General features: G+C 32.6%; 39 protein-coding genes (2 of these 39 only partly in view). 22 read left to right on the top strand and 17 right to left on the bottom strand.

Annotated features, from left to right (window positions below):
* Together ACU4C5_RS06440 and uvrC are read right to left on the bottom strand one after the other, a co-directional pair.
* Positions 1 to 1,832, bottom strand: partial view of a patatin-like phospholipase family protein gene (locus tag ACU4C5_RS06440; protein ID WP_446846240.1) — the 5' portion only. 403 nt of this gene lie to the left of the window's left edge; the window shows 1,832 of its 2,235 coding nt (coding positions 1-1,832); it begins with the start codon at positions 1,830 to 1,832; its stop codon lies off the left edge, out of view.
* Positions 1,829 to 3,622, bottom strand: coding sequence for an excinuclease ABC subunit UvrC (uvrC, locus tag ACU4C5_RS06435; protein ID WP_446846239.1), 1,794 nt, complete (start codon positions 3,620 to 3,622; stop codon positions 1,829 to 1,831). Before uvrC ends, ACU4C5_RS06440 begins: the two co-directional genes overlap by 4 nt.
* Positions 3,623 to 3,728: 106 nt before the next feature.
* On the opposite strand from uvrC, the gene ACU4C5_RS06430 reads away from it, so the two are divergent.
* The 4 genes from ACU4C5_RS06430 to ACU4C5_RS06415 are packed head-to-tail and all read left to right on the top strand — an operon-like array spanning position 3,729 to position 6,569.
* Complete coding sequence (locus ACU4C5_RS06430; protein WP_446846238.1) at positions 3,729 to 4,154, top strand: ATP-dependent zinc protease family protein; 426 nt, start codon at positions 3,729 to 3,731, stop codon at positions 4,152 to 4,154.
* Between the two features lie 2 nt (positions 4,155 to 4,156).
* On the top strand, positions 4,157 to 5,029 hold the full coding sequence (rimK, locus tag ACU4C5_RS06425; protein WP_446846237.1) for a 30S ribosomal protein S6--L-glutamate ligase: 873 nt from the start codon (positions 4,157 to 4,159) through the stop codon (positions 5,027 to 5,029).
* Entirely contained in the window at positions 5,029 to 6,000 is a 972-nt protein-coding gene (locus ACU4C5_RS06420) for a succinylglutamate desuccinylase/aspartoacylase family protein (protein WP_446846236.1), read from the top strand. Before rimK ends, ACU4C5_RS06420 begins: the two co-directional genes overlap by 1 nt.
* Positions 5,997 to 6,569: a 5-formyltetrahydrofolate cyclo-ligase gene (locus tag ACU4C5_RS06415; protein ID WP_446846235.1), complete on the top strand. Its 573-nt coding sequence runs from the start codon at positions 5,997 to 5,999 to the stop codon at positions 6,567 to 6,569. The genes ACU4C5_RS06420 and ACU4C5_RS06415 overlap by 4 nt, the downstream gene beginning before the upstream one ends.
* Here ACU4C5_RS06415 and ACU4C5_RS06410 read toward each other — a convergent pair.
* Positions 6,548 to 7,222: a lipoprotein signal peptidase gene (locus ACU4C5_RS06410; protein WP_446846234.1), complete on the bottom strand. Its 675-nt coding sequence runs from the start codon at positions 7,220 to 7,222 to the stop codon at positions 6,548 to 6,550. The genes ACU4C5_RS06415 and ACU4C5_RS06410 overlap by 22 nt on opposite strands.
* A 484-nt stretch (positions 7,223 to 7,706) precedes the next feature.
* Between ACU4C5_RS06410 and ACU4C5_RS06405 the strand changes: the two genes are divergently transcribed.
* From ACU4C5_RS06405 to ACU4C5_RS06385, 5 genes are all read left to right on the top strand, one after another.
* The gene (locus ACU4C5_RS06405) at positions 7,707 to 9,515 is read left to right on the top strand and encodes a hypothetical protein (RefSeq protein ID WP_446846233.1); all 1,809 of its coding nucleotides are present in this window, start codon (positions 7,707 to 7,709) and stop codon (positions 9,513 to 9,515) included.
* On the top strand, positions 9,494 to 10,126 hold the full coding sequence (locus ACU4C5_RS06400; protein ID WP_446846232.1) for a hypothetical protein: 633 nt from the start codon (positions 9,494 to 9,496) through the stop codon (positions 10,124 to 10,126). Before ACU4C5_RS06405 ends, ACU4C5_RS06400 begins: the two co-directional genes overlap by 22 nt.
* A gap of 235 nt (positions 10,127 to 10,361) precedes the next feature.
* Positions 10,362 to 10,592 carry a hypothetical protein gene (locus ACU4C5_RS06395; protein ID WP_446846231.1) on the top strand — a complete coding sequence of 77 codons (231 nt, stop codon included), beginning with the start codon at positions 10,362 to 10,364 and terminating at the stop codon, positions 10,590 to 10,592.
* 86 nt (positions 10,593 to 10,678) lie between these two features.
* Positions 10,679 to 10,981 (top strand): hypothetical protein, encoded by a 303-nt coding sequence (locus ACU4C5_RS06390; RefSeq protein WP_446846230.1) that lies wholly within the window; start codon positions 10,679 to 10,681, stop codon positions 10,979 to 10,981.
* A gap of 90 nt (positions 10,982 to 11,071) precedes the next feature.
* Positions 11,072 to 11,671: a DUF6705 family protein gene (locus ACU4C5_RS06385; protein ID WP_446846229.1), complete on the top strand. Its 600-nt coding sequence runs from the start codon at positions 11,072 to 11,074 to the stop codon at positions 11,669 to 11,671.
* A 95-nt stretch (positions 11,672 to 11,766) separates the two neighbouring features.
* On the opposite strand, the gene ACU4C5_RS06380 is transcribed toward ACU4C5_RS06385, so the two are convergent.
* The 10 genes from ACU4C5_RS06380 to panC form a co-directional block, all read right to left on the bottom strand.
* Complete coding sequence (locus ACU4C5_RS06380) at positions 11,767 to 12,150, bottom strand: TraR/DksA family transcriptional regulator (RefSeq protein WP_446846228.1); 384 nt, start codon at positions 12,148 to 12,150, stop codon at positions 11,767 to 11,769.
* A 4-nt stretch (positions 12,151 to 12,154) separates the two neighbouring features.
* On the bottom strand, positions 12,155 to 15,562 hold the full coding sequence (gene ileS, locus ACU4C5_RS06375) for an isoleucine--tRNA ligase (RefSeq protein ID WP_446846435.1): 3,408 nt from the start codon (positions 15,560 to 15,562) through the stop codon (positions 12,155 to 12,157).
* A 126-nt stretch (positions 15,563 to 15,688) separates the two neighbouring features.
* Positions 15,689 to 18,580 (bottom strand): PQQ-dependent sugar dehydrogenase, encoded by a 2,892-nt coding sequence (locus tag ACU4C5_RS06370; RefSeq protein WP_446846227.1) that lies wholly within the window; start codon positions 18,578 to 18,580, stop codon positions 15,689 to 15,691.
* Positions 18,581 to 18,584: 4 nt separating this feature from the next.
* Positions 18,585 to 24,866, bottom strand: a complete 6,282-nt coding sequence (locus ACU4C5_RS06365; protein ID WP_446846226.1) for a DUF8693 domain-containing protein — start codon at positions 24,864 to 24,866, stop codon at positions 18,585 to 18,587.
* 309 nt (positions 24,867 to 25,175) lie between these two features.
* Positions 25,176 to 30,722: a DUF8693 domain-containing protein gene (locus ACU4C5_RS06360; RefSeq protein WP_446846225.1), complete on the bottom strand. Its 5,547-nt coding sequence runs from the start codon at positions 30,720 to 30,722 to the stop codon at positions 25,176 to 25,178.
* A 445-nt stretch (positions 30,723 to 31,167) separates the two neighbouring features.
* The gene (gene radA / locus ACU4C5_RS06355; RefSeq protein WP_446846224.1) at positions 31,168 to 32,529 is read right to left on the bottom strand and encodes a DNA repair protein RadA; all 1,362 of its coding nucleotides are present in this window, start codon (positions 32,527 to 32,529) and stop codon (positions 31,168 to 31,170) included.
* Between the two features lie 55 nt (positions 32,530 to 32,584).
* A complete protein-coding gene (locus ACU4C5_RS06350) occupies positions 32,585 to 33,733 on the bottom strand; it encodes an alpha/beta hydrolase (protein WP_446846223.1) in 1,149 nt (382 codons plus the stop codon).
* Between the two features lie 38 nt (positions 33,734 to 33,771).
* Complete coding sequence (locus ACU4C5_RS06345) at positions 33,772 to 34,725, bottom strand: lysylphosphatidylglycerol synthase transmembrane domain-containing protein (protein WP_446846222.1); 954 nt, start codon at positions 34,723 to 34,725, stop codon at positions 33,772 to 33,774.
* A gap of 2 nt (positions 34,726 to 34,727) precedes the next feature.
* Positions 34,728 to 35,078 carry an aspartate 1-decarboxylase gene (gene panD / locus ACU4C5_RS06340; RefSeq protein WP_446846221.1) on the bottom strand — a complete coding sequence of 117 codons (351 nt, stop codon included), beginning with the start codon at positions 35,076 to 35,078 and terminating at the stop codon, positions 34,728 to 34,730.
* Between the two features lie 13 nt (positions 35,079 to 35,091).
* The gene (gene panC / locus ACU4C5_RS06335; RefSeq protein WP_446846220.1) at positions 35,092 to 35,940 is read right to left on the bottom strand and encodes a pantoate--beta-alanine ligase; all 849 of its coding nucleotides are present in this window, start codon (positions 35,938 to 35,940) and stop codon (positions 35,092 to 35,094) included.
* A 111-nt stretch (positions 35,941 to 36,051) separates the two neighbouring features.
* Here panC and ACU4C5_RS06330 point away from each other — a divergent pair, with 111 nt between their 5' ends.
* The 7 genes from ACU4C5_RS06330 to ACU4C5_RS06300 all read left to right on the top strand — a co-directional run bounded on the left by ACU4C5_RS06330 (position 36,052) and on the right by ACU4C5_RS06300 (position 47,073).
* Positions 36,052 to 36,861, top strand: a complete 810-nt coding sequence (locus ACU4C5_RS06330) for a glycogen/starch synthase (protein WP_446846219.1) — start codon at positions 36,052 to 36,054, stop codon at positions 36,859 to 36,861.
* Positions 36,862 to 36,957: 96 nt separating this feature from the next.
* Positions 36,958 to 38,541, top strand: a complete 1,584-nt coding sequence (gene bamH / locus ACU4C5_RS06325; protein WP_446846218.1) for a BamH family beta-barrel-assembly machinery protein — start codon at positions 36,958 to 36,960, stop codon at positions 38,539 to 38,541.
* Between the two features lie 6 nt (positions 38,542 to 38,547).
* Positions 38,548 to 40,395: a glutamine--fructose-6-phosphate transaminase (isomerizing) gene (gene glmS, locus ACU4C5_RS06320; protein WP_446846217.1), complete on the top strand. Its 1,848-nt coding sequence runs from the start codon at positions 38,548 to 38,550 to the stop codon at positions 40,393 to 40,395.
* 191 nt (positions 40,396 to 40,586) lie between these two features.
* Entirely contained in the window at positions 40,587 to 43,313 is a 2,727-nt protein-coding gene (locus ACU4C5_RS06315; protein ID WP_446846215.1) for a TonB-dependent receptor, read from the top strand.
* Between the two features lie 84 nt (positions 43,314 to 43,397).
* Complete coding sequence (locus ACU4C5_RS06310; protein WP_446846214.1) at positions 43,398 to 45,005, top strand: SGNH/GDSL hydrolase family protein; 1,608 nt, start codon at positions 43,398 to 43,400, stop codon at positions 45,003 to 45,005.
* 193 nt (positions 45,006 to 45,198) lie between these two features.
* Positions 45,199 to 46,707, top strand: coding sequence for a F0F1 ATP synthase subunit beta (atpD, locus tag ACU4C5_RS06305; RefSeq protein ID WP_446846213.1), 1,509 nt, complete (start codon positions 45,199 to 45,201; stop codon positions 46,705 to 46,707).
* A 72-nt stretch (positions 46,708 to 46,779) separates the two neighbouring features.
* The gene (locus ACU4C5_RS06300; protein ID WP_446846211.1) at positions 46,780 to 47,073 is read left to right on the top strand and encodes a F0F1 ATP synthase subunit delta/epsilon; all 294 of its coding nucleotides are present in this window, start codon (positions 46,780 to 46,782) and stop codon (positions 47,071 to 47,073) included.
* 87 nt (positions 47,074 to 47,160) lie between these two features.
* Here ACU4C5_RS06300 and ACU4C5_RS06295 read toward each other — a convergent pair whose 3' ends face one another.
* Genes ACU4C5_RS06295 through ACU4C5_RS06285 form a run of 3 tightly spaced genes read right to left on the bottom strand, consistent with a single transcriptional unit; the run spans position 47,161 to position 49,434 of the window.
* Positions 47,161 to 47,370, bottom strand: coding sequence for a helix-turn-helix domain-containing protein (locus tag ACU4C5_RS06295; protein ID WP_446846210.1), 210 nt, complete (start codon positions 47,368 to 47,370; stop codon positions 47,161 to 47,163).
* 3 nt (positions 47,371 to 47,373) lie between these two features.
* Entirely contained in the window at positions 47,374 to 47,880 is a 507-nt protein-coding gene (locus ACU4C5_RS06290; protein WP_446846209.1) for a DUF2975 domain-containing protein, read from the bottom strand.
* A gap of 57 nt (positions 47,881 to 47,937) precedes the next feature.
* Positions 47,938 to 49,434 carry an aminotransferase-like domain-containing protein gene (locus ACU4C5_RS06285; protein ID WP_446846208.1) on the bottom strand — a complete coding sequence of 499 codons (1,497 nt, stop codon included), beginning with the start codon at positions 49,432 to 49,434 and terminating at the stop codon, positions 47,938 to 47,940.
* A gap of 122 nt (positions 49,435 to 49,556) precedes the next feature.
* Here ACU4C5_RS06285 and ACU4C5_RS06280 point away from each other — a divergent pair, with 122 nt between their 5' ends.
* The 5 genes from ACU4C5_RS06280 (at position 49,557) to ACU4C5_RS06260 (ending at position 56,653) form a co-directional block, all read left to right on the top strand.
* Complete coding sequence (locus ACU4C5_RS06280) at positions 49,557 to 51,380, top strand: TonB-dependent receptor plug domain-containing protein (protein WP_446846207.1); 1,824 nt, start codon at positions 49,557 to 49,559, stop codon at positions 51,378 to 51,380.
* A gap of 118 nt (positions 51,381 to 51,498) precedes the next feature.
* On the top strand, positions 51,499 to 52,080 hold the full coding sequence (locus ACU4C5_RS06275) for a hypothetical protein (RefSeq protein ID WP_446846206.1): 582 nt from the start codon (positions 51,499 to 51,501) through the stop codon (positions 52,078 to 52,080).
* A 12-nt stretch (positions 52,081 to 52,092) separates the two neighbouring features.
* The gene (locus tag ACU4C5_RS06270) at positions 52,093 to 53,502 is read left to right on the top strand and encodes a flotillin family protein (protein ID WP_446846205.1); all 1,410 of its coding nucleotides are present in this window, start codon (positions 52,093 to 52,095) and stop codon (positions 53,500 to 53,502) included.
* A 294-nt stretch (positions 53,503 to 53,796) separates the two neighbouring features.
* The gene (locus ACU4C5_RS06265) at positions 53,797 to 54,288 is read left to right on the top strand and encodes a DUF6646 family protein (RefSeq protein WP_446846203.1); all 492 of its coding nucleotides are present in this window, start codon (positions 53,797 to 53,799) and stop codon (positions 54,286 to 54,288) included.
* 187 nt (positions 54,289 to 54,475) lie between these two features.
* A complete protein-coding gene (locus ACU4C5_RS06260; protein WP_446846202.1) occupies positions 54,476 to 56,653 on the top strand; it encodes a T9SS type A sorting domain-containing protein in 2,178 nt (725 codons plus the stop codon).
* 58 nt (positions 56,654 to 56,711) lie between these two features.
* On the opposite strand, the gene ACU4C5_RS06255 is transcribed toward ACU4C5_RS06260, so the two are convergent.
* The gene (locus ACU4C5_RS06255; protein WP_446846201.1) at positions 56,712 to 57,188 is read right to left on the bottom strand and encodes a regulatory protein RecX; all 477 of its coding nucleotides are present in this window, start codon (positions 57,186 to 57,188) and stop codon (positions 56,712 to 56,714) included.
* Positions 57,189 to 57,301: 113 nt separating this feature from the next.
* On the opposite strand from ACU4C5_RS06255, the gene ACU4C5_RS06250 reads away from it, so the two are divergent.
* A protein-coding gene (locus ACU4C5_RS06250; RefSeq protein WP_446846200.1) for a RemA C-terminal-like gliding motility protein crosses the window boundary here: on the top strand, positions 57,302 to 57,671 show its 5' portion. 5,303 nt of this gene lie beyond the right edge of the window; only the first 370 of its 5,673 coding nucleotides appear in the window; its start codon is at positions 57,302 to 57,304; the stop codon falls past the right edge of the window.

The raw sequence follows: 57,671 nt of genomic DNA, 5'->3' as shown, positions 1-57,671 counted from the left end.
TTATCCGAAAAACTAAAAGCGTAACCTATATCTGCTTTCGCTATTGAAAAAGGTCTGAATTCTCTATTAAATTTTGATGCTTGTAAATACCAATGAAAATCACCATTAAAATACATCCCTGATTTAGGATAATATTTATTATCGTAAGTATCTAATTTAATAGTACTATAAACACTAAAATAATCTGTACCTTCAAAAACAACATCTTCATCTTCATTAAGCTCATTAATAAGTGTTTCCGATTTTATTTCTAAACGTTTATGCTCTGCCCCTAGCGTAAAAGCAACATCTTTTTTTAGTAAAGTTTGTACATAAAATTGATTAGTTTGATCTTGCACTTCGGCATCAACCTTATTAAAACCCGTTAAATCCTGCTCAACTTGCGTTAAAAATAATTTAGCACTAACACTTTTATGAAACTGATTAAATCGTGAACGTATTCCTATACTCCAATAAAAACCTTTATCAATGTAATATTCAAAATTATAACGCACATTATCACCTAAAATCACATCTAAAGATGCCGTATCATCACCAAAAAGCACACGTTTTTTAGTCACATTTACTAAAGCACCACTTTTATATAAATCATCATAATGAATACCTAATTTTAAAAATGTAGTTGCTGCAGTTTCCCTTACCGAAGCAAAAAGATCATAACCACCATCTGCTTTTTTAAATTTGTATTTAAAGTTATCAAAATTATTTGTAGCAACTAGATTGTTTACACCACTATTAAAATCTTCATAACTCACAACACTATTGCTTTTCAACTTCAATTTTCCTAATACATAAGCTCTAGAATAGCGATCATTACCTTTAATATGTATGTTTTTTATCGCAATACTATCTGCTGGCATAATACTTTTACGTATAACAGTATGAGTTCCTGTTTTATTTGCTATGGCTTTTAAATCTTCAACTTTAGATAAGGCTGCTAATTCTCCATTATTAACAATATGACGTCCTTCATTAAATGAAATTACAGAAAAATCTTTAATATCTGGCTTAATATAAATATCCGTTTTTTTAGATTTCTTTTGCATATCCTTAACCGTACGATAGTTATTAATTTGCAGCAATACATCTGGTGCAGAAGTCAGTTCTTTACGAGTTGCCAATCCAGATTGCACATCAACACCAATAATTACATCCATGCCTTTTGCTCTAAGCTCATCAATAGGGTAGTTATTAACCACACCGCCATCAATTAAAAGTTTCCCATCAATATTTACAGGTTGAAATAAAGAAGGAAAAGCACCACTAGCTGTTACAGATTCCGCCAAATTACCATGATCTAAAAACACAGGTTTCCCCGTTTCAACATCGGTAGCAATACAAAAAAACGGAATAGGTAGTTTGCTAAAATCTTCTATTTCACTAACATTTAAAGTTAAATAAGTGAGTAAATTATAGATGTTTTGACCTTTAGAAATTGCTGAAGGCAACTTTAATTTAAAATCATCAAAAGGTAAGGTTATCGCATATTTTTCTGAATTATCACGCTCATAAAATGTTTTAGCCTCGCGTGGTAAATTATCACTAATGACATCATCAAAATTTAAACTTTTAAAGATAGAATCTAATTGATTTCCGCTATAACCAGATGCGTAAAGCGATCCAATAATAGCCCCCATACTTGTACCAGCAATATAATCAACCTTTACCCCAAGGCTATCAATCACTTTTAAAACACCTATATGAGCAAAACCTTTGGCACCTCCTCCACTTAATACTAAACCAATTTTTTGGTCTTTTTTAGGTGGGTTTTCTTGGGCATAAGAGGTATAACTTATAATAACAAAGAAAAATAGGTAGAGTAGTTTTTTCATTTTGTTTTGTAAAAATCAATTATTTTTTTAGCTCTCGAAACACCAACAACGGCTTCCAATTCTGTTTTTTTAGCTTCCGAAATCCGTTTTACAGATTTAAAATGCGTCATTAATTCTAAAATTGTTTTTTCGCCAATTCCAGGAATTGTTTCCAACTCCGAGTTTAAAGCGCCTTTACTACGTCGGTTACGGTGATGTTCAATTCCAAAACGGTGGGCTTCGTTTCGTAAATGCTGAATCACTTTTAATGTTTCGCTTTTTTTATCTAAATATAAGGGAATTGGATCGTCTGGATAGAATAATTCTTCCAAACGTTTTGCAATTCCTATAATTGCTATTTTATTCCGAAGGTTTAAATCATCTAAACTTTTTAAAGCTGATGATAATTGCCCTTTTCCTCCATCAATAATTATCAGTTGTGGTAAAGGTTGATTCTCTTCAACCAAACGTTTGTAACGACGATAAACAACTTCTTCCATTGAGGCAAAATCATCTGGTCCAACAACGGTTTTTATATTAAAATTACGATACTCTTTTTTACTTGGTTTACCGTTTTTAAATACCACACAAGCTGCCACAGGGTTTGTTCCTTGTATATTGGAGTTATCAAAACATTCAATATGACGTGGTTCTTCTCCCAATTGCAAATCAATTTTCATTTGCGCCATAATACGGTTGGCATGTCTATCGGGATCGGTAATTTTTACTTGCTTAAAACGCTCCATTCTGTAATATTTTGCATTTCGAATGGAGAGATCTAAAATGCGTTTTTTATCACCCAATTGTGGTACAAGCACTTTTAAATCTTCACCAATATCAACTTTAAAAGGGACAAAAATTTCTTTTGAATTTGAGTTAAAACGTTGGCGTAACTCGGTAATAGCAAGTTCTAATAAGGTTTGATCGCTTTCGTCTAGCTTTTTCTTAATTTCTAAAGTATGAGATCTAATAATTGAACCGTAAGATAATTGTAAAAAATTGACATATCCAAAACTGTCGTCACTTACAATACTAAACACATCTACATTACTAATTTTTGGATTGATAATGGTAGATTTAGATTGGTAGTTTTCTAAAACTTCAATTTTTTCTTTAATCTTTTGTGCTTCTTCAAATTCCATATTAGCTGCAAAATCTCTCATCTGCTGCTTAAATTGCGATAACGAATCTTTAAAGTTTCCTTTTAAAATCTCTTTTATCGCCAAAATATTTTCCTGATATTCTTCTTCACTTTCATTATCATCACAAGGTCCTTTACAGTTTCCTAAATGATATTCTAAACATACTTTGTATTTCCCAGATTGAATTTTATGTTCAGATAAATCAAAATTACAAGTTCGTAATTGAAACAATCCTTTTATTAAATCTAGTAAAATAGCTACCGTTTTCTTACTGGTATATGGTCCAAAATAATCCGAACCATCTTTAATAACACGTCTGGTACTAAATACTCTTGGAAAACGTTCTTTTTTAATACAAATCCACGGGTACGTTTTATCGTCCTTTAATAGTACGTTGTATCTGGGTTGGTATTTTTTGATAAGGTTGTTTTCAAGTAAAAGCGCATCGGTCTCTGTAGCTACAACAATATGTTTAATATCTACAATTTTCTTTACTAATACGCGCGTTTTCCCATTATCGTGCTGTTTTGTGAAGTATGAACTCACACGTTTTTTTAAATTCTTTGCCTTACCAACGTATAAAATGGTACCTTCAGCATCATAATACTGATATACTCCTGGTTCATTAGGGAGTGTTTTTAACTGAATTTCTAGGGACGTTTGGCTCATTAGCTCAAAGGTAATTATTTTAATTTTCAACCTTTAAAATTTAATAGAAAATAAATTTTTTCAATCGACTAATTGATTACATTGCGCCACTTTTTTAATTAAATTAATGGAAAAAAAAATTATAGGGAGAGAAGACAAAGTAAGCTTTCCAAAACTCAATTTAAACAATATAGATGTTAAGATAGATACCGGCGCTTACACATCTGCCATACATTGTTCTGAAATCGTAGAAAAAGATAACACCTTAATTTGCACCTTTTACAGTGAAGGACATGCAAATTTTAATGCCGAAAATGTTATATTTAACGAGTACTCAAAAACTGACGTAAAAAGTAGTAATGGGTTTAAAGAAAATAGATTTAAAATAAAATCGGAAGTTATTTTTTTTGGTAAAACTTATAAGATTAACCTAACTTTAAGCACCAGAGCAGACATGAAATTCCCTGTCCTTATTGGGCGACAGTTTTTAAGCAAAAAATTTATAGTTGATGTGAATCAGCAAAATGTATCATATAATAACACACAACACTAATTATGAATATTGTAATTTTATCTAGAAATGCGCATTTGTACTCTACACAACGTCTTATTGAAGAAGGTGAAAAAAGAGGTCACAAAATGGAAGTTATTGATCCTTTAAAATGCGACATTATTATTGAAAAAGAAAAACCAACTATCTACTACAAAGATAGATACCTAGATTATGTAGATGCTATTATTCCAAGAATTGGAGCATCAGTTACATTTTACGGCTGCGCAGTTGTAAGACAGTTTGAAATGATGAATGTATTTACCATCGTTACATCGGATGCTATACAACGCTCAAGAGACAAATTACGAAGCTTACAACACCTTAGTAAAGCAGGAATTGGGATGCCTAAAACTGTATTCACTAACTATTCTAGAGATGTTGAAGAAGTGATAAACCATGTTGGTGGTGTTCCAGTAATTATTAAATTATTAGAAGGAACTCAAGGACTTGGTGTTGTACTTGCTGAAACTAAAAATGCTGCCGAATCTGTTTTAGAAGCCTTTAACGGACTTGAAGCGCGTGTAATTGTACAAGAATTTATTAAAGAAGCTAAAGGTGCAGATTTAAGAGCTCTTGTAGTAGATGGACAAGTTGTTGGCGCTATGAAACGCCAAGGAAAAGAAGGTGAATTTCGATCAAACTTACATCGTGGTGGAAGTGCCGAAATCATCAAACTATCTGATGACGAATTAAAATTAGCTATGAATGCTGCTAGCGCATTAAAACTTCCTGTTTGTGGAGTTGATATGCTACAATCAACAAGAGGACCTCTTTTATTAGAAGTAAATTCTACTCCAGGATTAGAAGGTATTGAAGCAGCTACTGGACGAAATATTGCACGTTCAATAATATCATTTATAGAAAAAAATAAATAATGAACACCCCAAAAAACAACACCATAACGGTTTTAGGAAAAGAAATTGAACCAGGACAAAGTTGTGAACTTAGTTTTGATGTTGCCAATTTACACACCTCCTCTAGCGTTGATGTTCCGGTAATTATACATCGTGCAAAAAAACCTGGTCCAGTAGTACTTTTTACCGCAGGAATTCATGGTGATGAAGTAAATGGGGTAGAAATTGTAAGACAAATTATAGCCAAAGGTATTAACAAACCTAAACGTGGTACTATTATCTGTATTCCTGTAATTAATGTTTTTGGCTTTATTAATTTAAGTAGAGAATTTCCTGACGGAAGAGACCTAAACCGTGTTTTCCCTGGGGTTTTAAATGGATCTCTAGCAAGTAGAGTGGCCTACAAATTGGTGAATGAAGTGATTCCTGATGTAGATTATATTATGGATTTTCATACCGGTGGTGCCGGACGTTTTAACGCACCACAAATACGAATTGACAAGAGTTTACCTGAACTTGATGAGCTTGCCAAAGTTTTTGGAGCACCTTTTGTATTGTATTCAAAAAATATAAAAAAATCTTTTAGAAGTACGTGTAGTAAATTAGGTAAATCTATTTTACTTTTTGAAGGTGGAAAATCTATTCATATTGATGTTAATGTTGCAAATACTGGTGTTAATGGCGCCAAACGTGTACTACATCATCTAGGTATGTTATCTTCAAAATTTAAAGTTTCGCAACCTAAAAAAGAAGTGGTTTATATTTTAGATAGCCGTTGGCAACGCGCTAGTCTTTCAGGCTTATTTAAAGCCTCTGCCGATGTAGGTTCAAAAGTAAAAAAAGGAGATATTATAGGAACTATTACAGATCCTTATGGGAAATTTAACGAGTTAGTAAAAGCCGCTTTATCTGGATATATTATTAACGTTAACGAATCTCCAATTGTATATCAAGGAGACGCATTGTTTCATATTACCAATAAATTGAAATGACAAAAACAGAATTAAGACACGCTTACAAAGAAAAACGTAAGGCCTTATCTATAGATACTGCGGACGATTTTAGCATTGCAATTGCCAATCAATTATTACAATTACCAATTTGGGATTATCAGTTTTACCACCTGTTTTTAACTATTGAAGAGCACAAGGAAGTGAATACCGATTTTATATTGAATATCCTTTCGGGAAAAGATAAGCATATTGTGATTTCGAAGAGTGATTTTTCAAACGGAACTTTGCAAAATTTCTTACTTACAGATAGTACGGTAATTAAAAAGAACGCTTATAATATTCCAGAACCTGTAGATGGTATTCCGATAGCAAATAGCAGTATACAAGTTGTTTTTGCACCTTTATTAGCTTTTGATGTTAAAGGAAATCGTGTAGGTTATGGTAAAGGATTTTATGATACCTTTCTTGCCGATTGTACACCCGAAACTTTAAAAATAGGATTATCCTTTTTTGAAGCAGAACCAAGTATTGAGGACCTTTTTGAAGGCGATATTCCGTTAGATTATTGTGTAACTCCAGAAAAGGTTTATTCGTTTTCTAAAGCTTGATTTAAAGCCTCATTTTCAACAGTAACACTTTCTTCTTCTTTAGGGAAAGCTTGTTTATTAAACACTATTAAAACCCCAATTCCGGTACTAATTGCCATATCTGCAACATTAAATACAGGATCAAAGAAACTAAATGTTTGTCCGCCTAAAAATGGTAACCATTCTGGATACACACCACTAAACATTGGAAAATGTAACATATCAACTACATTACCATGAAAAACAGATTCGTAACCTCCAGCTTCGGGTAAAAAGGTAGCTAATTCATGTACACTACTACTAAAAAATACGCCGTAAAATACTGAATCTAATATATTCCCTAAAGCACCAGCAAATATTAAAACAATAGCAATAAGTAATGAGGTTGCTGCTTTTTTCTTTACAGATTTTACTAGCCAATATCCAATTCCAAAAATAGCGACAATACGAAATAAGGTTAAGCAAAGTTTGGCAACTCTATCTGAAATAAAAGACGCAAAATCACTTAGTTTAGTTCCCCAAGCCATACCATCGTTTTCAACAAAGGCAATTTCAAACCAATCAAAAACAATCACACGCTCTCCAATAATAAAGTGTGTTTTTATATACAATTTACTCACTTGATCAATAAGTAAAATAAGAATAATAAATAGAGTCGCTTTTTTAAGAGTCATAAGTATCGTTTGAAGTCAGCTAAAATAATGATATTATTTATGTTTTAAATGTTTATGCTCCGCTTATTAATTGCACATGGCATATCACAATTTTATAATGAATAAAAAAAATTACACCATTACGGTTTTTCCGTAGTTTGTAGCATACATCGTTTACGAGCACACCAAAAAACACTAAAAACCACATAAACAGCAGATTGAGACAAAAAAAAGCTATTATTTTTTGGGTTTTAGTTTTTTTTTTTTTTTAGATTCGCATATCTTTAATTAGTATTAGGTTATTTACAAGGTGGCTTTTTACTCTTTTAAGACACCAAAAAATGACGTCTTTTTTAAAACTAGTACTAGTTTATTTTTAACCTTGTAGCCTTGTTATTTTTAATTAATAATCAACCTAATATTTAGGTTTTAAAACAAGAACAATATGAAAAAATTATTTAACGTAATGGCTGTGATACTCAAACTACACAAATAAACATTTTTCATGAAAAAACATTTCGTACATATGCAAAAACATCGATTTAAAACCCATTTAAAGCTAGTGATTCTGCTTTTTGGAGTTTCGATGTCTTACCTCTCTTGTCAAAAAGACGATGATTTATCTAAAGACACAACTAATTCTCAACTAGAATTTAAACGAGACCTTATTACTAAATCACAAATATCTAATAACAAAAAAGTTAATTCAATAATACAAACATTACCTAAAACTAACACCCTTTTAACTAATAACTTTAATACACAAGCAAGAACTGTTTATAATGAAGAGTATGACTTTTACATAAATGATGAAAAGGCATATCATATTACATACGGTAACTATGACTCATACACTTTTGCTATTCACAGAAGTCAAGATAATGGTTTGATAGAAAACTTAATATTAAGTAAACAATTAGATGGGTCTTACAAATCTTCTATTGTTAGCTATAATTTAAACGAGACAGAAAAGCAAAGTATTAAAAATGGAACTATACCAAGTGGCATTGAAAACAAAATGTCAATACAGCCACTTTCAAGAGGAACTGATGCTCGTATCATCCAAATAGGGAGCTCAGGCATATATTATCAAGAAGGGAGTGATGGCTGTATTAAACCTACATTTACAAATATTGATACCCCTGATGGTCCAGCTTCAGCCTTTTCAGGATGGATACCTGCTGGATGTCCACAAGGATTTGTAACAAGCATTGACACAGGTGCTGATAATGGTTCAGATGCTGGTGGTTCAGTAACACCAAATTTACCTTCTTATACTAATCCAGGTACCCCAAACACTGGCAATCCTTCTGGTTCACCAAGCGGTGGTGGTAACGGAACACCAAATACAACTGGTAACTCTAACAATACAGGATCTGATAATTCAAATGGTTCAGGTCAAGAAGGATCTCAAGATTGTATTCAAGTTGGTGTTGACGGAGGTTGTATTGTTGAAATAATTACTCCTTTGGTTCTTGACTATGATGATACAATCATTGATTGTATAGGGTATTCTTCTGAAATAACGCAGTTAACACTAAGTCAAAAATCAGATTTAGCAAATTTTATTAATACTAATGGATGTACTGAGGAAAACTCAGCAATTGCGAACGTCATAATAGATTTTTATTCTGAGGAAGATTGGAAACAATTATTAAGAGATGCAGTTGCAAGTGGGGTAACTTCAACAGCAGAACTTACACACAGAATATACAAAAAACTATCTATAATCACTCAAACTTACCCGTCGTCAATAGTCTACATCAACTCTATAGTAAATGAGTTTAGAGAAATAGCTGGTGAAGCATTTGATACAGATACACAAACCCTAGATTGGTTAGATTTATTTGGAATTTGGTTATTTGAATTAGGAAATTATCCTCAGGATACAATTACTTTTGATGGAAATGACAATACAACAATAAGTTTGAAGCAACAAGAAGGTGTTAATGAAGCTAGGCAAATAGCCATTGATAAGATAAACAGTAATGACTTAAGTGATCCTACTGTATCAAACCCATGGGTTTATGGGCAAACTGAATTTTATGACGGTATGACAAATAGCAATATAGCTACTTCGTTTTTAGGGTCTTACGGAACAAACATTGCGATAACTCAAAACCCAAATGGTTCTTACACATTGACTTTTTCAGTTTCAAATCCCTCAACATGGGAATCTGCAACTAGGTTAAGAATTGATAATGATGGAGATGGTAATCATGACAGAATATTTCCTAATAAGAATAGAGGCGACGGAATTCCCCTTGGAGGAACCATAAATCAAATTTGGATATGGACAGAAATAGTAAATTAAAAATTTTAAGCGTTGTTTTATTGGTTACAATAGTCTTTTTAAATAGCTGTTTACCAGAAAAAGAACAGGCGCCTTACCCTTATAAAATAGAGCTGAATCAATTGCGAAAAGAAGTGGGTTTACGTCTCATTGATTCTACATTTTACAAAGACAGTTACTATTTTAAAAGTGCAAGTACTTTCGATAAGGTAAATAAAATCTATTATGACTCTTATACAAAACCGAAAAACAGAGGTAAAACACCTAAAACACAGTCACTATTTTGGGAAAAACACACTAAATTGGATAGATATAATGGAAAACCTCAATATGAAGAAGACATATATAGGAGTGGTTTTTATAAATATGGTTATATGGAAGAAACAGATATTTTTGAGACCTTAAAACTCAGATATGTTTTTGAAGATTATAAAGAATTTGATATCAGGACTAAAGACAGTCTTAACATTAGTAAAGGTTGGCAATATATTTATGAGTTCCCAATTGAAGACAAAGGAGTTACTTCAAATAAACCAAAATCCGAATATTGGAAAAAAGAAGAGGAAAAAATAAGTGAGAAAAAAGCTGATAGTATTTTAGAATCTTGGAAATTAAAAAGATTAAACTATTGAAATTAGAATAATAAATACTGCCTATAACATTGTATAAAAATAATAGCGGCTTTGTTACTTAATCAAAGTCGCTATTATATATTAACAGTGGGTCATAAATAGAAAGTTTTGCGTTTCAAAATCCGCTACTATTCTTATACACAACCGTTGTAAATTTAATAGAACCAATAATCAAGCTTTTAACATAAACCATGTAGTTTTAAACTCTATTGTTATAACAACATAAATTAATATCATGAAACTATTTTTATTGATTATAATATTAAACTTATCTAGCTTAAATTATTCTTATGGTCAAAACCAAAAAATTAAAGGTTATAATTCAGAAGGAAAAAAAATAATTGAAAATAAATATTTTCACCCAAATGAATCTTTTAATATATATGGAGATATAGAATTAAAAAATTTTGCTAATGACAGCATTAGTGTAAAGCCTAAAGCTCAAGAAAAAAAACTGTTTATTTAATTTTTAAAGAGAATGAACAAGTGAATTGTGTAAAATATAATTCTAATGAAAGACAAGACCGAAGCACTTCAACTTACACTGGAGTTATGAAGAAATCTGAAAATTCAAATAAAGAAATTGTCTTTTCTATGTGTAGAGAAAAGCTTTTTTTAGTTAAAGATACAAATCCCGAAAAAATTTCTACTACAGATGTTAATGAATTAGATTTAGTCAAATTTGATTATTTAATAGAGGAATATATAAAATTAGATATGTTTTCAAAAAGATATGTCTTTGATAAAATATATTTTATTGAAAAAATTAATGAAAAAGAATATTTAAAATATGAAGTGTATTGGGAACATTATGTGCATAGAGGTATTCAAAATAACTACTGTGATAAAAACTAGTAAAGCATTCTTAATTCCTGCAAATATGACATTAATTAAACAGTAAAATCAAATACATTATATATGAAAAATAGGAGAAAACACAAAAAAATGAAAACATATATTATAACATTATTATTACTAATTACAAATGTCTTTTTTAGCAATGCACAAGAAGATGTAATAGTCCCGTTAACATCAAATATTGATGAGGATATAGACAAAACTTACTACTATAAAGATATTAATGGAGATTTAAACAAATTTTTAGGAACTTGGAAATATCAAGATGCAGACAAAGAATTAATAGTAACCTTTTATTTAAGTGTTAAAGATAAAAATGGTGTTGGAGATTTTTATGATAAAATTTATGCCAAATTTAAGTACACAGAAAACGGTACTATTATTTACGATACACTTTTAGATAATAGTTTGTCTGCACAATTAAACATTGTTGGTTCATCATTTCTTGACCAAGAAGACGCAAATGGTTTATCAGTTCTTAATGTAAATAAAATGTCTTTATTTTATAATGAACCAACAGATATTCCGTACGACAGAACTCCTCATCAACAACTATTTATAGAATTTTTACCTTGTGGTTTTGGTTGTTCGCCTCAACTAAAATGGGATATTTTTTGGTTACCTAACAGTGATTCAGACCCTTGGCCTTTTAAAATACCAAAAGACATAACTTTAACAAAACAGTAAAATCTACAACAGGTATAAAAATCTAATATTCTAAGTTCAACTCAAAAAAAAACGTCTTGCAAATGCAAGACGTTTTTTAATATATAAACTTTAATTTAAGCTTGTATGTTTTTGGCTTCGATACTTAAAGTAGCGTGTGGCACTAACTTTAAACGTTCTTTATTAATTAATTTTCCTGTAACACGACAAATACCATAGGTTTTATTTTCAACTCTAATAATCGCGTTTTTTAAATCGCGAATAAATTTTTGTTGACGTATAGCTAACTGTGAGTTCGCTTCCTTACTCATTGTTTCACTTCCCTCTTCAAAAGCTTTAAACGTTGGTGATGTATCATCTGTACCGTTGTTTAAATCGTTCATATAAGCACTTTTAATCAATTCTAAATCGTGCTGAGCTTTATCAATTTTATCTTGAAGTAGTAATTTAAACTCTTCTAGATCTTTATCTGAATATCTGTTTGTTGCATCTAATGCCATATTTTTAAATTTTTTGAATAGACAATCTGGTATTTACGTCATCAAAAGCAATTTCTATACCATCTTTTACATTATCTAAAACTTCCACTGTATCTGTAAGTGTTTCAGCTTTTATATAATCTAAATTTTTGTCTAAGGCGTTAACAATTTGTTCATCTTTTTGAAATTGTACCGCTATTCTATCAGTTAATTCAAATCCAGAATCTTTACGTAGATTTTGAATTCTGTTTACCAATTCTCTAGCAATACCTTCTTTTCTTAGCTCTTCGGTAATGGTTACATCTAAGGCTACTGTTAAGGATCCTGAGCTTGCAACAAGCCATCCTTCAATATCTTGAGAGGTAATCTCTACGTCTGAACGTTCTAAAGTAATACTTTTCCCATTAACGTCAACATCTAAAACTCCGTTTTGTTCAATTTTTTTAATATCGTCTGCATCAAACCCATTTATAAGTTGTGCTACAGCTTTCATATCTTTTCCAAAACGTGGTCCTAAAGCTTTAAAATTAGGTTTTATTTGTTTTACTAAAATATCAGAAGCATCTTCTAAAACCTCAACAGATTTTACGTTTACTTCAGATTTTATTAAATCGGCAACTGCTAAAATTTCTTCTTTTTGTTGTTCGCTATCACTAGGAACCATAATTTTTTGAAGTGGCTGACGTACTTTTATTTTTTCTTTAGCTCGTAATGATAATACTAAAGACGAAATAGTTTGGGCGCTCTCCATTTTGCGTTCTAAACTCTTATCAATAAAGTTTTTATCGCTCACTGGGAACTCCGCCAAATGTACACTTTCAAAGTTTTCTGTATGTGTTACTTTTGTTAAGTCTTGGTAAAGTTTATCCATAAAAAACGGTGCTATTGGCGCGCCTAATTTTGCTATGGTTAACATACAAGTGTATAAGGTTTGGTAAGCCGAAATTTTATCTTGTTGATAATCGCCTTTCCAGAAACGTCTTCTACTTAAACGTACATACCAGTTACTTAAATAATCTTGTGTAAAGTCTGAAATTGCACGTGCCGCTTTTGTTGGCTCGTATTCAGCGTAATAGTCATCTACTTTTTGAATAAGTGTATGTAATTCTGAAAGTACCCAACGGTCTATTTCTGGACGTTCTTCTAACGGAATTTCAGCTTCTTTATAAGTAAATTTATCTAAGTTGGTATATAATGTAAAGAATGAATAGGTATTGTAAAGTGTTCCGAAGAATTTACGTTTTACCTCTTCAATTCCTTCTACATCAAATTTTAAATTGTCCCAAGGGTTTGCATTTGCAATCATGTACCAACGTGTAGCATCTGCGCCGTATGTTGATAGGGTTTCAAAAGGATCGGTAGCGTTTCCTAAACGTTTAGACATTTTTTGTCCGTTTTTATCTAACACTAACCCGTTAGATACTACGTTTTTGTAGGCTACTGAATCGAAAACCATAGTTCCAATCGCGTGAAGTGTATAAAACCATCCACGAGTTTGATCTACGCCTTCTGCAATAAAATCTGCTGGGAAAGATTTGTTATCGTCTATTTTATCTTTGTTTTCAAAAGGGTAATGCCATTGTGCATACGGCATTGAACCAGAATCGAACCACACATCAATTAAATCGCTTTCACGTTTCATTGGTTGTCCTGATGCCGAAACTAATACCACCTCATCAACAATATTTTTATGTAAATCTATTTTAGCATAGTTTTCGTTTGAGTTGTTACCCACTTCAAAATCTTCAAAAATGTCTTTTGCTAAAACACCTGCATCAACAGCTTTTGCCATTTCTGCTTTTAATTCTTCAACCGAACCAATACAAATTTCTTCTTTACCATCTTCGGTTCTCCAAATTGGTAATGGAATTCCCCAGTAACGAGAACGCGATAAATTCCAATCGTTTGCATTTGCTAGCCAGTTTCCAAAACGACCTGTACCGGTTGATTTTGGTTTCCAGTTAATGGTATCGTTAAGTTTTACCATTCTATCCTTTACATCGGTTACTTTAACAAACCAAGAATCTAACGGGTAGTATAAAATTGGTTTATCTGTACGCCAGCAGTGTGGGTAGTTATGCTTATATTTTTCAACCTTAAAGGCTTTATTTTCTTCTTTTAACTTAATAGCTAACTCCACATCTATAGAACGTTCTGGAGCTTCACCATCGGTATAATATTCGTTTTTAACATATTTACCTGCAAACTCTCCCATTTCTGGACGAAATTTACCTTGTAAATTTACAAGTGGTACTAAGTTATCATTTTCGTCTTTTACCAACATTGGTGGAATTTCTGGAGAGGCTTGTTTTGCAACTAAAGCATCATCAGCTCCAAAAGTTGGTGCGGTGTGTACAATTCCTGTTCCGTCTTCGGTAGTTACAAAATCTCCTGCAATAACTCTAAAAGCATCTTGAGGATTATCGTTTGGTAAAGCGTAAGGTAATAATTGTTCGTATTTGATACCAACAAGATCGTTTCCTTTAAACTCTTTTACTATGAAATATGGAATTTTCTTATCTCCCGAATTGTAAGTTTCTAAACCTTCAACAGTTTCCACTAACACATTATTTTTTCCAGCAAATTGCTTTCCAACTAATGGTTTTGCTAAAACAACGTTTATAGGCTCAAATGTATATTGATTGAATGTTTTTACTAAAACATAGTCAATTTTTGGTCCAACGGTTAACGCGGTATTAGATGGTAATGTCCACGGTGTTGTTGTCCAAGCTATAAAATGAATATCACCTTCGTTTTGTAAAAATTCTGGTAATGTATTTTCAACAGCTTTAAATTGTGCTACAATAGTAGTATCGGTAACATCTTGGTAAGCTCCTGGTTGGTTTACCTCGTGAGAACTTAATCCTGTTCCTGCTTTTGGAGAATATGGTTGAATAGTATACCCTTTGTACATTAAGTTTTTGGTGTATATTTCTTTTAATAACCACCAAACAGACTCCATGTATTTAGGATCGTAAGTAATGTATGGATCGTCCATATCTACCCAATATCCCATTTTATTTGTAAGATCATTCCACACATCTGTGTAACGCATTACTGCTTTACGACAAGCGGCGTTATAATCTTCAACCGAAATTGTTTTTCCGATATCTTCCTTAGTAATACCTAGTTCTTTTTCAACACCAAGCTCAATTGGAAGTCCGTGTGTATCCCAACCTGCTTTACGTTTTACTTGAAAACCTTTCATGGTTTTATAACGCGGAAAAATATCTTTAATCGCACGTGCTAAAACATGGTGTACACCTGGTAATCCGTTTGCTGAAGGCGGTCCTTCAAAAAACACGTAAGGTTTGTTACCTTCTCTTGTAGTGACACTTTTTTCAAATATGTTATTTTCTTGCCAATAGCTAGCGATTTCATCTGCTACGTTTGGTAAGTTAAGACCTTTATATTCAGGGAATTTACTACTCATAATATCATTCATTCAATTCGATTAGCGAAATTAAGGATTTTTAGTAAAAAAGGGACCTAAAACACTGAAAAAAGAAAGCCTTTGATAAATCAAAGGCTTTTGGTTGTAAAACAGATTATTACTGCTTTATATTTTTATCAATTTCTTTGATGTTAATAGTTTTGTGCCTTCAGTAATTTTAAGAATATATACACCGTTGGTTAAGGCGTTTAAATTACTAAAATTGATTTCGGTTTGCGCATCATTAACTATTTGAGTTTTTACTACACGACCTTGAATATCGTACATTGTAATTTTTAAGTCGTTATAATTTCCGCTTGACGGTAACTTAATAGTTACAGCACTTTTTGTTGGGTTTGGATATATTGAAAAATTAGAAGCTTCTAAATCTGCAATAGATAATGTAGCGCCTACTAAATTAATGGTATAATCTTCAACTTCTGATGAATTACTATCTGAATTTACAATTCCGCAAGGTGCATTTGTTCCGTAAGGTGTATAATATTGCATCATTGCAACACGCATTCTTGTACTTGTTGTGATAACTGTTGACGGTACCGAAAATGAGAACGAACGTGTTACTTGATTGTAAGGTGATAAATCACTTCCTTCTGTTGTTCCTGCTACAAGTTCGCCGGCATCTGTAAAGTCTCCATCGGCATTATAATCTATCCAAACACCAAAACCTGCTGTTTTCCAATTATCACCAGGAATTGATTTATCTATAGAAATAGTATAGGTCTCTGAAGCGTTTAAACTTGTTGATATTGCTGTAAAATCTGTATATATAGATCCGTCTGAAGTATTATTAATTGTCTCTAACTCTACTCTAGTTATATGATGATTATCGCCATTTATAATTCCGTAAGCGTCGCAATAATCGATATCAGTTGTTGAAAACGGTACTACCGAACTATATGCAGATTGAGAAGTACCACAATCGCTATTAATTTCTAATTCGTAATCTGTAGACAATGTTAAACCTGTTATAGTCACCGAATTTGTTGTTGCGATTATAGAACTCCAAGTTCCAGAAACTTCACGATATCTAACATTAAAACTCACACCATCAATAGCATCCCAACTTACAAAAGCCGAATTAGAATTTGCCGACACATTAATTGTACTTGGTACAGATAATGCATTAACACTTACGCTTTGTATTGCTATATTTGAATTTACACCATCATCAAACAACCATATAATTACACCACTTTCTCCGGCAGAAAAAGTAGTATTACCTGTTGTTGTTGCTACAATTTCTGTACATGCATTATTGATTAAAGTTGGAGCAGCAACTGTAATTTGACAATTACTTACCACATCTTCTAATATAGGTGCTGTAAATGCTGCTGGTGTTGCATTAGGCGAAACGGTTATTAATGCTGAACATTTACTTTCATTTCCATCGGCATCTGTTATGGTTAACCAAACTGTTTGTGCCTCTAAAGTATCATCGCAAGAAAAAGCTGTTCTATCAATAACTACGCTATCTGTAGTTGCCGCTCCTGCTGTACCAAAAGTAGATCCATTATCTACTTCACTTGCTAAAAGTGTTGCGTGTCCTGTATCATCTAATGTAATTTGAACATCTTGACAGTTTGCTACTGGTGGATTAACAACTGTTGCTCCAATATATTGAATTTTAACAATAACACCACGGTTACTTAAAGTTCCTACTACGTTTGTTGATGAAGGTCCTGATGTTCCTCCAGCATTATCTGTTACTGCATAAATAGTTAATCCGTCTGGAGAGATTGCAATATCTCTATATCTATCTATTGAAGAATGAAACTCCTCGTAAGCGTCATCTACGATATCTGTACCATCTGCAGTTAATTTTGCACGGTAAATAGTTCCTTTTTTTAATGACGGAAATAATAATGAACGTCCCCAACCTGGGATATTTCCAGTTTCATGAATATCAATACTAGATACCGCTGGTGTTGGCCATGTTCCCCAACCACCTGCTGGATCAGATTCAATTGAGCTTCCGTAAGTACCTATACAAGGTTCAAAATCTACTGGTGCTCCATTTGGAAAAGATTCAAATTCGGTATAAGAATCTGCACCATCTGGACAGTTATGATCGGAAAAGTTACCTGCATTACAAGCGCCTTCTAAAGAAGACCAATTGCAATATGTGTAAGCCCAATTATCATAGTATCCAGCAATTTCTGGCCATCCATAATTTTTACCTGATTTTATGATATTTATTTCATCATCTGTTTTTGGACCTTGTTCTGAAGCATAAAGTGTTCCATCGGCAGCAAAAATAATTCCTTGAGAATTACGATGCCCGTATGTATACACGTGGCTTTTTACATTCTCAAACACAGGATTATCACTAGGCACAGTTCCATCTAAATTAATACGTAATGTTTTTCCTGGATAATTAGCATAATCTGTAGGTGATGTTGGTAAAACCTGTGCTAAAATAGGATTACAAGAATAATCAAATTGATTAGCTCCTTGATCTCCTATGGTATAATATATTTTTAAATCTGGCCCAATAATAAGTCGACCAGAATTGTGATCACCACTTCCTGGAAGTCCTTCTAAAATGGCTCCGTTTTCATTTAAACTAACGTCTTCGGCTAATGTATTTGTTGTATAATCATATACTAAACGAATAATACGTAATTTAAAACCCGCATCTTCATAAGTATATGCTGCGTACACATAATTATTACTTGTAGTTGTGATATCATTATATAAATCTGGATGAATTGCCATTCCTAAAAGTCCTCCTTGAGTAGAGTTTGCAACTTTAGCGCTTAAGTCTATCATCACATCAATACTACTTGTTGCAATATCAAAACTTGTAATTTTTTCACCAACACGTTCAGTTAGCCATAATTTATCACCAGACATATAGGTAATTTCCCAAGGGTAACTAAAAGCATTTTCTGAGGTGATATTTGTAACACTCCACTTAGAAGTATCATCTGTTATTGGTTGAGCAAAGGAAATCAATGCTACTAGTACAAAGGCTAGCGAAAGTAATTTTTGTTTCATTCTTTTAGTTACTATTAATTAACATTTTATGGGAGATCTCTCTTAAATCTGTTGTTATTTTAAAAATATAAACTCCAGTATTAAGAGAAAGCGGTAATATAATATTTTGCTGATTTGAATGGATTGTTTTTTCTGTGATTTTTTGTCCTAAGAGATTAAAAACAGTAACTGAATTAACCATTTCGTTTTTCATATTAGAAATCTCTATAGCTTCTGTTTGATTATTATAATATGCTACAATAGATTGCTCCATTAGATTTTCTTGTATAGATAAAGTATTATCTAAAGAGAATACTATTTTAAAACGGTCTAAAATAACTCCGGGATATACTGTTGTTATATATTCTGAAGCTCTTAAATCGTGATATATCTCATTATCTTTTAAATAAACTTGGGTAGTTAATGGCACATTTTCAAGATCATGAATATGTATTTTTATTTCACCACCGTTTAACGTTTTTACAGATAATGGTAATATGGTAGACGGCGCAGTTTCAGCGATAGCTTGAATAATAAAATCTTTCTCGTTAATACGCCACAGCATATCTTCAGCATTTTCTTCGTTTACAGCACCATCATATGCCCAATCAATACCTGTTGTTGTATTCTCATCGACGGTTAATAATAATTGACGCCAATAGTTATTTGGTGAGACAAAATCAATTCGGAATTTAGGTCTTTCATCAGCTAGTTGTGTATTATCGGTTTCATTTACCACATTCAACTCACTTTCAATATTTTGTCTAAAAAACCAAGAATCGTTATTTGTTGATCCTTCTTTTACAAAAATACGCTGATCGTTTTCAAAAGTAACATCACCACCATCTTGAGCAACTACAAAAAATCCTTGAGCTACAGGAATGTACTGTCTAGGTGTTTTAGTAGGAGTTCCGGAATTACTTACATCATCATCTGGTGTGGCTTGTTGCACATCTAAATCGGCAATAGCTGGCACACCTCCTGATAAATTATAAAGTCCGTATCCACCTTGATATTCAGCAAGAATATGCGAATCTCCTCCATAATGTTCCCAAAAGTAAAGTGTTCCTGTTATAACATCTTCATTATCTAAAATAAACTCATAGCCATCAATTGCAGATGGATAAGGGTTTCCAACTAGGTAATTATTACCTGACGACAAGTTTAGTTTTACCGTACCGTTATTAGGTTTTCCGGCAAATATATAATTCTGATATCCTGTTAGAGCATCTGTACTGGTTCCTTTCATAGTATACCCAACACCTGTATTTAATCTTGAGCCACTAGTGATAGACTGCCAATCAGCATAGTTATCATCTAAATAATTATCAAATTTCCATAACCAATAATTTGAAATTTTCATTGGAGATGTATCACCATCATACCCTTCAACATAACTAATTGCTGCAGGAGATGTGGCATCTGTACCATCATACAAAACATCTGCCACTGAAAAATTTTCAGAACCATTAACAGGACTACTAGATACGCTAGTATGAACTGGTGATGACCAATAATTGTAAGTATATAAGTTTACAGTTCCTTGTTGATCGCGTTCTAGTTTTGCATTTGTACCATTATATAAATCACTATCTTCTTTTTGAATTAATTGCGATTCGCCTTCTAAATCTATAAAACCATCTAATTTTAAATACCAACTATTATAAAGTGCTTTATCTGTTTTGATTGAAAACTCTTTATTGTCATCAACTAATAAACCAACCATACCTTGAGTATCGGACGTATTTAAATTATGTTTTACATGTACTATTGAAGCATCATCTTCGCTACTCACTTTTGTTGTAATATCCCAAATATCGCCATGCAACCATGAGCTTTGACTTGTCCAATCCCCATCTGATTCTGTAACATAAGGTAATGGTGCTGTTTGGAAATAAATATCTTTTATGTTATATAATTTAGCTCCTACAAGTGTATCTACTTCGGTTGGATAGGTTTTTTTATCGTCTAGAATATCATCTTGATATCCATCCATTTTATAATATCTAATTAAATTTGAATTTAAAGCACCTATTGTTTTTGGAATGATTTTTCCTTTGTTAAAGTTTTCATTTTCATCTAACTCTTGATGTACCATATGTTTTATTTCAAGAGGCGTTAATACACGATCAAAAACACGTACTTCTTCAATTTCACCTTTAAAATAAAGAGTATTATTTGGTAAAGAACCAATTCGGAATTTTGAGGTATCATTAGGAACACTTCCCGAATCTATACTTGCTACTTCAATACCATTAATATATAGTATTGTTTTACCCGCTGTGGTTGTTACTGCAACATGCTCCCATACATTTTGAGTTATAAAATTTCCACTAATATTAATTCCATCAACACGAGCAATGACCCTGTTATTTGGAGAAACTCTAATAAAAATTTTATTTTGACCTGCTATAATTTGTCCATCAGCCAATGCATTATCACCATCTGTTTTCACAAATGCCATAATAGTAGCATCTGTATTATTTAACGCATTATCAGCTTCAACATAATCATTACGCCCATCAAAATACAGGCTATAACTTTCATTTAAATCTCTAGGCGATCCAAATATGGTGTCATTTCCATCTCTAGAGTCTACAACACCATCTCCATCTGAATCTGTTTCATCATCAATAACACCATCATTATCGGCATCTAAACCGGTATAAATTGTGGTATCAATATCATAAACAGACGTTAGGTTATTATAAACATCTAAATAATCTGGAATACCGTCATTATCGGAATCTAACGTATATCCGGTTGCAGCATAAGCAATTCCTTGTGAGTTATTTCCGTAGGTATTAGCATAACTTGCTCCTTCAGTATAATCTGAATAATAATCATATACATCTAAAATACCATCTCCGTAATATTCTATATTTTCATCACCATCGGTATCTTTTATTCTAAATAACTCAGACTCTGGTCCATCTCCAACTCCGTCTCCATTAATATCTCCATCTCCATTAATAAAATTTGGATAAGGGTTATTTGAATTTTGAGCACCAGATTCATCAATATCAAAAAGCCCATCGTTATCACTATCTAAATCTAAATAATTTGGGATACCATCACCATCGGTATCAAGAATTGTTTCGCCCTCCAAACTATCTAACATTCCGTTTTTATTCACATCAACCCAAGTGACATCAATTTTCCCTGTGCCGTTACTACTACTTGCAAAACCAGCTTCTACAACATCTGGAATACCATCATTATCTGAATCTAAATCAAACGTATCAGCAATACCATCACCATCCATATCACAAAGTGTTTGCTGAATATTGATATCATCGATAGCTAAATCATTTCCGTTTCCTCCTGGAGATTCATTAATAAACTGTACAATAAAAGTAGTTTCGCTAGTTATGATTTCTTCAGGTTCAAAATATTTCCAAATAGATACATCACAATCATTTCCGCTTTCACATCTTGTAATTTCACCTGTTGTAAATGTTTTAATTATGGTAGAATAATCTGTTTTTAAGAAGTTAACTCTAATATTTGGTTTTATTCTAGTTCCTCCTTCTAGTTCTGAATTACTAAAAACGCTGTCTTTATTATCTATATTTACAGCCCAAAAACTGTATGTAATTGGCACGTTTGGGATAGTTCCTGTAATTGTGGTTTCGTAAAAGACACCCGGATTAACATCAGCATTAAAAATAGCCATTCTCCCATTAGTATCACCTGGGGTATGATCTTCAATTGGTGCCCAAGCGTACCATGCAAAATTTGCTATAGCATCATTAGGTCCTACTGTTTCGCCTTCTATTCCTGTGGTTATTAAACTATGCACGGTATATTCGCCGTCATATAAACTTGCATTTTCAACATTAGGACATTCTGTAGTATTAACATCTCCATCACTAGCATCTCCATCTTCCAAACAATAAGTTGTTGTAGCATCGTAAAGTATACTAATATCTGAACTTCGACCAATACCTTCACCAAAAGTTTCATTTAAAAACTTATAATTAGCTTTTACAGCCGATGGTGATAAATTACATGACTGTTCTTCATATTCATCTGGTATACCATCATTATCATCATCAATATCTACATTATCAAAAATACCATCGCCATCACTATCATAAAATTTTTGATCTTTAGATGCCGAAATGTTATAAACAAAATAAGGAGACGTATCATAATTAATACTATTACTCTGTATGGTTATAGTAGATGTTTTTGTATCTAAATCTAGTACTTCAGCAAAAAACTCTACAGTAAATATTGTTGATTCTCCTCCATTAATTGTAAAAGGAAAAGAGACACCTGTAAGTGAAAAATCTGTTGTATTTGAAAACGTAATTGCATCAATAATTAATGGATAATACCCTAAATTAGTAAGCGTATATACTCTATTTGTAGTTTCTCCAATATTAATAGATCCAAAATTTGTGAAATCTGTAATTAAGGGTGTATTTGAGGCGTCTCCGGGAATACTATTTCCTCCACCAGAAACACTTAACTCTGGATCTGAGTAGTTATTTTTTACATCTATAATATAATCTTCAAATTCTTCGTTTTTATTATTTGTATTTCCACAAGGGTTTGTTGAAGACCAATATTGTCTCATTCCTACACGCATTACCGTTTTACCTAAACTAGCTGTTGCAGGAATATCTATTATAATATCACTTAAACCCTTACCAAGTTCGGTAGATAAGTCAAAAAACTCATCATCAGGATCATTATCACCATTTCTATAAAAAACACCATCATGGTTTAAATCAATATACACCCCCCAACCAGAGTTAGCTCCATTAACCGTAATAGAAGTTGTATAACTACTTCCCGGAAAAACCTCAACTGTTGGAAGATTTGTATAATCACCATAACCTCCATCATCACCATTACTCGTCCCGTTATTTATAAATGTTGAATTTTCACCAGTAACGCTAAAATTTGTGATATAATGTGACCCATTTGAATTACTTGTAGGTACGCAATACGCATCTGACAATATGGTTGAAAATGTTTGAGTTGAAGACCAAATTTCTGAACCGCCACAAACACTACTAACCTGAAATTGGTAATCTGCTAATTGAGACAACCCTGTAATATCATAAGAATTTGTAGACGTAGTAGCTACAACCCATGATGTTTCACCTTCAACACGGTATCTAATTCCGTAAGACCCTACACCTAATTGCTCATCCCATGTAACTAATGCACTTTGATGATCTATGTCTGATACCACAATATTAGATGGTGCTTCTTGGGCTATTATTGTTATATTTTGAGTTACTGATACACTATCATCTGAAGCTGTATATAACCAAGTTACACTATAAGCTCCTGGGGTTGTAAAAGTAGTAATATCACTTGTTGTTGGCGTAATATCTTCACATTGATACCCTGAATTAGCAGGTGTAACAACAGTATATTCGCAATAAGCGGTAACATCAGCTATAATAGGCGCTACGAGACCTCCTGCATATTGAACAACTGTTACTGTAGACGTACAAGTATCTGAATCTCCAAACACATCCTCAACAGTTAAAGTTACTGTATTAGTTCCTAAATCATCACAAGTAAAATCTGCTTTATTTACAGATAAAGATACGGGTCCATAACCAACAGTTGAGCCATTATCAATATCATTTCCGGTAATTGAAGCTTGACCAAAAGCATCTAATACTATTGAAACATCTTTACAAATAGCGTTTGGAGGAGCTGTAGCAAAACCTCGTAAATAGGCATCATCTATATAAAAACGATCATCTCCACTGCCGCCTACATTATATACTTTAAACTTAAAAGAGGTTACATTATCTTCTCCTGAACCAACACCATCGTTTATATTTAAAGTAAACTGATTAACACCAAAATTTTGATTTATATTGTTATCAATTAATAAAACCGCTGTTTCCCATCCACCTGCATTATAAGCGTATTGTATATAAAATTGATTATTATCATTATTTCCTTCGGAAGCATAATCTAAAGAAAACTCGATATCTGTATATCCTGCAACATCATAATTATCAAACTCTACAATCTCACTTGCTCCATGCCAATCTCTAATCATTAAACTATTAGGTGCAGAGGTTGGAGTAACACCGTACTCACCAGTATCATCAACAACTGAAACACTCCCATTCCCTACGGTAGCTCTATAACCCCAAGTATCATCTGGAGTTAAAGTCGCAATTTGTGATGCCGTATTACTATCCTGAATAATAGAATTTGTGGAACCTAAAAATTCGTTTTTAGCTATGGTAGTTTGTGAAGCTATATTTATACTAAAAAAGAGCGCATATAATAATGCAATATAGGGAGAGTAGGTATTTTTCATAGATAGAGTGAATTAATAAAACTTAACCTCCTTATGATTCTTAATCTAAGTTTTGTAAGAAAAAGACTTCAACAAAAAACAGATAATCGAATAAAAACACATTAAGCAGATACAAACATAATACATACAACTCTTATTAATAAGCAATTAGATAATAAAATAAAACATAAAACTCTATAAACAAATCACTTAAAATACACTTATTAACAAAAAGTTTTAAGCATATTTACCTTAAAAAATAGCATAAAAAAACCAAAAACATTGATTTCTCAAATAATTTTTGGTTTAAAAAACAGACTTTAACGTCTTCTATATTTTAATTAACTTACTTGAAACCAACAACTTTACACCTTCATTTATTTTAATAATATACACACCATTACTTAATGTTTCTAAGTCATTAAAAGTAATTTCGGTTTGTGAGTTTTCAACAGTTCTTGTCTTAATTAATCGCCCTTGAATATCATATAAAACAATTTCTAAGCCATTATAATTTCCGCTTGACGGTAATTTAATAGTTACAATACCTTGTGTTGGATTTGGATATATTGAAAATCCTTCAACATTTAAATCTACCGTTGATAGCGTATCAGGTAAAGCAAAAACAATAGCAAAACGTCCATTAATAACTCCAGAGTTTACGGTAATTGTATACTCAGACGCTCTTAAATCGTGATATACTTCACCATCTTTAAGGTAAATAGGTAAAGTTTCCTCTACATTTACTAAGTCGTCAATAGTTATTGTAATAGTTCCCCCTGCATTTGTTTTTACAGATAGTGGTAATATTGTAGTTTCTGTAAGTTCACCTACACCTTGAATAAGGAAATCTTTATCTTCAATGTACCAAGTAAAATCTTCACTATTTACTTCATTTAATTCGGCATCATACCCCCAATCAATTGCTGTTGTTGCATTTTCATCAACCCCTAGTAATAATTGACGTTTGTAATTATTAGGTGCTGTAAAGCCTATACGAAGTTTTGGTCTTGTATCTAACAGTATTTCTTCATCTGCAGCCACACTAGTTGCTTGCCTAAAAAACCATGAGTTTGTATTAGACGCTCCTTCTGTTACAAATGCTCTTTGGTCATTTTCAAAAGAGATATTTCCATCAGTTCTCCCTACTACAAAAAACCCTTGAGCTACAGGTATATATTGTTTAGGTGTTTTTGAACTAGATCCTCCACTAGAAATTCCTGCGGGAGAAAAAGCACTAGTTCCTCCAATAAGGTTATACACACCATAACTTCCTTGATATCCAGCTAATACGTGAGTACCTCCTCCATAATGCTCCCAAAAATACAAAGTACCTGTACTATTAGTATTATCAAGAATAAATTCATTAGCATCTATTGCAGATGGGTATGGATTACCTACTAAGTATTCGTTACCTGCATTTACGTAATGAGAATAAGTACCGTTATTAGGTTTTCCTTCAAAAACATAATTTTGTTCATCATCTTCATCGCCATCTGCAGTTCCTTTCATTGTATATCCTACACCTGCATTAATTTTTGATGTGCTTGACAGTGATTGCCAATCTGAATAGTTATTACTTGTAAAATTATCAAATTTCCATAGCCAATAATCTGCAATTTCCATTGGTGATGTTGATCCATCATAACCACCAACATAACTAATTGCTGCAGGGTTATCTACATCTGTACCATCACGTAACACACCTGCTATTGTGTATGTTTCTGTTCCGTTTATAAGACCAACTGCGTTACTTGTATGTACCGGAGACGACCAATAATTGTATGTGTATTTATTTACGGTTCCTTGTTGATCGCGCTCTAACTTAGCAGTAGCACTAGTATATAAATTACTGTTTTCTGTTTGAACTAATTGCGATTCGCCTTCTAAATCTATAAAACCATCTAGTTTTAAATACCAACTATTAAATAGTCCTTTATCATCTTGAATAGAAAATTCTGCGTCATCATCTACAAGAAGCCCTAAAGTTCCTTGTGTTGTAGCGACATTAAGGTTGTGTTTTATATGCACAATTGAGATATCATCTGGATTATTTGCTTTTGTAGTAATATCCCACATACCTCCATGTAACCAAGAATTAGAAACCGTCCACTCACCAGCAGCTTTTGTTACATATGGTAACGGTGCTGTTTGTGGATAGATTAATTTGATATTATACAATCTAGCTCCTGCCGTAAGGTCTCTATTTGCTGGATCGGTTTTTTTATCGTCTAGAATATCGTCTAAATATCCATCCATTTTAAAGTAGCGTACCAAGTTTGTATTTAAAGCTCCAATGGTTTGCGGAATTATTTTCCCCATATTGAAGTTTTCGTTTTCATCTAATTCTTGATATACCATACGTTGTATTTCTTGTTCGCTTAATGCGCGATCAAAAACACGTACTTCTTCAATTTCTCCTTTAAAATAATTTTTATTATTTGAACGTGCGCCAATTCTGAATTTTGTCACATCAGTTACAATACCTCCAGAATCAAGACTATCTACTTTTATTCCATTTACATATAATATAGTTTTGCCAGCAGTTGTTGTTGCTGCAATATGTGACCATATACCATTTACTATACTGCCTGTTTCCAAGTTAGAATTATTGACACGAATCCTAATAGAATTATCCTTATTTATTCTTATAAGAAATTTATTTTGACCTACAACCTGTTGTACAGTTTCTAGCTTATTATTACCTTCTTTTTTTACAAATGCCATAAGAGTAGCATCTGTATTACTTAATATATTATCATCTTCAACATAATCATTACGTCCGTCAAAATATAAACTGTAACTCTTATTTAAGTCTCTAGGCGATCCAAATATCGTATCGTCTCCATCTCTAGAATCTGGCACACCATCATTATCACTATCAATAAAGTTTCCTGATTGGCCATCATCAATAAGGCCATCGTTATCGGCATCTAAATCTGCATAAATAGTATTTGCTATATCATAACTTGTTCCGTTAGATGTGGTATCTAAATAATCTGGAGTTCCATCACCATCTGTATCTACAACAAGGTAAGTTCCGTTAATTTGCCCACTATTTCCATAGCTATCACCAAAAGTAGTTCCTTCTAAAAAGTCGTAAACATCTAAAATACCATCTCCAAAATACTCTATATTTCCATCACCATCGGTATCTTTTTCTCTAAATTCTTCGGTATCTAAACCTTGACCAACCCCATTACCAGAAATATCTCCATCTCCGTTTACGTAATTTACATCGGTAGAATTAGTGTTTCCCATTCCAGATTCATCTACATCAAATAATCCATCATTATCACTATCTAAATCTAAGTAATTTGGTACGCCGTCATTATCAGTATCTAAAACTGGCTGTGTTGATAAAGCGGCAAAACCATCATGTAAACCATCGTTATTAGCATCTACCCAAATAGAAGTATCTACAGTTGCAGTACCGTTAGAATAAGCGCCTAAACCAGCTTCAACGATATCAGGAATTCCGTCATTATCACTATCTAAATCAAAAACATCAGCAATACCGTCACCATCAGAATCACAAAGTGTTTGCTGAATTTTAATATCATCAATCGCTAAATCGTTTCCTAAACCTCCTGGTGAGTTATTTATAAACTGAACAATAAACTCACTTTCATCTGTTGAAATTGTTGGTGGCTCAAATAATTGCCACTCAGACATGTCACAATCATTATCTCCTGAACATCTTAAGATATCATCTGTTTCATATTTTGAAATAAGTGTACCATCTGTTCTTAAAAACTTAACTGTAATGTTTGGTTTAATACGCGTTCCTCCACTGGTATCACCACCACTTAAATTACTATATTTATTATCAATATTCATTACCCAAAAGCTATAACTTACTGGCACTCCTGGTAAAGTTCCTGTAATTGTAGTTTGGTAAAATACACCAGGATCGTTACTGGCATTAAAAATAGCCATATTTCCGTATGGGCTATCATCATTATCTGCATCATCAGGGGTATGATCTTTAGTATTTGCCCATACTCTATGTGCCCAACTTGCAATAGCATCATCATCACCTGGTCCCACAAATTCACCACTAGCACCACTTGTTATTTTATGGTTAATAGTATACTCACCATCATTTAAACTAGGGTCATTTAAATCTACACAATCTATTGTATTTGCACTTGCCGTTCCATCTTCTAAACAATAAGTTGTAGTTGCAGTATATAAGGTACTAATAGCATTACCTCTCCCTGGACCTACCCCAAAAGTTTCATTTAAAAACTTATAATTGGTTGTAGTTGCAGACGAAGATGCAGCACAAGCGTTTTGCTCATCTACATCAAGAATACCATCATTATCATCATCTACATCTACATTATCGTATATCCCATCATTATCACTGTCGTAGAATTTTTGATCGGCATCTCCTGTTATTTTAAATTCGTAATTTGATGTAGCAGTATCACTACTATTAATAACAAGTTTTGCGTTTTCTGTAGATTCGTTAGTTGGTGCAAACTCAACCTGAAAAGTTGTTGATGCTCCCGAAGCTAAAGTTATAGTTGCAGGATTATTAATAAGTACAAATTGTGTTGAAGTTGGCGCAAAAGGACTTAAAGTTATACTATTAACTGTTAGATTTCCTGTACCTGTATTTTCAATAGTATAGGTGTTAATTTGAGATTGACCAACATCAATAATTCCAAAATCAGTATCGTCTGTTGCTGATGGTGTATCATCATTATTCGTTATAATTGTACTATTTCCTGATATTTGTATTCTTGGGTAAGGTGCTAATGCACTAATTATATTTACGTTGTAGTCTTCAAATTCACCCTTTTGGTTATCATTTGTACAAGATGTAGAAGAAACATTATTATGCTTTATAGCTAATCGCATTCTAGTAACTCCTAATATAGCTGTTGAAGGGACTGAAACAGAAAAAGTATGACTACCCGAGTTAACCGTTGGTGTATTTGTTGCAGAATAAACTTTTTCATTAGCATCGTCAAAATCTCCATCATTATTAAAGTCTATCCAAACCACTAATCCTGTTGTATTATATGAATTAGTAACAAAATCAACCACCATAGGATAATCATCACCAATAGCTAAATCTGTAGTAGGAGTAGTGTAGTATTCGTAATTATTTGCTGAATTATCCGAAGGGTTATCTATATCTCCAAATAATACATTTGAAATATAAAACTGATTATTAACCCCAATATTTATAGGCATGCAATATGTTAGATTTACACTCCCCACTGCACCAGAACCTGTAGTTGAATTGGTCGTTAAAAACACATCGTCGATATAAATAATCTCATTACCTCCCGGACTAGCATCTGCCGATAATTCTAATTTAAATTTAAATGTAGATGCAGAGCCTATATTAAGCTTAAATCGGTTTGATTGAAATGTTCCATCATCTACCGCTGGCATAAAATTAAGCGCTCCATTTCCTCCTTGATGCAAGGTTACATCTGTTTGCACACCATCAATCCAATAGGTTAGATTTATATAATCACCAGAACTAAGATTATTATTTGTAGCAAAAGAAAATGAAAAACCAACATCCGTTTTACCACTAATATCTATCTCATCAAATTCTACATAATCTATACCTGTCCAATAATCTCTTATATTCAAAACAGATGAAACACTTGTATTTCCATTAGTACCTGGGTAATATACTTTCCCATTATCTACATAAGCTGTAAACTCCCAATTATCATCAGAACTTAATTGTGATTCACCTGAAGTAACACTACCAGAATCTGCTACACTAGTTTCGTAGTTAGAATAAAACTCATTTTTAACAATGGTAGTTTGTGCACTTACTTGAAAAGTAAAAGCAGCCAAAAAAAGGCATAGAAAGGTGGTCTGAAAACTCGGGAGAAGTTTCATAGCTATTAATTATTTAGGGAGTTAAATATATTTTGAAAACAACCACACCTTACTGTAACAAAATAGACCTAAGGGAAAATCTAAAATTACATATGAGTAAACTAAGTTATTTACAAATCACAAAATTAATCTATAAACTCCTAACTACAAGAAACACGGCTATTTAAGACAAGATCTCAAATCAACACAGTTTAAAATAAAATTAAAAATTCTTTTTTTATATCAAAAAACCAACCTATATAACTATTTAAAGTAAATTATTCTCATTAAATCATTATAAAAAATAAATTATTCGTAAAAAAAAATTATTATTTTACATAAAAATCATTACTCTTCATCCTTTTTTAATAACCGTTCAACGATTAGTCTCTAAAAATAAAACAACAAAAATGTAGTCCAATTCTTATAGTATCGGCGTTTTTATTCAAAAAAGCAGTTTAAAATTTTATACAATAAATTCAACAAGGTCTTCTATTTTTGAAATCAGCTGAATTTTAATAGTTGTATTTTTTAAAGCAATCTTATTATACTTAGACACAAAAATGGCTGAGAAGCCTAATTTTTCAGCTTCAAGAATACGCTGTTCCACACGTTGCACGGGTCTTATTTCTCCCGACAAGCCAACTTCAGCAGCAAAACAATAATTTGAAGGTAATGATTCATCTTCATTTGAAGACAAAATAGCTGCTACAACTGCCAAATCTATCGCAGGATCATCAACAGTGATTCCTCCTGTAATATTTAAAAATACATCTTTAGCACCTAAACGAAAACCTGCTCTTTTTTCTAAAACAGCCAATAACATATTAAGACGCTTGGCATTAAATCCGGTAGCACTACGCTGCGGAGTACCGTAAACAGCAGTACTTACCAAGGCTTGTACTTCAATCATTAAAGGACGCATCCCCTCAAGTGTTGCCGCTACAGCATTACCTGATAATTCATCGTCTTTTTGGGTAATTAGTATTTCGGAAGGATTAGAAACTTCTCGCAAACCAGAACCTTGCATTTCATAAATACCGAGTTCATTAGTAGATCCAAATCGGTTTTTATTAGCTCTAAGAATTCTAAATACATGATTTCTATCGCCCTCAAATTGCAACACAGTATCTACCATGTGCTCTAATATTTTTGGACCAGCTATATTTCCATCTTTAGTAATATGGCCAATTAAAATGACCGGAGTTGCGGTTTCTTTAGCAAATTTAATAAGCTCAGTTGTACACTCTTTTATTTGAGAAATACTTCCTGATGACGACTCAATATAGTCGCTATGTAGGGTTTGTATAGAATCTATCACCACAATGTCTGGTTCAAGCGCAGCAATTTGCTTAAAGATATTTTGGGTTTTAGTTTCGGTTAGTATATAGCAATTATTGGTACTTGGATTAATACGTTCTGCACGCATTTTTATTTGTTTCTGACTTTCTTCTCCAGACACATAAAGTGTTTTATATGGTAATTTTAAAGCTACCTGAAGTAATAATGTACTTTTTCCAATACCAGGTTCACCTCCTAATAGGGTTAAAGATCCTAAAACAATACCACCTCCAAGAACGCGATTAAACTCTTGATCAAAAGTATCTAATCTTGCTTCTTTTGACACATCAATTTCATTCACCAATAAAGGTTTTGAACCACGTTTAGCTTTGCTAACTTCGGGAGTTTTCCAATCACTTTTTTCAGGTTTTTCAATAACCTCTTCAGCAATGGTATTCCATTCTTTGCAAGCCGTACATTGTCCTTGCCATTTACTGTATTGTGAGCCACAATTCTGACAGAAAAATGTTGTTTTCACTTTTGCCATAAACACGTATTATCGTATATTAATAAGAAGAATTATTTTATTTTAAAAGGGAAAATTAATAGCCAAAATCTGCTTTTATAGCATCAGCTTGTTCTAACATTTCATCTTTAGAAATTCCTCCAATTTCTTCTAAAACATAAGCAGAACGATACATTTTCATTGCTTTTTTAGATTCACCTATCTCTTCGTAATAACGTGCTAAATAGTAATGACCTAATAACGTATCTGGATATTCTTTTCTTGCTATTTTTCCTAATTCTTCATAATATTCCCATTTTTCACTCTTTTTAATTGCTGCAGAAATAGCTTTAAAATCGTTCACTAAAATAGGTTTATCAATACCAAATAAGGTTTCAATGGTTTCATACTTTTCTAACAAATAATCTACTGGAGATGTTTTTAATTTTAATATAGTATTTGTGTATTCCTTTTTAGTTATAGGCTGAAATATTAAGAAAATACTTTCTAACGCTTTAGGAATTGCGTGAGCAGGAAGTGCATAATGAGAAGGTCCTTCAAAAGTATCAAAATTATATAACAAGTTTTTATTTTCTACCGTTTTTAAAGCATCATTTAAAGCATTTGTACCGGTTTGTATTTGTTTAATATCATTATCTGAAGTTGCTAAATAATAAAACACTTTCTTTTCTATTTTCTCAAAACGTCCGGTAAGATAAGTGGTCATTTCTGGAGCTAAATCTGGACTAAGCGCAACATAAGCATGAAATATAGGTTCATCTTTTAGCAAGAAATAATTGATAAAATTAGCTGTTTGCCCATGACCAACAATAACTTTAAACTCTTCTAGCTTATAATTTTTACTCATATGTGGTAATAATTCCATCCCTAAAAATTCAAAAAACGCGCCTCCTTTATCAACAGGTAAAGAATTTTGTTCAGAATATGCTGTGTCTTCAAAACGTGTTTCACCTTGTTTTACACCTACAATAATAGCATCAGGAATATCATCCCAATAAGAATAGTAATCAACATTCCCTGCTACGGCTTCAAATAAATAATCGCCATCTAAAACCACAATTAATGGATACTTTTTATCTGCGTCACTATCATATCCTCTTGGTAAAAGAATTTTTAGTTGACGATCTTGGTCTAATTTTTCTGAAAAAATAGACTCATAAATTGCCTGAGATTGCATAGTTGTAAATGCTAAACTCAAAAATAAAAACGTGATAATTTTCTTCATAATAGGTGCTTTATAAAATGTTACTGCAAGGTAAAAAATTATTCTTTCCTATTGTAGATTGGCAGATAAATTAAAGACAAACCCCCCAATATAATAACCATTACGGTTTGTGTAGACCACATGATCCAGCCGAAAGCACGACTAGCATCTTCTGGTAAATTGAATAACAAAAAGGCAATAACAACAGCTTCTGGGTACGACCCCACACCACCATTTGTTGCAGCAATACTAAAGCTTGCCGATATAAAACCTATTAAAATTGCGGCCATTGGTACTGGCTGTAATTCAGCTATAGCGAAAGATGTAACATAAAACATTAAAACATACATCGCCCATATAAAGAGGGTATGAAAGATAAATGCCCACTTTTTTTTCATTTTGAAAATACTCAAAACACCCTCTATCAAACCAAACACAAAATTTCTTACTTTTTTAGCAAATACTGAATCACTTTTTTTGAAGTACACAAAAAGTACAACTGCAAAAGCAATAAGGATTAATAAAGCAATAATTATTTTTAATGGATTAAATTTTTGAAGGAAGAAATTATAAATAAATTCGAATTGTAGAAATAAAGTTACCGCAACAATCCCAAGCATTACCACCAAATCTGCCACACGTTCTGAAACAATAGTTCCAAAACCCTTCTCAAAAGGCACATTTTCGTAATTAGTAAGTAATGTTGCTCTGGTAACCTCTCCTGCTCTAGGTATAGTAAGATTTACTAAATAGGCTGAAAAAACAGCCATAATACTATTAGATAATTTAGGCACATATCCCAGAGGTTCTAAGAGGAATTTCCACCTATACGCTCTTGAAACATGACTTAATAATCCAAAAAACAAACCTAAAACAATCCAATAATAATTGGCATTCTTAAAGTATTCTAAAAGCTGAGAAACAGAAATTTTAGACAAAGAATACCATACCAAAAACACTCCCAAAACTAATGGCAGTGCTATTTTTAAGATTGCAAAAAGCTTGGTTTTCAATATTATTTTAACAAATTAGTTGCCTCATCAGGAAACACTAACGATGGTTTAAATGATTTTGCAGATTCCATATCCATAAATCCGTAAGTGATTAAGATTAGGATATCTCCTGGCGACACTAGTCTGGCTGCAGCACCATTTAAGGTGATTTCTCCAGAGTTTCTTGGTCCAGGAATCGCGTAAGTTTCTAATCTTGCGCCATTATTATTGTTTACAATTTGAACTTTTTCACCTTGAACAATATTTGCGGCGTCCATTAAATCTTCATCAATAGTGATACTACCAATATAGTTTAGGTCGGCGCCCGTAACTTTTACTCTGTGAATTTTCGATTTTACTACTTGTATTTGCATAAGGCAAAGATAATTAATTTAATGCGATATTATCAATAAGTCTAATATCATCTGCATATACAGCTATAAAGGCTCTATATGTGTTTTGGTTAGATTTTCGTTTTGTTGTTTTTAAGGTCTCCACATCTGCAATTATAAAATATTCTAATTCTAGAAGTTTTTGTTTTGCAAATTGTGCCTCAACCCATTCTGTAACTTTCTGAGCACTTTTTGTGCCAAATTTTAATTTTGCCTGCTGAAGCGTTTCATATATAAACGGAGAAATTGTTCTATATTCTGATTTTAAACGCACATTACGAGAGCTCATTGCTAAGCCATCATTTTCTCTGTGAATAGGACAACCTTTAACCGTTACAGGAATATTATATTTCTCTACAAGTTTTTTAATAATCATTAATTGCTGAAAATCTTTTTCGCCAAAATAGGCTGTTTTCGGCATAACAATTTCAAATAAACGCTTTACAATAGTACCGACGCCATCAAAATGTCCATCTCTAAATCTCCCTTCCATTTCGTGTTCTAATCCGTCGTAAGAAAAATGAGTAGAGGTTACATTTTCACCATAAATATCGGCAACACTTGGCGCATAAACAATAATGTTTTTTGATACTGTTTTTAGTAATTTCACATCAGCATCAAGTGTTCTTGGGTACTTATCTAAGTCTTCGGCATTATCAAACTGCGTAGGATTTACAAATACTGTAACAACTACAAAATCGTTTTCACTAAGCCCTTTTTCAATTAAAGAGAGGTGACCTTCGTGCAATGCGCCCATAGTAGGCACGAGTCCCAAGGTTTTTCCGCTTTTCTTAAACATCTCTAAAACAAGATGTAATTCTGATTTTTTATGATAAATATCCACAATCTAAATATAAATTTATAACGTGCAAACTTAATATTTTACGGACAATCTGCATAAAATTTTGTACTTTTGCATGTTTTTTATTTATAATTTACAAAAACGAATAGATTTATGAAAGATAAGAGAATATTGTATGTGTCATCGGAAGTAGTACCATATTTACCAGAAACTGAGATTTCTTCAATGTCATTTGAAGCTCCAAAAATGGTAAACAAACAAGGCGGGCAAATACGAATATTTATGCCTAAATATGGAAATATAAATGAAAGAAGACATCAACTTCACGAAGTAATAAGATTATCGGGAATTAACCTTGTGATTAACGATCTAGATATGCCTCTTATCATTAAAGTTGCATCTATTCCTAAAGAACGTATTCAAGTTTACTTTATTGATAATGAAGAATATTTTAAAAGAAAAGCAACGTTAACAGATGAAGACGGAAAACTTTTTCAAGATAATGACGAACGTGCTATTTTCTTTGCAAAAGGAGTTATTGAGACCGTAAAGAAATTAAACTGGGCTCCAGATATTATTCATGTAAATGGATGGTTAGCATCATTACTACCTTTATACTTAAAACAGTTTTACAAAAACGAACCTCTTTTTACTGAAAGTAAAATAGTAACCACGATATACAATCAAAGTTTCGATGGTGCGTTAGATAAAAACATGATTAACAAAATTAAGTTTGATAAAATTGACGACGACCTAATTAAAGGTTTAGAAGATCCAACTTATAATAACATCATGAAAAATGCAATAGATAACTCTGATGCATTAATAAAAGGATCGCAAGACATCCCTGAAGAACTAGAAAAACATTTAGCCGCTTCAGACAAACCAGTGCTAGATTATTATGCACCAGATGAGTTTGCAGACCCATATACAGAATTTTATAACACTAAGGTATTAAGCTAGTGAAAACAGTGTAACATCTTTGTAAAGTTTTGTTAAACAGAACCCTGAAAAAAGTGAAGATGTTACATTTGATATTATAAAACAAGAAAAACTTAAATGAAAAAAAGAAAAATTGCCCTTAGAAACGTTACTATACTCTGCTTAATAGTAACTTCTTTTATAGCATGTGATAAAGATTTTGCAAGTATTGACTCTGATATTGTAAATAACTCTAACGCAACACACTACAATACAGATAGTGAGAAGTTTGATGTAATTGCTTACAGTAAAAAATTAGGTCCAGTACAAACCAATAACCTGCCTGTTAATATGTTTGGAGCATATAACGATCCATTTTACGGATTAACAACAGCTAGTTTTGCAAGTCAATTAAACGCTTCTTTATTAGATCCCGATTTTGGAACCATAGTGTCATTAGACTCTGTAGTTTTAACGATCCCTTATTTTAGCACTTCTTTAGGAACAGATGCCGATGGGATTCCTGCTTATGAATTAGATTCTATTTACGGAAACGGATTTATCAATTTTTCTATTTATGAAAGTAATTATTTTCTAAGAGATTTTGATCCTAGTTCAGATTTCGATGAATCTCAAAGCTATTATTCAAACACATCTGCTTCTGAAACAGAAACTATTAATCCTTCATTTTTAGAAGGTACGCTTCTTTACAATAGTTCAGATGTTGGATTATTCAAACCAAGTTCAGACCCAATACGTTTAGATATTGATGGAGAGTTTGATGAATTTATAGCACCAGCACTACGCTTAAAACTAGACACTGATTTTTGGCAAGAAAAAATACTTGACAGAGAAGGTGAACCAGAATTAAGTAACCAAAATAACTTTAACGATTACTTTAGAGGTTTATACTTTAAAGCAGAATCTACAACTAGCGGCGGTACATTATCACTTTTAAACTTAGCGTCTTCGTCAGCAAACATCACTATTTATTACACCAAAGAATCTATTACAGAAGATGTTGACGATGTACAATCAACCTTTTCTTTTAGTTTTGGTAACACTGCAAATTTCTTGTCAAATAATTTTAATGTTACATTAGCAGATGGAGATCCTGTAAATGGGGACGAAAAACTATACCTAAAAGGAGGAGAAGGCTCAATGGCTGTAATTAATTTATTTAACGGAGATGAAGATGGAAATTCAACAGAATTAGAAGACTTCAGAACCAATAATTGGCTAATTAACGAAGCTAACCTAGTCTTTTACGTAGACCAAGATCTTGTAAATAGCGAAGAACCAAACCGTATTTATTTATACGACTTAGAAAATAAAACGCCTTTAGCAGATTATTATTTAGATGCATCAAATTCAACTACTGAAGCTTTTTCAAGAACAAGTCACCTAGGACCATTACAACATGTAGATGATGACCCAGAAGAACAAGGTATTAAATACAAGATCAGAATTACTGATCACATTAACAACATCCTACTTAACGACTCAACAAACGTAAAATTAGGACTCGTAGTTTCTGGTAACACAAATCTAGAAAGCACTTTATTACAATACAAAATTCAAAGTGACGATGAACTTGTTAATGAAATCCCTGGAAGTAGCATTATATCTCCAAGAGGAACAGTATTATACGGAAACAACACAACAAACGAAGATAAAAAACTACAGTTAGAGATTTTCTATACTGAAGAACAAAACAATTAATAATATATGTGTGGAATAGTTGGATATATCGGACATCGTGAAGCATACCCTATCATTCTTAAAGGTTTAAAACGTTTAGAGTATAGAGGTTATGATAGCGCAGGAATAGCCCTTTATGATGGAAATGACATTAAAATGTCTAAGACAAAAGGAAAAGTTGCCGACTTAGAAGAAAAATTAGAAAAAGAGATTTCAACAAAAGGAACCCTAGGGATTGGTCACACACGTTGGGCAACTCACGGAGTGCCAAACGATGAAAACTCACACCCTCATTATTCCAACTCAGGAGATCTTATAATTATCCATAACGGAATTATTGAAAACTACGAGTCTTTAAAAATAGAATTAATAAAAAGAGGTTACATCTTTAAATCTGATACAGATACTGAAGTACTTATCAATTTAATTGAAGATGTTCAGAAAAGTGAAAACTTAAAATTAGGAAAAGCAGTACAAGTTGCTCTTAACCAAGTTATAGGAGCCTACGCTATTGCTGTATTTGACAAAAAGAAACCTAACGAAATTGTTGTTGCAAGATTAGGAAGTCCGTTAGCTATAGGAATTGGTGAAGACGAATATTTTATTGCTAGTGATGCTTCTCCGTTTATTGAGTACACTAAAAATGCTATTTATCTTGAAGATGAAGAAATGGCAATTATTAGACGTGGAAAAAAGATTAAAGTAAGAAAAATTAAAGATGATACTGTTGTTGCACCATATATGCAAGAACTAAAATTAAATCTTGAAGAAATAGAAAAAGGTGGTTACGATCATTTCATGTTAAAAGAAATATACGAGCAACCAAGTGCTATATTAGATACCTTTAGAGGCCGTTTATTATCAAACGAAGCTATTATTAAAATGGCTGGTGTTGAAGATAACATGAAAAAGTTTCTTAATGCAGACAGAATTATCATTGTTGCATGTGGAACATCATGGCACGCCGGATTAGTAGCCGAATACGTAATTGAAGAATTAGTAAGAGTACCTGTTGAAGTTGAATATGCTTCAGAATTTAGATACCGTAATCCAATTATAACAGACAAAGATGTAGTTATTGCCATCTCTCAATCTGGTGAAACTGCCGATACTTTAGCAGCTATTAAATTAGCCAAATCTAAAGGCGCTTTTGTATTTGGAGTTTGTAATGTTGTAGGGTCATCTATAGCACGAGAAGCACATGCAGGAGCTTATACTCACGCAGGACCAGAAATTGGAGTTGCCTCAACAAAAGCATTTACAACACAAATTACTGTACTTACACTTATTGCTTTACGTCTTGCAAGAGCTAAAGGTGAGTTATCAAGTTCAGAATTCAGACAACATTTAATAGAATTAGAGTTAATTCCTGAAAAAGTTGAAAAAGCATTAAAATCTGACGCTTACGTAAAAACTATAGCCGAAATATATAAGGATGCAAAAAACTGCCTATACCTAGGACGAGGGTTTAACTTCCCTGTTGCACTAGAAGGCGCTTTAAAACTTAAAGAAATTTCTTATATCCACGCAGAAGGATATCCAGCTGCCGAAATGAAACATGGACCAATTGCTTTAATTGATGAAAACATGCCTATTGTTGTTATTGCAACAAAAAAAGGGCATTACGAAAAAGTAGTTAGTAATATTCAAGAAATTAAATCTCGTAAAGGGAAAATTATAGGTATTGTAACCGAAGGAGATGTTAGTGTAAAAGGATTAGCAGATCATGTTATTGAAGTTCCTGAAACTATAGAGCTTCTTACACCATTACTTACAACTATTCCTTTACAGTTATTATCATATCATATTGCTGTTTTATTAGACAAGAACGTAGACCAACCAAGAAACCTTGCAAAGTCTGTAACTGTTGAGTAAAATATTTTAAATTACAACCATATTAAAAGAGTGTTAAATTTATATTTAGCACTCTTTTTTTATTAAATACCTAATATCACCCTTATTTCATTAGTAAATCACAGTTAAATCTCACAGTTTTTATCAAAAACGCATTATAATATCATATAATTATATATATTGCTATTATAATAACTTAACTTATTTCCTAAATGAAAACAATTTTCAAGATTTTTATGCTGTTTTCTTGCGCATTTACTTTCGCGCAGAGCACAGTAAAAGGTAACATATCAGACAATAGTGGTCAACCTTTACCGGGAGCCAATGTTATAATTGTCGGAACATCATCAGGTACAATTTCAGATTTTGATGGAAATTATATCCTCAAATCAGATCAAAACCCACCTTACACCATTCAAATAAGCAGTATAGGGTTTGAAACCGTAACCAAACAAGTTACACAAAAAACACAAACTATAGATATCGCACTTAATGAAGGTACCGCTTTAGATGAAGTTGTTATTTCAGCCTCTAGAACTCCAGAGCGTATTTTTGAATCTCCAGTAACAGTAGAACGCTTTGGACTTAAAGAAATAAAGAATACAGCTTCAGCCGATTTTTATGGCGGTTTAGAAAGTCTTAAAGGTGTAGATGTTAACACAAGTAGCTTAACATTTAAATCAATAAACACAAGAGGATTTGCGGCTTTTGGAAATCCACGCTTTATGCAATTAGTTGATGGAATGGATAATTCAGCTCCGGCTTTAAACTTTCCGTTAGGAAATTTAGTTGGAATGAATGAAACAGATGTACAAAGTGTAGAGCTACTTCCTGGAGCTGCTTCTGCATTATATGGTGCAAATGCATTTAATGGAATTTTATTTATGAGAAGTAAAAACCCATTTGATCACCAAGGAATTAGTGGATACCACAAGCAAGGGATAACATCTCAAGATGCTGGTGGAGATAATACATATAGAGATACTGGAATTAGAATGGCCTATAAATTTAGCGATAAGTTTGCTGCAAAAGTAAATTTTGGTTGGTTAAAAGGAACAGACTGGTATGCAAATAATACTGAAGGAAAACCAGGAACAGGAGCAACTAGAGCTGATGTTGGTTACGACGGATACAATGTATATGGAGATGAAGTTTCAACAAACATAAGAGCTGCTGCAGGTGGATTAGGAATTATACCTAATGTAAGTGTAAGTAGAACAGGTTATGATGAATCAGATTTAACAAACTATAATGCCGAAAGTATTAAAGCCGATTGGGGGTTATATTTCCGTCCATGGGCTAACGATTTAGAAATTGCTTATGTAGGGAAAGTTGGAACAGGTTCAACAATCTACCAAGGTACAAACCGTTACAATATTAATGGATTTATACAACAACAACATAAAATAGAAGTTCGTAATGATAATTTCTTTGTAAGAGGATACGTAGTCGCAGATAATGCTGGAGATTCTTATGATATGGTATTTACAGGAGTAAATGTTAATAGATACTGGAAAAGTGATACTGACTGGTTTGGACAATATATTGCTAAATATGCAGAATCTACTTTAGGTGGTGCAAGTGAAGCTACGGCACATGCATTAGCAAGAGCTGAAGCTGATACAGGTCGATTAATTCCTGGAACTCCAGAATTTAAAGCTGCTTTTGATCAAGTTATTAAAGATCCTGATTTAAGCACAGGTTCACAATTTAAGGATGCTTCAAAATACTACCATGCAGATGCAAACTATAACTTTTCTCATTTATGGGATGTTGTTGAAGTACAAGTTGGTGGATCTTACAGAAAATATAGCCTAAATTCTTCGGGAACAATATATACAGATTATGATGCGCCTATTGAATATTCTGAATTTGGAATATACACACAACTTCAAAAACAATTTGATTTAAGTGAAGCAGTATCATTAAAACTTACAGGTTCTGCGAGATATGATAAATCTGAATATTTTGATGGGTTCTTATCACCAAGACTTTCAGCAGGGTTTACCGTAAACAGAGATCATAATTTTAGAGCTTCTGTACAAACAGGATTCAGAAACCCTTCAACTCAAGATTTATTTATTGGATTAGATTCAGGAAGAGCAATACTTGTTGGTTCTGCTCCAGATAACTTAGATAGATACTCAAAAGAATACACTGCAACTAACGGAAATGTTTATACACAAACTGGTGCTGCAGCTTACAACAATTCATATTCTGCTGCTTCAGTAATTGCTTTTTCTGAAAGTGGAAATCCAGCAGACTTAGAACTTGGTAATTCAGCATTAGTAAAACCAGAAAAAGTAACTTCCGCAGAAGTAGGATACAGAGGAAAATTAAATAGAATAATAGTTGACTTAAGTGTATACTATAACAAATACCAAGATTTTATTTCAGGAGAAAACGTAATCGCACCTTTATATGGTGACGCTGGTGATAACTCTACATCTCTTGTAGCACTTTCTAATGGAGATTATAAAGTATACCAAACTTACACTAACTCACAAGCAGATGTAAACTCTTATGGAGGATCTATTGGTGTATCAACTAAAGTATTTGGTAATTTTGATTTAGGAGGAAGTTATACGTACACAAAACAAGATTTTGATTCTGAAAAATTTCCAGATTTCAAAACAAACTTTAACACACCTGAACATAAAGTAAAAGCTAGCTTTGGAAACACTGAAGTTATCAAAAACTTAGGATTTAATTTAGCATGGAAATGGAGTGATGATTATTTCTGGCAAGCAACATTTGGAGACGGGGATATTCCTGCATTCCATACTATTGATGCGCAAGTAAGCTTTAAAGTACCATCATTTAAATCTGCTTTTAAAGCTGGTGCAACAAACGTACTAGGTGACGAATACTTTACAGCTATTGGAACAGGAAACATTGGATCAATGTACTATGTATCTTGGACAATTAATAACTTATAAAATTTACTAAATCACACATTTACCCTTAACACATTATATAAGGGTAAATGTTATTGTAATTTTTAAAACCACAAATACAAACACATGAAAAATATAAAATACATAGTACTTTCCGCAGTACTTTTAGGGTTAACAGCTTGTAATAATGATGACGATTCAGCAGCTGCAGGAAATACTTATCCAGATTTAGTAACTGGTAGTGCCGATTTTTCAACCTATGTTTCTGTTGGAAACTCTTTAACTTCAGGATATACAGATAATGCATTATTTATTGCAGGACAAAACAATTCATTTCCAAATACATTGTCTAGCAAATTTGCCTTATCAGGAGGTGGTACATTTACACAACCTTTAATGAATGATAATTTTGGAGGAATAGCTTTAGGAGGAACTAGAATAATAGAACCTCGCCTAGTTACAATTGGAGCTGGCCCAGTAGCATTAGAGTCTATAATTGGTCCTGTAACTGTAACTACAGATTTGGCTATAAATAATCCCACAGGTCCATTTAATAATATGGGAGTTCCTGGAGCAAAAAGTTTTCACTTAATCGCACCAGGTTACGGTAACTTATCTAATTTATCGGCAGGATTAGCAAATCCTTATTTTATACGTATGGCGTCTGAGCCAAATGCAACAGTTTTAGCAGATGCCGTAGCACAATCCCCAACATTCTTTACGTTATGGATTGGTAATAATGACATCTTAGGATATGCAACATCAGGAGCAGATGCTACTTTAGATCAAATTACAGATCAAGCAACTTTTGATTTTTCTATCAATACACTAGTCACATCATTAACAGCTAATGGTGCAAAAGGAGTTATGGCAAATATTCCTTATGTTACAACAATTCCACATTTCACAACAGTACCTCACAATCCATTAGATCCTTCAAATCCATCTTTTGGACCACAAATACCAACATTAAATTCTATTTTTGGCGCTATCAACTTAATATATGATGCTCTAGGAGAATCTCAAAGAAACATTGTGTTTTCAACAACTGAAGCAAGTGCTGTAGTTATTAAAGACGAAAGTTTAACTGATATTTCTGCTCAAATAGAATATGCATTAAATAACAGTCCTACATTTCCGGCATTTATAGCACAATTTGGTTTACCTGCTTCTGCAGCACCAGTTGTTGCTAATTTATTAGGAACCACTTACGGACAAACAAGACAAGCTACTGCAGCAGATTTATTTGTACTACCTAGTAGCGCAGTTATTGGAACTGTAAACAGTGATTATGCTGCAGGATTAGAACTAGGTGGCTTACCAGCAGCTTTAGCAGCACAATTTGCTATAGAAGGGATAACACTTCCGTTAGCAGACAAATGGGTATTACTACCAACTGAACAAACTGAAATTGCAGCAGCAACAGATGCATTTAATGCCTCTTTACAAAATGCAGCAACTAATGCAGGTTTAGCTTTTGTTGACGCAAATGCATTAATGACACAGGTAGCTAATGGAGGTTATGCCGAAGGCAACTTCATTTTAACATCTAGTTTAGTTACAGGAGGTGCTTTTTCATTAGATGGTGTACATCCAACATCAAGAGGATATGCCTTAATCGCTAACCAATTTATGAAAGCTATCGATGCAACATACGGTTCAAATTTTGAAGCTTCAGGAAATTTAGTAGACATTGGAGAATATCCAACAAACTACAGTCCTACTCTTCAATAACATACATATTTACAGCAAAAACTAACGCCTTCAATTTGAAGGCGTTTTTTATATTATGAAAACCTAAATAAATGCCTTTAATTTTAAATTAAAAAAACATATCTTTGCATCGCGAAAAAACCGCTAGCTTAATTATTTTGAGCAAGTATTCTTTTTCGATTATTTTAATATCTAAACATTAAACACATAAGTAATGTCAAAAGTTACAGGTAAAGTTGCACAAATAGTAGGTCCAGTTATCGATGTTGAATTCGGAGCTGAAGCTGAACTTCCAAAAATTTACGATTCATTAGAAATAAAAAAACCTGACGGTTCTCTTCTAGTATTAGAAGTACAATCTCATATTGGAGAGAATACTGTACGTACTATTGCGATGGATTCATCTGATGGGTTAAGCAGAGGAACAGAAGTTACTGCAACAGGCGCGCCTATTCAAATGCCAGTTGGAGACAATGTTTACGGACGTCTTTTTAATGTAATTGGAGATGCTATTGATGGTTTAGGTGATTTACCTAAAGCTGGTGATGCTGGTTTACCAATTCACAGACAAGCGCCAAGATTTGAAGACTTATCAACATCTACTGAAGTTTTATTTACAGGAATTAAAGTAATCGACCTTATTGAGCCTTATGCAAAAGGTGGTAAAATTGGTTTATTTGGTGGAGCCGGAGTAGGTAAAACTGTATTAATCCAAGAGTTAATTAACAATATCGCTAAAGGACACGGTGGACTTTCAGTATTCGCAGGAGTAGGTGAAAGAACTCGTGAAGGAAATGACCTTTTAAGAGAGATGTTAGAGTCTGGAATTATCAAGTATGGTGATGACTTTATGCACTCAATGGAAGAAGGTGGATGGGATTTATCTAAGGTTGATAAATCTGGAATGAAAGAATCAAAAGCAACTTTTGTTTTTGGTCAAATGAATGAGCCTCCTGGAGCTCGTGCTCGTGTAGCGCTTTCAGGATTAACTATTGCTGAATATTTCCGTGATGGTGCTGGTGAAGGACAAGGAAAAGATGTATTATTTTTCGTAGATAATATCTTCCGTTTTACACAAGCTGGTTCTGAGGTATCTGCATTATTAGGTCGTATGCCTTCTGCAGTAGGATACCAACCAACATTAGCAACCGAAATGGGTGCAATGCAAGAACGTATTACTTCAACTAAAAGAGGATCTATTACATCTGTACAAGCGGTTTACGTACCTGCAGATGATTTAACCGATCCAGCTCCCGCTACAACCTTTGCTCACTTAGATGCTACAACTGTATTATCTCGTAAAATTGCTGAGTTAGGTATTTATCCTGCAGTAGATCCTTTGGATTCTACTTCAAGAATTTTAGCAGCAGATATTTTAGGTGATGATCATTACGATTGTGCTACTCGTGTAAAAGAGTTATTACAACGTTATAAAGAATTACAAGATATTATTGCCATCTTAGGTATGGAAGAATTATCTGAAGAAGATAAATTAGCGGTTAATAGAGCAAGACGTGTACAACGTTTCTTATCTCAACCTTTCCACGTAGCTGAACAATTTACAGGTCTTAAAGGTGTGTTAGTTGACATTAAAGAAACTATTAAAGGATTTAATATGATTATGGATGGTGAATTAGATCACTTACCAGAAGCAGCATTTAACCTTAAAGGTTCTATTGAAGAAGCTATTGAAGCTGGAGAAAAAATGTTAGCTGAAGCTTAAAACTAGTAAGCAGTAAAACAGTAAATAACCTTGGTTAAATACTAATTACTGATTACTAAATACTAAAAAAATATGTATTTAGAAATTGTATCACCAGAAGCAACTTTATTTAGTTCAGAAGTAGATTCTGTTGTTGTACCTGGAATTAACGGTGAATTTGAAATGTTGAATAATCACGCCCCTATTGTTTCTTTACTAGGAAATGGTGTTGTAAAAATTCATACACATAAACAAAGTCACTTAGTTTTTGACGAATTACACGCAGAAATTATTCCTCATAATGATGATGATAAAATTCTTACTGTTAAGATTAGTTCAGGAACACTTGAAATGAAAGACAATAAAGTAATTATCTTAGCTGACTAAGCATAATTACAATTGCTATATAAAAATGCCCAAACAAGTTTGTTTGGGCATTTTCTTTTATATAATAGTTTATAAAATTAGCTATAACTATTCATCAGCAACATATTTTAAAATATCACTTGGCTGACAATCTAAAGCTTTACAAATAGCTTCTAAGGTTGAAAATCGCATAGCTTTTGCCTTACCTGTTTTTAATATAGAAAGGTTTGCCGTGGTAATTCCTATGGCTTCTGCAAGTTCATAGCTTTTCATTTGTCGCTTGGTAAGCATCTCATCTAGGTTTACAAGTATGGCCATAATTTATACAGTAAGTTCGTTTTCTTCTTTAGCCGTTTTTGCAATTTTAAAGGCCTCACTTAATACCATAAAAAACAAGCCTAAACAAGACATCAATAAATACGGAGTGACTCCTAAATTGATTGTAAAACGGTTTTTAAAAAACAAGTTAATACAGAAAAATAAGACTGCACAAACAATCCCTAAACCAAAAAGCAACTTCCCAATCTTATTATAATTATCAATAACAAGATCATCAAAAGGTTTTCGACGTCTGAAACAAGTTAATGTTTTTCGGAATAAATAAAAACAGTAAACTGCTACACCACACAAAATATCAATACAAACCATAAACAGCTTAATAAACCAAGGAGACATAGATGAATCGATTTCAATGGAATCAAAAATTTCAATCGCTTCAACATCAAAAAAAACAATTACCGTAATTATCAGCATAAATAACAAAAATGGAAGACAGTTTACAAACCATATAAAATCGATTAGTGCTTTTAAAATTGAAAGTTTTCTCATAAATATTATCGTTTAACAATAACAAATATAATAAAATTATCGAAAAACAATAATATTTTAAAAATTAATCACTTTATCATAAGCAGTTTTCATGTTTTTAATGACAATTTCAATTTCATCTTCATTTAAATGTCCGAAGCCAAAACGAATCGCACAAGTGTTCTTATCTTGATATAAAATGGTTTTAGGTAGAAACACCTCTAATTTTTCAGCCTCTTCTGCAAGTTTAACTAACGATACCGTTTTAACAAACCGCAACCAAATAGCCAAACCTCCTAATGGAATTTCATAAATAATGCTGTCTTCAAAATAATACTTTAAATAATGACATAAACAATCGCGACGCTGTTTATAGGTGACAATATTTTTTTTCTTGAGTCGGTAAATTTCACCTTCACTAATCAGTTCCGATAGCATTTGTTCTTGTATTAAATCACCTTGTGTATCTAATAATTGGAGATAATTTTTAGCTTCAGATATAAAGTTTTCGGGTGCAACCACAAAGCCGGTATGAAAACTAGGAAACAACGATTGTCCTAATTTCCCTAAATAAATCACCATACCATGTGTATCAGCACTTGCCATGGGCAACATCGCAGAACCTTCTAATTGAAAATCATAATCATAATCATCTTCTATAATCGCAAACCCATACGCTTTTGCAAGTTGTAATAATTCTAAACGACGTTTTGCACTCAACGTGGTCATAGTTGGATAATCTCTATTTGCACACACGTACACACAACGAATACTTTGTTTTATAAAATGTTTTTTTATATATTCAATATTTATACCCTCATCATCAACCGGAATCGTTCTAATTGTAGCACCTGCTTCTTGAAAAATCATATTGGACGCATAATTACTTAACTGACCAACTAGCACCAAATCATTTTTTGCAATTAAAAGCTGAGACACCATATAAAGGCTCATTTCGGTACTACGTGTATTGATTAAGTTTTTTGAATTGATATAAAAACCACGAGTTGCGTTTAAATAATTACAAAGTTGAGAAGTAAAAACCGAAGGAACTGAGGCAGTTGTCTTATTCCATTTATTTGGTAATGATTTTCTTTTCATCGCCGCACTATACCAACGTGAAAATTGATGAACGGGATGCAAACGCAAATCAGGTTTCCCATCATTAATTATATATTTTGCTGTGGTTTCTTGTGCTGTTGAAGCTAAATGAAATGACTTTTGAAAAGGAAAACCAGCTACTTCAGGATACGCATAAGCATCATCTAAATATGTAGCCGGTGCCTTAATTTTTGAAGCCGCCTCTTCCGGATCTAAAACAAAAGTTCCTTTATTAGCAATAATATCTACCCAACCTTGCGATGCTAACTCATCATAAATGGCAACAGCTGTATTTCTGTGTAAATTTAAAACCTCACTGAGAGTTCTAGTCCCAGGTAACTTACTACCTTTACTTAAGTAACCCCGTTGTATTGCATTTATAATTTGCTGAGCTACTTGAATGTACACAGGTTGCACAATACATTTATCGAAGATAATGAGTTGTTTTATAATTTGACTAACCGGACTATTCATTGTTTTAATACTGGACTATTTTAATCGTCCGGAAAGTTACGACTTTTGCAACGTTCAAAATAAATTCTTCATACTGAATGTCTTTTTTTTGAACCTTAACAATCTATTGAAAACATAAACAGATGAAAAATACAATCTTACTTTTCACATTTAGTGTAATTACGTGCTTTAATATAAACGCACAACAAGAAGAAATGAAAACCGACTCGCTACAAGAGGTAATAATTACCTCGTCGCGTATAGATTTACCTTTCAAAGAAAATTCAAAAACAATAAGTATCATTACTGCTGCCGACATAAAACAAAGTGCAGCAACTAATGTCGCTGATTTATTACAGCAAGTTGCTGGTGTTGATATTAGACGTCGTGGTACTGGAGGAAGTCAGGCAGATTTATACATTCGTGGTGGTGGTTTTGACCAAACCTTATTACTTATTGATGGAATTAAAGTTGAAGATGCACAAACAGGACATCACACACTTAACATGGCGTTACCTTTAGAAGTTATTGAGCGTATTGAAATTGTAAAAGGACCAGCAGCAAGAATTTTTGGACAAAATGCTTTTACTGGAGCTATAAATATTGTGACTAAAAAGCATATTGAAGATTTAGTAGCTGTAAAAGCTGAAGCAGGTTCATTTGGGCAAAAAAATGCCTCAATCACAGTTGGTAGCAACCTTGAAAACTCATCACATATTATACATGTTGAGCGTAATACTTCAGACGGGTATCGTTACAATACAGATTATGATAACCAAAGCTACTTTGTAAAAAGTACTTTTAACACGAAGAATGCACCAATTAATGTGATTGCAAACTTTCAAGAACGCAAATTTGGGGCTAACGGATTTTACGCCTCTCCTAGTGCTATTGATCAATATGAAGAAACTCAAACAAGTTTAATTGGAGTTTCAACAGAATATAAAATAGAAAATCTAACCATTAAACCACGTGTGTATTGGAGACGAAATCAAGACATTTATGTTTTTGTAAGACAAGATCCTTCTATTTATAGAAATGTACACATTGGAAATAAAGTGGGTGCCGAAGTTAATGCCTCTTACAAATCTAAATTTGGAACCACAGGTTTTGGAGTAGATATTGCTAAAGTGGCCTTATCTAGTAATAATTTAGGAAGCAGAAATCGTTTTATGACCAACGCCTTTTTAGAACACCAATTTAAATTCTTAAACGATAAAATTGATGTCACTCCAGGTGTAGCTTTAAATTATTTTTCTGATTTTAAATTCCATGCTTTTCCAGGAGTTGATATTGGATATCAAGCTGCCGAAAACTTAAGACTTTATGGAAACATAGGTTATACATACAGAGTACCAACATACACCGATTTATTTTATAGCGATCCAACCACTTTAGGTAACGAAAACTTAGAACCTGAAGAAGCTATTGCTGAAGAATTTGGAATTAAATACAACACCAAAAATCTTACGGTATCTGCAGCAGTTTTTAATAGAGATTCTAAAAAACTAATTGATTTTGTAAAAGAAAATGAAGCCGATTTATGGGAAGCCGTAAACATTGTAGATCTTAACACTAAAGGATTTGAAGCAAATGCAAAATATGCGTTTACAGCAGCTAACCATAAGCAAAGCATTAATTTAGGATATACATTTATTGAAGATGAAATTAAAGATTTGAATGTAAATTTCTCAAGATATTCAATCAATTCGTTAAAACACCAAGCTACGGCATCATTTAGAAGTCAGTTTTTCAAAAATATCTCGCAAACCATCGTTTACAAATATGCCCAACGTACCTCAGGACAAAGCTACAACGTATACGATGCAAGTATAGCGCTAACTCTTAAAGCTTTTGAAGTTTCGGTAATAGCAAACAATATCTTTAATGCAGAATATTCTGAAACCAATTTAGTACCTAATCCAAAAGGAAATGTTTTATTTGGATTGAGTTATGTGTTTAAATAATCTTATCAGATTGTAACAAATCATAAACTTTTGATACTTATATATTAAATCCTTTATTGCTATTGTAAATATGTGATAAAGGATTTATCTTTCAGTATTAATTTTAATCTACAAGTTTATGATTGATTGGTTTTCAGCTTTAGCAATATTATCCAAATTCTATTGGGCAATTGCACTTATTGGCTCACTTTTTTTTCTTTTTATAATCATTACCACATTCTTAGGAATTGATGGCGGCGATGACTTTGGAGATGTAGATGCAGAAATAGATGCCGACACTGGTATTGAATTTCAATTTATCTCATTTAAAAACTTAGTTGGATTCTTCACCATATTTGGATGGAGCGGAATCGCATGTATAGATGCCAACCTAAATAAAACCTTAACCATAATTATCTCTTTTATTGCTGGTTTACTAATGATGATTATTATGGCAGCCATGTTTTATTATATGAAAAAACTTACCGAAAGCGGAACTTTAGTTTATAAAAATGCATTAAACGCAACTGGTGAAGTTTACTTAACCATAGGTGCAAACCGATCTAAAATAGGAAAAGTAAGCGTAACTGTACAAGGTTCGCTTAGAGAACTTGAAGCGATTACCGACTCAAATTCCGAGCTAAAATCTGGTACCGTAATAACCGTAGTTGATGTAACAAGTAACGGTATTTTAATTGTAAACAACACTTCAAATCAATAAATTTTAAACACTATGACACAGCTTCTTGCTCAAGATTTTAATTTAGGACTACCAATTACTATTGTAGTTGCACTCCTATTTATTTTTGTTCTTTTAATTATCCTAATACGACGTTACAAACGTTGTCCATCGGATAGAATTTTAGTCGTTTACGGAAAAGTTGGTGGTGGTCAATCTGCCAAATGTATTCACGGTGGAGCTGCATTTATTTTACCAGTATTTCAGGATTACGAATTTTTAGATTTAACGCCAATTTCTATTGAAGTAAATTTAGTAAACGCCTTATCTAAGCAAAATATCCGTGTAAACGTCCCATCAAGATTTACAATTGGAGTGTCTACTGAACCTGGAATTATGCAAAATGCTGCTGAAAGATTATTAGGTTTAAACCAAGATAATATTCAAGATTTAGCACAAGAAATCATATTTGGTCAGTTACGTTTAGTTGTAGCTTCAATGGATATTGAAGAAATAAATAATGATAGAGATAAGTTTTTAACCAATATTTCTCAATCTGTTGAGACAGAATTAAAGAAAGTAGGTTTAAAACTAATTAACGTAAATATTACAGATATCGTAGATGAGTCTGGATATATTGAAGCACTTGGTAAAGAAGCTGCTGCACATGCAATTAATGCGGCACGTAAATCTGTTGCAGAGAAAAATAGAGATGGATCAATTGGTGAAGCTAATGCGGTACAAGATGAAAGAACTCAAGTTGCTGCTGCAAATGCACAAGCTGTAGAAGGTGAAAATACGGCTAAAATTGCTGTAGCAAATTCAGATTCATTACGTCGTCAACGTGAAGCAGAAGCAGAACGTGTAGCAAATGCATCTGAAAAAGTACAAAGCGCAAAAGCCCTAGAGGAATCTTATGCTGCTGAGCAATTAGCAGAAACAGCAAGAGCCGAGCGTGAGCGTTCTTCTCAAATGGCAGATATTATTATTCCTGCAGAAATTGATAAAAGAAAAGTAGAAATTGATGCTGAAGCTGAAGCTGAAAAAATTAGAAGACGCGCCAAAGGAGAAGCAGATGCTATTTTATTTAAAGCACAAGCTGAAGCCGAAGGTTTATACGAAGTATTAACAAAACAAGCTGCTGGTTTAGATCAAATTGTTAAAGCTGCCGGAAATAACTCAAGAGACGCCGTACTATTATTAGTGGCCGATAAATTACCAGAATTGGTAAGATTACAAACCGAAGCTATTAAAAATATTAAAATTGATAAAGTAACCGTTTGGGAAAACGGTAGCGGAAAAGATGGAAAAACATCTACAGCTAACTTTTTATCAGGAATGTACAAATCTGTACCACCATTACAAGAAATGTTTGATATGGCTGGAATGAAATTACCAGAATACTTAAAAGGTAAAGACGTTCCCGAAGATGCTGAAGTAATTTCAGATAATAAAGAAGGTTAAAACAACACTTACAATCACAAAAAATCCCGCTACATAGCGGGATTTTTTATTTTAAAGCTTCCTAAAACAGAAACAGGAAACAACTATACACTAAAAAATATATAAAACTCTATTATAATATGGATTCAGCTAAATTTATTCCATCGTCATATTGAAGTCAAAAAAACAAGTTATATTATTTAATAAGCAACAAAACAAACATTTACACAAAGTACTTTTCAATTAAAAAAAACACATAAGTATCTAAAATAAAGCACTATATTTGCATCCTTAAAAAATTTAAAACAAAATATCATGAAAAAAATAATTCTAGCATTAGCACTTCTTTCAGTAGCTTTAGTAAACGCTCAAGCTTATAAAGGAAAAGGAGATACCAAATTACAAATTGGAGCTAACTTTCAAGAATATGCTACAGGTATAAACGTAACTTATGATGTTGGTGTTGGAGAAAACATATCAATAGGATTATCTTCTACTTACGCTTTAGGTCTTAAAGACGGATTAGATGCTAATTTTGGAGATCGTTTTGATCTTAGAGCTCGTTTTAATGCTAACTTAGGAAACGTTATTAATATTGATGAAAACTTTGACGTATACCCAGGATTAAGTTTTGGTTTAAAAAACTTTGGTGGTCACTTAGGAGCACGTTACTTTTTTACAGACGGTTTTGGTCTTTTTACTGAATTTAATGCACCATTAGCAAAATACAATACTGACACCTTAACAGCAGCTGAAAAAATACATAATCAGTTCACTTTTAACATTGGAGCTACTTTCAATTTATAAAAAGTACTACTCAATTATATAAATTAAAAAGAGCGCAATATTGCGCTCTTTTTTGTGAGTTTTTCTTTAAATGTAAGAAAAAGATTACTATTAATTACATTTCATCGAAAAAAAGAGTACTTAATAGCGTTATGTCAGAAATAAGTCTTAAAATAGCATAATCAAAAACCATAAAACGCTATTAACTATGAAAATTAACCTACATATTTTTCTAGTTGCTATATTATTTACAATACCATCAATTGCTTTAAATAGTTTAGACAACACTGCAAATTTAAATACTGCAAGTAAATTATACACACCAACAATACCAACATTAACAGGATTTACTTATATTTTTGATTCTGGAATATCGGCAAACCAAACTTTTATACTTACAGATACTTCTGCTGGTACAAAATATTACTTGGTAGATGCAGTTACAAATTATGAAGTATCTACTATGCCAACTTCAGGATTTAATGATCAACTTACAATTGCACCATTAGACTTCATTGCAGGTGAGATAACAGTATATGTGAGATTAAAATCTAACTTAGAAATAGGGACATACAATAGTCAAATAAACCTTTATTATTCTAATACTCCAGATAACTATATAAGTATTGGAGAAGGTAGTCAAATTATCATTCAAGGAGAAGTAACCCCTAAAACATCAACTTGGGATGGTACAACTTGGTTAAACGGAACACCAGATATTAACACATCAATCACATTAACTGCTGATTATGATACTGCTTTAGGGAGTATTGAAGCTTATAACATACAAGTTAACGCAGAAAAAACACTATCAATAGCAAACAGTACTTATGTGAAAATTAAAAATGACGCTGTAGTAAACGGTACATTATCAGTAAGTACAAATGGCGCATTTATACAAGTTAACGATAACGGAACATTTACTTTAAACGAAGAAAATGGTTATGCAGTAGTAAATAAATTAACAACACCTTTAAACAAATGGTATGATTACACTTACTGGAGCTCTCCTGTAGTGAACACCACAACAGCTGATGCTTTTACATCTTCAAATCCAGGAATGCGTTATTGGTATAATCCTGAAAATTTCTTAGATATTTTAGATGGAGCGACAGCTGGACATGATGATATAGATGATAATGGTGATGATTGGTTATTATTATCAGAAGAAATGGTATTACAACCAGGTCATGGTTATGCTGCAACACATTCTGGAGGTAGTAATTTTACTTCAGGAACAGCTTATCCTTACAATTTTGAAGGTGCATTTAATACCGGAACAATTACAGTACCTATCCACTACAATGGTGACAATGGAGATGCCGATTGGAATTTTATTGGTAACCCATATCCTTGTGCAATAAGTGTAGATGCCTTTTTAGCTGAAAACCCAACAATTATTGGAAGTGCAATTTACCTATGGTCACATGCCTCTCCGCCTTTAGCTGCTAATTCAGGAAATGAAACTTATAATTTTAACACTAATGATTATGCAATTATTACCGGAGCAAGTGGTGAAGTTGCAGGAGGATCAACAGTAATACCTAATCGTTATATCCCATCAGGACAAGGTTTTTTTGTACAAGGAATGGCAAACGGAACTGTAACTTTTACAAATGCAATGCGTGTAGCAGATAACAGTAGTAATAATCAGTTTTTTAGAGCAGATAACACGCAAACAGACAACAAATTATGGTTAGATTTAAAATCAGATAGTGGTGTATTTAATCAAGTTTTAGTTGCTTATGTAGATGGCGCAACTAACTCAAACGATGGTTGTGATTATGATGCAATGAGAAACTTATCAAGTGGAGCTCCAGCAATAATTTACACAACTATACAAGGAAATACTAACAAAAAATATGCTATTGAAGGAAAATCACCAGAAAGCTTAACTATAAATGAAAGTATTGACTTAGGGTTTTATACTTCGGAAAGTAATACGACTCAGTACACGTTTTCAATAGCTAAAAAGCAAGGTGATTTTTTAAGTAACCATTCAATTTTTATAAAAGATAATTTATTAGGAATGTATCATGATATCACAAATAGTGATTATGAATTTACTTCTGAAACTGGGGAATTTAATTCAAGATTTGAAGTTGTATTCACTCAAGAAACATTAAATATCTCAACAAATGAATTTGAAAACGCACTTACTGTAAGCGAAATAAACACTTCAGAAATTCAGTTTAAAATGTCTAACAATACAAATATAAACAGTGTTTCATTATACAATATATTAGGTCAGTTAGTAAGTACTGAAACTGCAGATACAACAACATCAACAATAAATACAACCTTATTAGCAAAAGGAACTTATATAGCTAAAGTAGAATTAGCAAACCAAGTAATACTTACCAAAAAGCTTATAAAACGTTTATAAAACACATTTTAAATCCCCACTCTTAAAACCCTAAATTATATATATTAATCTATATAATTTAGGGTTTTATAATATCATTCATAGCCTCGTATATTAAATGCGATTCCCAACCACGGTATAGTAAATAATCGGACAGTTTTTTACGTTTCTTCCAAATATCGGTTTCAGTAAGTGTATCGGCTTTCTTATTCGCTAATTCATAAAAAGTACTCAAATAATCGGCATCACTAATTTCTTTCATTGCCATATTTATATTGTACACCCCTATATCTCTACGCTTCAACTCTAATTTAATACGGTTACGTCCCCATTTTTTTATGCGGAATTTCCCTCTTGCAAAAGATGTTGCATAACGTGTTTCGTTTAAAAAATTGTCTTGTATTAGCGAATTTATAATCACATCGCTAGCTGAATCAATCATACGTAAACTACGCAACTTCTCTTTCACCTCCTTATGGCAACGCTCTTGATAGGCGCAATAAGATTTTAATTTTTCGGTAGCTTCAATAACCGTATATGTTTTGTGAGTATTCATAGTTTACAAATTAGTAACTTTTTAGTAATAATCTACAAAAAATCTAGTAACATTTTTTCAATACATTTGACTCCCCTCTCTTTAAAAAAACAATTAATTAGTAACAATTCTTTATGAAAAAAAATTACATTCTTTTTTTAATGGCATTTTTATGCGCTTTTGTATCTGGTTTTGGGCAAACAACAGTTTCCTATGATTTCTCAACAGGAGGCGCTACTTCTGGAACTTTAGATGCAAATATTAGTTTTGGGTCCTTTAAAAATAATGGAACTTCTAATCCCGCTTTAAATGGTGGTCAATTAAGATTATACCAAAATGCAACAAAAGGCGGTTCAATTATAATATATGCTAGTAATGACATGATAATTACAAGTGTAATAGTGCATGCTTCAGGTACAACAGGACCAGCAGGATATGATGTAGACGGAAGTTTTGTTTCAAACTTAGTAACATCTACAACATATACAATGAATGGTCTTTCGG

The sequence above is a fragment of the Lacinutrix undariae genome (assembly GCF_052934785.1).
The sequence above is the reverse complement of the archived record's forward strand: the minus strand, read 5'-3'. Positions and strand labels throughout refer to the sequence as shown.

Excerpts from the sequence above, each read along its gene's own strand:
- ACU4C5_RS06285 (WP_446846208.1), bottom strand. The coding sequence starts at position 49,434 with ATGAATAGTCCGGTTAGTCAAATTATAAAACAACTCATTATCTTCGAT.
- ACU4C5_RS06420 (WP_446846236.1), top strand. The coding sequence starts at position 5,029 with ATGAACACCCCAAAAAACAACACCATAACGGTTTTAGGAAAAGAAATT.
- ACU4C5_RS06430 (WP_446846238.1), top strand. The coding sequence starts at position 3,729 with ATGGAAAAAAAAATTATAGGGAGAGAAGACAAAGTAAGCTTTCCAAAA.
- ACU4C5_RS06300 (WP_446846211.1), top strand. The coding sequence starts at position 46,780 with ATGTATTTAGAAATTGTATCACCAGAAGCAACTTTATTTAGTTCAGAA.
- ACU4C5_RS06310 (WP_446846214.1), top strand. The coding sequence starts at position 43,398 with ATGAAAAATATAAAATACATAGTACTTTCCGCAGTACTTTTAGGGTTA.
- ACU4C5_RS06390 (WP_446846230.1), top strand. The coding sequence starts at position 10,679 with ATGAAGAAATCTGAAAATTCAAATAAAGAAATTGTCTTTTCTATGTGT.
- ACU4C5_RS06270 (WP_446846205.1), top strand. The coding sequence starts at position 52,093 with ATGACACAGCTTCTTGCTCAAGATTTTAATTTAGGACTACCAATTACT.
- ACU4C5_RS06275 (WP_446846206.1), top strand. The coding sequence starts at position 51,499 with ATGATTGATTGGTTTTCAGCTTTAGCAATATTATCCAAATTCTATTGG.
- ACU4C5_RS06400 (WP_446846232.1), top strand. The coding sequence starts at position 9,494 with ATGGACAGAAATAGTAAATTAAAAATTTTAAGCGTTGTTTTATTGGTT.
- ACU4C5_RS06315 (WP_446846215.1), top strand. The coding sequence starts at position 40,587 with ATGAAAACAATTTTCAAGATTTTTATGCTGTTTTCTTGCGCATTTACT.
- bamH (WP_446846218.1), top strand. The coding sequence starts at position 36,958 with ATGAAAAAAAGAAAAATTGCCCTTAGAAACGTTACTATACTCTGCTTA.
- panD (WP_446846221.1), bottom strand. The coding sequence starts at position 35,078 with ATGCAAATACAAGTAGTAAAATCGAAAATTCACAGAGTAAAAGTTACG.
- ACU4C5_RS06395 (WP_446846231.1), top strand. The coding sequence starts at position 10,362 with ATGAAACTATTTTTATTGATTATAATATTAAACTTATCTAGCTTAAAT.
- rimK (WP_446846237.1), top strand. The coding sequence starts at position 4,157 with ATGAATATTGTAATTTTATCTAGAAATGCGCATTTGTACTCTACACAA.
- ACU4C5_RS06385 (WP_446846229.1), top strand. The coding sequence starts at position 11,072 with ATGAAAACATATATTATAACATTATTATTACTAATTACAAATGTCTTT.
- glmS (WP_446846217.1), top strand. The coding sequence starts at position 38,548 with ATGTGTGGAATAGTTGGATATATCGGACATCGTGAAGCATACCCTATC.
- ACU4C5_RS06360 (WP_446846225.1), bottom strand. The coding sequence starts at position 30,722 with ATGAAACTTCTCCCGAGTTTTCAGACCACCTTTCTATGCCTTTTTTTG.
- ACU4C5_RS06265 (WP_446846203.1), top strand. The coding sequence starts at position 53,797 with ATGAAAAAAATAATTCTAGCATTAGCACTTCTTTCAGTAGCTTTAGTA.
- ACU4C5_RS06370 (WP_446846227.1), bottom strand. The coding sequence starts at position 18,580 with ATGAAACAAAAATTACTTTCGCTAGCCTTTGTACTAGTAGCATTGATT.
- ACU4C5_RS06380 (WP_446846228.1), bottom strand. The coding sequence starts at position 12,150 with ATGGCATTAGATGCAACAAACAGATATTCAGATAAAGATCTAGAAGAG.
- ACU4C5_RS06365 (WP_446846226.1), bottom strand. The coding sequence starts at position 24,866 with ATGAAAAATACCTACTCTCCCTATATTGCATTATTATATGCGCTCTTT.
- ACU4C5_RS06260 (WP_446846202.1), top strand. The coding sequence starts at position 54,476 with ATGAAAATTAACCTACATATTTTTCTAGTTGCTATATTATTTACAATA.
- ACU4C5_RS06405 (WP_446846233.1), top strand. The coding sequence starts at position 7,707 with ATGAAAAAACATTTCGTACATATGCAAAAACATCGATTTAAAACCCAT.
- ACU4C5_RS06255 (WP_446846201.1), bottom strand. The coding sequence starts at position 57,188 with ATGAATACTCACAAAACATATACGGTTATTGAAGCTACCGAAAAATTA.
- ACU4C5_RS06280 (WP_446846207.1), top strand. The coding sequence starts at position 49,557 with ATGAAAAATACAATCTTACTTTTCACATTTAGTGTAATTACGTGCTTT.
- ileS (WP_446846435.1), bottom strand. The coding sequence starts at position 15,562 with ATGAGTAGTAAATTCCCTGAATATAAAGGTCTTAACTTACCAAACGTA.
- ACU4C5_RS06290 (WP_446846209.1), bottom strand. The coding sequence starts at position 47,880 with ATGAGAAAACTTTCAATTTTAAAAGCACTAATCGATTTTATATGGTTT.
- ACU4C5_RS06295 (WP_446846210.1), bottom strand. The coding sequence starts at position 47,370 with ATGGCCATACTTGTAAACCTAGATGAGATGCTTACCAAGCGACAAATG.
- radA (WP_446846224.1), bottom strand. The coding sequence starts at position 32,529 with ATGGCAAAAGTGAAAACAACATTTTTCTGTCAGAATTGTGGCTCACAA.
- ACU4C5_RS06410 (WP_446846234.1), bottom strand. The coding sequence starts at position 7,222 with ATGACTCTTAAAAAAGCGACTCTATTTATTATTCTTATTTTACTTATT.
- atpD (WP_446846213.1), top strand. The coding sequence starts at position 45,199 with ATGTCAAAAGTTACAGGTAAAGTTGCACAAATAGTAGGTCCAGTTATC.
- uvrC (WP_446846239.1), bottom strand. The coding sequence starts at position 3,622 with ATGAGCCAAACGTCCCTAGAAATTCAGTTAAAAACACTCCCTAATGAA.
- ACU4C5_RS06330 (WP_446846219.1), top strand. The coding sequence starts at position 36,052 with ATGAAAGATAAGAGAATATTGTATGTGTCATCGGAAGTAGTACCATAT.
- ACU4C5_RS06415 (WP_446846235.1), top strand. The coding sequence starts at position 5,997 with ATGACAAAAACAGAATTAAGACACGCTTACAAAGAAAAACGTAAGGCC.
- ACU4C5_RS06350 (WP_446846223.1), bottom strand. The coding sequence starts at position 33,733 with ATGAAGAAAATTATCACGTTTTTATTTTTGAGTTTAGCATTTACAACT.